Source organism: Pseudomonas sp. No.21 (assembly GCF_054558415.1).
On record NZ_BAAJNO010000003.1, the window covers coordinates 325,482 to 378,774 of the forward strand.

A 53,293-nucleotide genomic window follows, 5' to 3' on the forward strand; every position below is an offset into this window, starting at 1 on the left:
AAGTGGTGTGCATCTTCCCCGAGGGCAAGCTCACCACGGACGGCGAGATCAACGAGTTCAAGAACGGTGTCGAGCGCATCCTCGAACAGAACCCGGTACCGGTGATCCCGATGGCGCTGCAGGGGTTGTGGGGCAGCTTCTTCAGCCGCGATCCGGGCAAGGGCCTGTTCAAGCGCTTCTGGTCGCGCATCAACCTGGTGGCCGGCGCACCGCTGGCGCCGGAGACGGTCGACCGCCTGAGCCTGCAGGCCCAGGTCGCGGCCCTGCGTGGCGATCTGCGCTAGGCCGCATCGCAACGAAAAAGCCCGCCGGAATGGCGGGCTTTTTCATGGGGGCGCGGCTGTGATCAGGTGCTGACCTTAAGGCCGATCAGGCCGCAGATGATCAGCGCGACACTGCCCAGGCGCATCAGCGCGACGGATTCGCCGAAGAGGATCACGCCGGCGATCACGGTGCCGACGGCGCCGATACCGGTCCAGATCGCATAGGCGGTGCCCAGCGGCAGGTGCTTCATCGCCAGGCCCAGCAAGCCGAGGCTGATGGCCATGGCCAGCACGGTGAGCGCGGTGGGCAGCGGGCGGGTGAAGCCTTCGGTGTATTTCAGGCCTACGGCCCAACCCACCTCGAACAGGCCGGCGAAGAACAGGATTATCCAGGACATGGTGACCTCCAAAGGTACGACGGATTGGATCGGGGCCGTCCCCGGTATGGTCACTCGGCGAGTGGCAGGGCCGTCCCTGCACTGCGCAGTATTTTGCACATCCTGGCCGCCCGGACAAGTTGTGCGGGACGGGCGGCCTGACAGACGTCAGTCGGTGGGCTTGTCGGATTCATCCTTCATGCGCCGGAACAGGGCGGCGAGCAGTGAGCCCGAGAGGTTGTGCCAGACGCTGAACAACGCGCTGGGTACGGCCGCCAGTGGCGAGAAGTGTGCGCTGGCCAGGGCGGCACCGAGACCGGAGTTCTGCATGCCGACCTCGATGGAGAGCGTCTTGCGCTGGGCCAGCGGCATACCGAAGAGCTTGCCGGCGAGGTAGCCCAGGGCCAGGCCGAATCCGTTGTGCAGCACCACCACGGCCATGATCAGAAGGCCGGATTCGGCGATTTTCGCCTGGCTGGCGGCAACCACCGCAGCGACGATGATGACGATGCTCACCACCGACACCAGGGGCAGCACCTCCACCAGGTGGCGCACACGGACGCCGAGCAGGCGCTGGGCGATGAGGCCGAGGGCGATGGGCAGCAGCACCACCTGGAGGATCGACATGAACAGCGCGCCGAACTGCACCGGTAGCCAGGCCGAAGCCAGCAGCCAGATCAGCGCGGGGGTGACCAGCGGGGCGAGCAGCGTGGTGACCGCGGTGATGGCGACGGACAGGGCCAGGTCGCCACGGGCGAACCAGGTCATCACGTTGGAGGCGGTGCCGCCGGGGCAGCAACCCACCAGGATCACGCCAACGGCCACCTCCGGCGGCAGGCGCAACACCTGGCACAGCAGCCAGGCGAGCCCGGGCATGATCAGGAACTGGGCGAGCACGCCGATCAGCACGCGCAGGGGGCGGCGCGCCACCTCGCGGAAGTCTTCGGTCTTCAGGGTCAGGCCCATGCCGAACATGATCAGGCCGAGCAGCGGCACTATCCATTTCGCCAGGGGCAGAAACCAGGCCGGCTGATAAAAGGCCAGCAGGGCGAACAGCAGGATCCAGAGGGCGAAGGTATTGCCGACGAAGCGGCTCAGGGCGGCCAGTGCGCGCATGCTCGTTCCTTAGGGGAAAAGGCGCCCGGCAGAGGCCGGGCGCGGGGCGGCGTCAGACGCCCTGGGGGATCTCTTCGCCGCCGAGGGCTTCGATCAACTGGGGCAGGAACTCGACGAGGGTCAGCATCATCAGGGTGAAGCTGGCGTCGAGCTGGCTCAGGGAGTCGTCGCCGCCGTCCTGCTCGGCCTTCTCCTGCAGCAGGTCTTCGAATCGCAGGCGCTTGACCACCAGCTTGTCGTCGAGCACGAAGGACAGCTTGTCCTGCCAGGCCAGGGACAGCTGGGTGACCAGCTTGCCGGAAGACAGGTGCAGCTGGATCTCGTCGCTGGTCAGGTCCTGGCGCTTGCAGCGGACCACGCCGCCGTCTTCATCGGTGTCGCGCAGCTCGCACTCGTCGAGCACGTAGAAGTCCTTGGCGGCTTCCTGGGTCTTGACCCACTCGGTAAGGGTGGCGGTGGGGGCGATCTTCACCGAGACCGGGCGCACCGGCAGGGAGCCGATGGCCTCGCGCAGGGTAGACAGCAGGTCCTCGGCACGCTTCGGGCTGGAGGCGTCGACCAGGATCAGGCCCTGCGCGGGGGCGATGGCGGCGAAAGTGGCCGACTTGCGGATGAAGGCGCGGGGCAGGAAGGTCTGGACTATCTCGTCCTTGAGCTGGTCGCGCTCCTTCTTGTAGACCTTGCGCATCTGCTCGGCTTCGATCTCATCGACCTTCTCCTTCAGCGCGTCACGCACCACGCTGCCGGGGAGGATGCGTTCCTCCTTGCGTGCGGCGACCAGCAGGAAGCCTTCACTGACGTGCACGAGGGGGGCATCGGCGCCTTTGCCGAAGGGGGCGACGAAGCCGTAGGTGGTCAGTTCCTGGCTGGCACAGGGGCGGGCCGGCTTGGTGGCCAGCGCGGTTTCCAGGGCCTCGGCGTCGAAGGGCACATCCTGGGTGAGGCGGTAGACGAGCAGGTTACGGAACCACATGGGGGAATTCTCTCCGGACACAAAGCGCGCATTATTCTCCCCCGGAGCACTCAGGCCAACCCTGCGCTAAGCCTTTGGAACGGCTAGCAAATTTTTTTTCAAAAGGGGCTTGCCAGGGTAGGGATACCTCTCTAGAATGCGCCCCACTTCGAGAGTGAAGGGTGATTAGCTCAGCCGGGAGAGCATCTGCCTTACAAGCAGAGGGTCGGCGGTTCGATCCCGTCATCACCCACCAATCTCGCAGTAACGCGCAGCGGTAGTTCAGTCGGTTAGAATACCGGCCTGTCACGCCGGGGGTCGCGGGTTCGAGTCCCGTCCGCTGCGCCATATACGGAAAGCCCTCAGGTAGCGATGCCTGAGGGCTTTTTCTTTGCCCGCGAAAAAGTCCCGTCCCCGACCCTTGCCCCGTTGCGCAAACATGCAGGTATTTCATGCGTTTTCCTGCCGGGCAGCGCTGAACTAATTGCCTGCCGATTGATCCTATATGCCCATAGCCACTGGTCGCGGGGGCCTGCTAAGCTCGCGGCTTCATAGAACAAGCCTTCACGGCGGACAGACAAGGAATCAGCATGAAACAACATCGTTTGGCGGCGGCTGTGGCTCTGGTGGGCCTGGTGCTCGCTGGCTGCGATTCGCAGACCAGCGTCGAGCTCAAGACCCCGGCACAGAAAGCCTCCTACGGCATCGGTCTGAACATGGGCAAGAGCCTGGCTCAGGAAGGCATGGATGACCTGGATTCCAAAGCTGTCGCCCAGGGCATCGAAGATGCCATCGGCAAGAAAGAACAACGCCTGAAGGACGATGAGCTGGTCGAAGCCTTCGCCTTCCTGCAGAAGCGTGCCGAAGAGCGCATGGTCAAGATCAACGAGGAATCCGCCAAGGCGGGCAAGAAGTTCCTCGAAGAGAACGGCAAGCGTGAAGGCGTGACCACCACCGCTTCCGGCCTGCAGTACGAAGTCGTGAAGAAGGCCGATGGCGCTCAGCCCAAGGCGACCGATGTGGTGACCGTCCACTATGAAGGCAAGCTGACCGACGGCACCGTCTTCGACAGCTCCATCCAGCGTGGCAGCCCGATCGATCTGCCGGTCAACGGCGTGATCCCGGGTTGGGTCGAAGGCCTGCAACTGATGCATGTCGGCGAGAAGTACAAGCTCTACATCCCGAGCGAACTGGCCTATGGCGAGCAGAGCCCGAGCCCGGCGATCCCGGCGAACTCCGTCCTGGTGTTCGACCTGGAGCTGATCGGCATCAAGGACCCGGCCGCCGCCCCGCAGCAGTAAGCCGAACGTCCCCTGAAACGCCCCGCCTCGTGCGGGGCGTTTTCATTTCTGCGGCGACATGGGATACCTGCTGTTGTACCCCGGTTGCAGAGCGAACCAGGGCCTGACTCATGGGTCTGAACGAGGGTGGTGGGCTTGGGCGGTGTTACGGTTATGCACATGACCGGGCAGCCACGGGCCTTGTCACTGCGGTGCGCTGTCGCAGGCTCTGGCTGATTTTCAACCAGTTGATTTCGTTGATTTTTTTGGCCTGGCCAAAAAATCGCCGATCTGTAGCAAAGCCAGGCATGACGGGCTTTCGCAGGTTTCGGCAATAATCTGTCAACAAGGTTATCCACAACTTCTGTGGGTAACCCCTGATAGCCCCGTTCCCATGCGGTTCAACGAGGAGCGACCATGAAAGCCCCCTGGAATCTGGAGCGTTACCTGCCCATTGCGCGTCGTTTCCTGGCGCGCGGGCGGCTGCCTGCACTGTTGCTCGCGGTGACCCGAAAAAGCGCGAGGCAGAGCGGTCGCCTGGGCGCGGTGAAGGAAGACCTGCAGGTGTTACTGGCACTGTGCGTGGCGCGCCTGCGTGGCCAGTACCGCGACATCAGCCCCAAGGCGTTTCTCTCGATCGTCGCCGGGCTGGTGTATTTCCTCACGCCTGTGGACGCCATCCCCGACTGGGTGCTGGGTGTCGGCCTGATCGATGACCTGGGCGTGCTCGCCTGGGTGCTGAAGACCTGGAGCGCCGAGCTGGATGCCTTCCGCTCCTGGCGCGATGCACAGACGCCTGATGTGACGGCGTCTCTCGATCGCATACCTGCTCGTGAAGAGGCCTTGGAAGACCTGCTCTGAGGTCGAAAAGCGCGCACGATCACGGTTTCGCTGCGTGCTCACTGATGGCCCCCGAAGGCCGATTCGCCCTGTTAATATGGCGATCTGCAAGGAAAGTGCTGAAGCTGTCGGCACTGCTGTCCACGGGAGTTGCAATGAACGTGCAAGTGATCATGCGTGACGGTGAAGCAGAGTACGCGGTGTTGCCCTGGGCTGATTACCAGGCACTGCTACAGGCTGCCGGACAAGCCACCCAGGCGCCCACCGGCGCCGTCTCCGCCCCTTCGTTCTCGCAGTTGCAGGCACTGCGTGAGGAGCTGGGGCAAAGCCTTGAACAAGTCGCCCGAGCGGTCGGCATCAGCCCCGTCTACCTGGGCCTGATCGAGAGCGGCGAGCGCGAGCCGGATGCCGCGATAAAGCGCTCGCTGGCACGCGTCCTCGGTGTCGCCGGCTGGGAGGCGGAATCTTGAGCGTTCGCATCAGCCGCCAGCACTGGCAGGCCCTGTTGGGTGAGCTGGAAGATGCCCGCCGGCAGCGTCATCTGCTGACCTACCGCGCCCTGGTGGAGCGCCTCCAGCTGCCTACCCCCGCCATGCAGACTCTTACCGCCGCCCTGGAGCACCTCGCCGCACTGGACGCCCGTGCCGAGCGTCCGCTACGCAGCTCCTTGGTGATCAGCCAGGGGGCCAGCCGTCTGCCGCGTACCGGCTTCTTCGAATGCGTGGTGCGCCTGGGGCGCTTCTCCGGGCCGCCGGACGGCATCGCCGCGGCGTCCTGGCATGCGGCCGAAGTGGTGCGGGTATTCGAGTTCACCTACCCCGAGGAAACCTGATGCTGCACTGGAAGATGCGCGCTCGCGTCGGCTATCTCGTTGCGCGCTGGCTGCTGCGTTGGCCTGCCTTGGTCAAGCAGCCGCGGGCCTGGAACTGGATGCAGGGTCAGTACGCGCGCATGGCCAATCTGGGGGATGTCGCCGCGCAGAGCTTCTACGGTCATCTCCTGTTGCACCGTGGGCAGGGCTTCGGAGCGCGGGAGGAGGGCATCCGCATGCTGCGCCTGGCGGCCCGCGCCGGTGATGGCAAGTCTTCCTACCAGCTCGGGGTGCTGGCGTTGGCAGGGGACACCCGCAACCCGCCCGATGCCGCCGAAGCGGCTTCGTGGTGGGCGCTCGCCGATTCGGCTGGGCATCCCCTGGCCGCCAAGCGCCTGGCTGATCTCTACCGCGAGGGTGGGCCGGGCCTGGCGCCCGACCCGGCTGCTGCCGAGCGCATGGCCGCCAGCGCCGCGCGCCTGGGCTTCTGATCCCGGCTTGCCCCGCGCACCGTTTCAGGCCGCATCGATGATGTGCAGGCTGTAGCCGGGCACCGCCTTGGCGTGGCGCTTGGCTTCCGAGGCGAGCGCCGCGAGCTGGCTGGCGTCCAGCTGGCTGCAGGCCTCGGCGCGCAGGTTGACCACACCGATCGACAATGACAGCAGCGGGAACTCCTCGCGCTCGCCATGGCGGTTGTGCGCGATGAAGCAGCCGGCCTGCAAGTGGTCGGTGCGGTAGAAACGCCGGCACTGCCCCTGGAAATCCTCCAGCAGGTGGTTGAGCTTGGCGCGCCAGTCTTCCGAGCCCAGTACCAGCATGAAGTCGTCGCCGCCGATATGGCCGACGAAGTCCCGTGCCGGGTCGACACGCTCGTTCAGGCATTGCGCCAGGCACAGCAGCACTTCATCGCCCTTGGCGTAGCCGTAGAGGTCGTTGAAGGGCTTGAAGCTGTCGATGTCCACGTAGCAGATCATCGCCGCACGGCCCTGCTGGAGCAGTCGCGCCAGGCATTGCTGGATGGGTACGTTGCCCGGCAGCAGGGTCAGCGGGTTGGCATGACGGGCCTGCTGGATCTTCATTTCGGTGATCAGCTTGAGTACGTCGATCACCCTTCCAAGCCCCTGGTAACGGCCTTCGGAGACGATGATGAAGTCCTCTTCGATGCGCTGGCGTGCGCGGCTGGTGAGCAGGCGGCTGACCTGTTGCAGCGATTGGCACAGCTCGACGGCGAGGAAGTCGTCGCTCATCAGTCGGCTGATCGGCTTGCGGGCGAACAGGTCGGTGGCGAAGGGCTTGAGCAAGGCATCGGAAAGCAGGTGGCGGTGGACGATGCCCACCGGCTGCTGCTGGGTGTCGAGCACGGCCAGGGAGTTGAGGTTGGCCTGGGCACGGAAGGCTTCCAGGACTTCGGCGATCGGGGTGTTCTGGTCCACTGCCGCCTGCTCGTTGAGCAGGGCCTGCAGGTCGGCGCCTTCCTCGGCGAGCGTGCCGCTGCTTTCCAGCTGCGGCAACAGCGGGCGGGCGTCGCGGGGAGGTTGTTCCTGGGGGCGGCAGAGCAGGTAGCCCTGCACCAGGTCCAGGCCCATCTCGGCGAGCACGGCCAGTTCTTCCGGCAGTTCGATGCCCTCGGCGATCACCTGGGCGCGGGAGGCCTTGGCCATCTTCAGGATGGAACCGACGAATTCGCGCTTCACCGCGTCCTGGTGGATGCCGTCGATGAAGTGGCGGTCGATCTTCACGTAGTCGGGACGCAGCTCCGACCACAGGCGCAGGCTGGAATAGCCGGCGCCGAGGTCGTCCAGGGCGATGGAGAAACCCATGGCGCGGTAGTGGTGCAGGGCGGTGTCGAGCAGGCCGAAGTCTTCGGTCGGGGCGTGCTCGGTCAGCTCGATCACCACCTGGCTCGGCGGGATGCCGAAGGCCTGCAGCAATTGCAGCGTGCGCCCCGGCTGGTGGGCGGGGTCGAGCAGGGATTCAGGGGACACGTTGAGAAACAGCTTGCCGTCGAGCTTGAGCTCGTGGAAGCGCGTACAGGCACGCTTGCGGCAGGCCATCTCGAGTTCGCTGAGGCGACCCGCGTGGCGCGCGACGGCGAACAGGGTGACGGGTGAGTGCAGGGGGCTGTTGGAGGGGCCCCGGGTGAGGGCCTCGTAGCCGAGGATGCGGCGTTCGGAAAGCGAAATGATCGGCTGGAAAAGGCTGTTCAGGTCGCCGTGAGCGAGGATATGGCCCAGTGCGCTCAACTGCTCGGTGACTGTCATGTTGGCTCTCGTGAATGCGGCTCAAAAGCAAGGGGCCGCATAAGCGGCCCCTGCATTTCACGACGATTTCGTGACGTTCTGATGACGTTCGGTCAGTGCTTGGCCACTGCGGAGTTCAGACCCAGGTAGTCGAGCAGGATCTGCCCGGTCTCGGTCAGGTAGGCGTCGTCTTCCGGCTTGGTCTTGTCATCGTCCAGCGGCAGCGCGTCTTCGTCTTCCTTCTTCAGCTCCTTCAGCGGCTCCTCGCCCTTGCCCTTGCGACGGCTGTTTTCCATCGCCAGCTGCTTGGACTCGATGTCCGCCTGCTGGGCACGGCGCTTGGCCTCGTTGAGGGTGATGGTGGTTTCCTTCATCAGCTTCTGGGCCAGGGCCAGGCGCTCGCGGCTGTAGACGAAGTCGGGATTGTGCGCGGTGCGCGAATCGTGACGGGCCTTGAGCTCGGCGAGGAAGGGCTTGAAGGGATCGACCTCGGGCTTGATCGCCGGGCGGATGCTGTCCCAAGGCATGGCCTCGGGCAGCGCGCTTTCGCCGATTTCCTTGGTGTCGACCACCGAGGGGTACTCGATGTCGGGGATCACGCCCTGGTGCTGGGTACTCTGGCCGGAGACGCGGTAGAACTTGGCCAGGGTCAGCTTCAGCTCGCCATGATTGAGCGGCTGGATGGTCTGCACGGTGCCCTTGCCGAAGGTCTGCCCACCGATGATCAGTGCGCGGTGATAGTCCTGCATCGCGCCGGCGAAGATCTCCGAGGCCGAGGCGGACAGGCGGTTGACCAGCACGGCCATCGGGCCCTTGTAGAAGATGCCGGTGTTCTCGTCGGCCAGCACGTCGACGCGGCCGTCGCTGTTGCGGACCAGCACGGTCGGGCCCTGGTCGATGAACAGGCCGGTCAGCTCGGTGGCTTCCTGCAGGGAGCCGCCGCCGTTGTTGCGCAGGTCGATCACCACGCCGTCGACCTTCTCCTTCTGCAGTTCGCCGAGGAGTTTCTTCACATCGCGCGTGGTGCTCTTGTACTCGGGGTCGCCGGCACGGAACGCCTTGAAGTCCAGGTAGAAGGCCGGCACTTCGATCACGCCGAGTTTGAAGGCATGGCCGTCATGCTCGAGGTTCAGCACGGATTTCTTCGCGGCCTGCTCTTCGAGCTTCACCGCTTCGCGGGTGATGGAGACGATCTTGCTGCTCTGGTCGTTGGGGGCGTTGTTCGCGGGGACCACTTCCAGGCGCACGACCGAGCCTTTCGGGCCGCGGATCAGTTTCACGACTTCATCCAGGCGCCAGCCGATCACGTCGACCATCTCACCGTTGCCCTGGGCGACGCCGACGATCTTGTCGGCCGGAGCGATCTGCTTGCTCTTCTCGGCGGGGCCGGCGGGGACCAGGCGCACCACCTTCACATGCTCGTTGTCGCTCTGCAGCACCGCACCGATGCCTTCCAGCGACAGGCTCATGTTGATGTCGAAGTTCTCCGCGTTGTCCGGGGAGAGGTACTGGGTGTGCGGGTCGTAGGTCTGCGCGAAGGCGTTGATGTAGGCCTGGAACACGTCCTCGCCACGGGTCTGCTCGAGGCGCGAGAGCTGGTTCTTGTAGCGCTTGACCAGCAGCTCCTGGATCGCCTTCGGCTCCTTGTTGGCGATCTTCAGGCGCAGGACTTCGTCCTTCACGCGCTTGCGCCAGAGGTCATCGAGGGCGGCTCGGTCCTTGGCCCAGGTGGCTTTCTCGCGATCGGTCTCGAGGCTCTCGTCGACGCTGAAGTCGATCTTGTCCACGCCCTTGTCGAGCATGGCCAGGGCGAAGTCCAGGCGCTCCTTGAGGCGGTCCAGATGACGCTTGTAGATGGTGAAGCCCGGGTCCAGGTCGCCGCTCTTGAGGAAGTCGTCGAATTGCGTCTTCCACTGGTTGAATTCGGCGATGTCGCCGGCGGTGAAATACATCTTCGCCGGGTCGAGAAGCTTGAGGTAGCCCTCGTAGATCTTCACCGAGCGCTCATCGTTGAGCGGCGGCTTGTTGTAATGATGGCGCTTGAGCAGCTCCACCACGTTGAGGCTGGCTATCACCTGCTCACGGTCGGGCTGGATCGAGTCCCAGCTATCGCTTGCCGAGGTGGTGGACGCATGCAGCGGCAGGACGCTGATGCTGAATACAAACGCAAGGGCGGAGCAGATCAGTGAACGCTTCATGCTGAGTCGACGTCGGGGGAGGTGATAACGCATATTAGGCCGTATTTGAGGGCGCCGGGTTCCATCGGCGCAAAGCAAAAGCCCGGCGGTCAGCCGCCGGGCGAGTCCTGGGTCACTATGGAGGCAGCGTGAAAGCATTGCAAGGCGTTGAAGGGCGCGTGGAATGGGCTGAACGCCCGGTTCCTGACTGTGATGTGGGGCAGGTCCGCATTCGTGTGGCGGCAGCGGGTCTGAACCGCGCCGACCTGTTGCAGGCAGCGGGGCATTACCCGCCGCCGCCGGGTGCCAGCGACATCATCGGCCTCGAATGCTCCGGGGTGATCACCGAGGTGGGCGCGGGTGCGGCATGGCAGGTCGGTGACCGTGTCTGTGCGCTGCTGGCCGGCGGCGGCATGGCCGAGGAAGTGGTGGTGGATGCCGGCCACGTACTGCCGGTTCCCGAGGGCCTCAGCCTGGCCGAAGGGGCCGCGCTGCCCGAGGTCTACGCCACCGCCTGGCTCAACCTGTTCCAGCTGGCGGGCCTCAAGCCCGGCGAGAAGGTACTGCTGCACGCCGGTGCGAGTGGTGTCGGTTCCGCCGCCATCCAGCTGTGCAAGGCGTTCGGCAGCCCCGCCTGGGTCAGCGTCGGTTCCGCCGAGCGCCTGGCCTATTGTGAAAGCCTTGGCGCCCAGGGTGGCGCGTTGCGTGGCGAAGCACTGGAGAGCCTGCGCGACTTCGCCCCCTTCGACGTCATCCTCGATCCTGTCGGTGGCAACTATGCGGCGCTGAACCTGGAGCTGCTGGCCCGCGACGGTCGCTGGGTCAACATCGGCCTCATGGGCGGGCGCAAGGCCGAGCTGGACATGGCGCTGGTGCTGGGCAAGCGCATCCAGCTGATCGGCTCCACGCTGCGCAACCGCGACGACGCCTTCAAGGCCGACCTGCTGCGCGACCTGGGGCAGCACGCCTGGCCCCTGTTCGCCGAGGGCCGCCTTAAGCCCCAACTGGAGCGCAGCTTCGCCGCCAAGGATGTGGAAGCGGCCTTCGCGGCGCTCGGCAGCAACCAGGTTTCCGGTAAAGTAGTCGTCCTGCTCGACGAGTCCCTGGCCTGAACCAGGCTCACCTCGCTCCGGTAGCCGCGCGCAAGGCCGCGTGGCTACTGGGCTGTAGCGGCTTTCCAGGATCGATTTAGGAAAGCAATGATGGCGATGCCCTCAATCAATAAGCTCTTTACGGGCTGACCGCCTAGTATTCGTCGGGTAAATTCTTGACCCGAACTTCCAACCCCATAGATAGAGGACCACTCGATGTCTCTGATCAACACCGCAGTTCAACCTTTCAAGGTCAACGCTTTCCACAACGGCAAGTTCATCGAAGTCACCGAAGAATCCCTCAAGGGCAAGTGGTCGGTACTGATCTTCATGCCGGCAGCCTTCACCTTCAACTGCCCCACCGAGATCGAAGACGCCGCCAACAACTACGCCGAGTTCCAGAAGGCCGGTACCGAGGTCTACATCGTGACCACCGATACCCACTTCTCCCACAAGGTATGGCACGAGACTTCCCCGGCCGTCGGCAAGGCCCAGTTCCCGCTGATCGGCGACCCGACCCACCAACTGACCAACGCCTTCGGCGTGCACATCCCGGAAGAAGGCCTGGCCCTGCGTGGCACCTTCGTGATCAACCCGGAAGGCATCATCAAGACCGTTGAAATCCACTCCAACGAGATCGCTCGTGACGTCGGCGAGACCCTGCGCAAGCTGAAAGCTGCCCAGTACACCGCCGCCCACCCGGGCGAAGTCTGCCCGGCCAAGTGGAAGGAAGGCGAGAAGACCCTCGCTCCGTCCCTGGACCTGGTTGGCAAGATCTAAGCAGTACCCGCAGTACCTCCCCCCGGTGGTCGGCCCCAGGCCGGCCACCCTGCAAAAGCCCGAATCCGAGCGAGCAGGGCGGGCGCGCATGCGCTCGCCGCGGGGTCCCCTTTGCCCGAAACAAGCAGGAGCCGAATCATGTTGGACGCCAATCTTAAAACCCAGTTGAAGGCCTATCTGGAAAAGGTCACCCAGCCGTTCGAGATCGTCGCGTCCCTCGATGACAGCGACAAATCGAAGGAGCTGCGCGACCTGCTGCACGACATCGTCGGCCTGACCGACAAGATCACCCTGCGCGAAGACGGTGGCGACGCCCGCACGCCTTCCTTCTCGCTGCAACGCCCCGGCGCGGACATCAGCCTGCGTTTCGCCGGCATCCCCATGGGCCACGAATTCACCTCCCTGGTACTGGCGCTGCTGCAGGTCGGCGGCCACCCCTCCAAGCTCGAAGCCGACGTGATCGAGCAGGTCAAGGGCATCCAGGGCGAGTTCAACTTCGAAACCTATTTCTCGCTGTCCTGCCAGAACTGCCCGGACGTTGTCCAGGCGCTGAACCTGATGGCCGTGCTCAACCCCAACATCCGCCACGTCGCTATCGACGGCGCGCTGTTCCAGGATGAGGTCGAGCAACGCCAGATCATGTCGGTGCCGAGCATCTACCTGAACGGCGAACTGTTCAGCCAGGGCCGCATGGGCGTGGAGGAAATCCTCGCCAAGATCGACACCGGCGCCTCCGCCCGTGACGCCGAGAAGCTCAATGCCAAGGACGCCTTCGACGTCCTGGTGATCGGCGGTGGACCGGCCGGTGCATCGGCTGCCATCTATGCCGCGCGCAAGGGCATCCGCACCGGCGTCGCGGCCGAGCGTTTCGGCGGCCAGGTGCTGGACACCATGGCCATCGAGAACTTCATCTCCGTGCAGGAGACCGAAGGCCCGAAACTGGCCCGCGCCCTGGAAGAGCACGTCAAGCAGTACGACGTCGACATCATGAACCTGCAGCGTGCCAGCCAGCTGATCCCGGCCAAGGCCGAAGGCGGCCTGCACGAAGTGAAGTTCGAGAGCGGTGCCAGCCTCAAGGCCAAGACCGTGATCCTCTCTACCGGTGCCCGCTGGCGCGAAATGAACGTGCCCGGCGAGCAGGAATACCGTGGCCGTGGCGTGGCCTACTGCCCGCACTGCGACGGCCCGCTGTTCAAGGGCAAGCGCGTGGCGGTGATCGGTGGCGGCAACTCCGGTGTGGAGGCGGCCATCGACCTGGCCGGCATCGTCGCCCATGTGACGCTGATCGAGTTCGACAGCCAACTGCGTGCCGACGCCGTGCTGCAGAAGAAACTGCGCAGCCTCTCCAACGTCGACATCGTCACCAGTGCACTGACCAGCGAAGTGAAGGGCGATGGCCAGAAGGTCACCGGCCTGACCTACAAGGACCGCAACTCCGACGAGTTCAAGGCTCTGGAACTGGAAGGCATCTTCGTGCAGATCGGCCTGCTGCCCAACAGCGATTGGCTCAAAGGCACCGTAGAGCTGAGCCAGCGTGGCGAGATCATCGTCGACGCTCGGGGCGAGACCTCGCTGCCCGGCGTGTTCGCCGCCGGTGACGTGACCACCGTGCCCTACAAGCAGATCGTCATCGCCGTGGGCGAAGGTGCCAAGGCCTCCCTGAGCGCCTTCGACCACCTGATCCGCACGAACTGATCCACCTCGCTCCAAAAGGAAAGGCAGCCCTCGGGCTGCCTTTTTTCATGGTCGTTCTGACCTTGTAGCCCGGGCTTCATCCCGGGACGGTGGTGTCCGCCGTTCACCCCTCCCGCTTGAGGTAGTCCACCGGCACCCGCGCGGTCAGCCACACGCCGTTCTCCGCCTGGTGGAATTCGAAACCGTCCTCGTGCATGGCGCTGGCGGCGATTTCGAGGATCACCGGCTCGCCATAGCGCTCGCCTACCTGGGTGGCGGTTTCGCGGTCTTCGGAGAGGTGCACGTGGTGGCGTGAGCCGGCGATCAGGCCCTTCTGCAGGATGCTGTCGACAAAGCGGCTGGCGGTGCCGTGGAACAACCGCTGCGGCGGCACCACGGCCTTGTACTGGCGCTGTACCGAGGCGGTCGAATGGCCCTGTACCGCGCGGATGCGCCGCCCGTCCTCGGAAATGGCGAAGCGCTTCTTGTTGTTGTTCGCCACCACGCGGCGGATCGCCAGCTCATCGAGCTCCTTGCCCGTGCGTGCGGCACCGGTGATCAACGCCTCGATATCGGCCCAGCCTTCGCTGTCCAGCTGCAGGCCGATGGCCTCGGGCTTGTGCCTCAGTACAAAGCTGAGGAAGCGGCTTATCTCGACATCCGGTCCATTGCTCATGGTGAGTTCCTGCGTCCTGCGTGATTGAGGGGCAGATTCTGCCACGACGGCACGACCGACCAAATACCTCGAACCTTCATCGGCCACCTCCCTCACAAATGCTGACGACCACGAAAGCAGGAGGTGGAGCATGCCCGTCAAACATGACCTGAGCCAGGACATCGGCATCGCAGCAGTACGGCACCTGAGGGAGGACGCGCCATGATCGACAGCGACCCCAGCGTCACCGAAGACGGCGAGTTGCCCGAGATCACCCCCGGCGCAGACGCGGAGATCGACGCCGAGGTGGAGCGCCTGCAGCAGCCCCGCGACCCCGAACCCGACCTGCGCCCGCGTCACCATGAACCAGAACTGCCCGGCGAGGGCGACAACACCGTGCCTTGAGCGTCATTCGGCCCGATGGCAGCACACGCACAGCTTGTTGCCATCCGGGTCGCGGAAATAGGCGCCGTAGTAGTCGGGGTGGTAGTGCGGACGCAGGCCGGGGGCGCCTTCGCAGCGTCCTCCGTTGGCCAGTGCCAGGGCGTGGCAACGGTCCACGCTGGCGCGATCCGGTGCCAGCAGCGCGACCATCTGGCCGTTGCCCGCCGCCGCTGCCTCGCCATCGAACGGCGCGCCCAGCACCAGCAGGGGGCGTGGCGCATCCGCCGGTATCCAGCCGGCCCAGGGCCGAGCGGGATCGCAGAATTTCCGCGGCAGGCCCAGCGCTTCCATCAGCGGTGTGTAGAACGCCAGGGCGCGAGGGAAATCATTGGTGCCGATGCAGACGTGAGACAGCATGGGAGGTCCTCGGGGGCGGGTTGCGAGCGCCGATTATGCGCGTTCCCCTTTCCTGGGCACCATGGCGGGCCTAGGATGTCCGCCCTTGCGCCCAGGCGCTGACACTCATCACAAGGAGCCCCCGTGAGCCTTCACATCCGCGAAGCCGCGCGCAGCGACGCCGGCCAGATCCTCGCCTTCATCACCGAGCTGGCCATCTACGAGAAGGCCGAGCACGAGGTCGTCGCCAGCGTCGCCGACATCGAGCGGAGCCTGTTCGAAGGGCAGACCCCGGCCCGCGCGCTGATCTGCGAACTGGATGGCCAGCCCATCGGTTTCGCCGTGTATTTCTACAGCTACTCGACCTGGCTGGGCCGCAAGGGCATGTACCTGGAAGACCTCTACGTCTCCCCCCAGCAACGCGGCGTGGGCGCCGGCAAGGCCCTCCTGCGCCACCTCGCGCGCCTGGCCTGCGACAGTGGCTGCGGCCGCCTGGAGTGGAGCGTGCTGGACTGGAACGAGCCCGCCATCCAGTTCTACCGCTCCATCGGCGCCAGCCCCCAGGACGAATGGGTGCGCTACCGCATGGCCGGCGACGAACTCAAGGCCTTCGCCCACGGGGACAGCTGAGTTCTCGGCAAACCAGGCACGCGGGTTTCACCCGCCCTACGGCATGTCGCAGGGCGGGTGGAGTCAGCGCCATTCGAGGATCGGCCAGCCGGCCTGTTCGGCGTGTTCGCGCAGGGCCGGGTCGGGGTTGACCACGCGGGGGTTGCTGACCAGTTTGAGCAGCGGCAAGTCGTTGCGTGAGTCGGAGTAGAAATAGGCGCCGTCGAGGCTTTCGCCCTCGGCCGCCAGCCACTCGTGCAGGCGGGTGACCTTGCCTTCGCGGTAGGTGAGCACGCCACGGGTGTTGCCGCTGTAGTGGCCGTGTTGCTCTTCCAGGTCGATGGCCAGCACTTCGTCGATCTTCAGCCGTGCGGCGATGGCGCTGACGAGGAAATGCGCCGAGGCGGAGATCACCAGGATGCGGTCGCCGGCCTCGCGGTGGCTGGCCAGGCAGCGGGTGGCGTCGCTGTGGAAGATCGGCTCGATCACGTCCTCGACGAAGGGCTCGACGACGAAGGCCACCTCCTCGGGCGTGCGACCCACCAGGGGCGACAGGCTGAAGGCCATGTAGTCCTCCATCGCCAGCTTGCCCTCGGCATAGAGGGCCATGAGCTCGTGGTCCTTCCTGACGAAGGATTCGCCGTCCACCCAGCCGATGGCGGCCATGTGCTCGCTCCACAGGCTGGCGCAGTCGCCGTCGATCAGGGTGTCGTCGAGATCGAATATCGCCAGGGTCATCACGCCACCTCCCGGATCGCGCTGTCATCGATGGCAAGGCCGATGCGCTGGCCCGTGCCATGCAGGTCGTCGGCGCTGCGGTTGAGCACATCCACCACCAGTTCCACGCCCCGTGCTTCCACGCGGTAGCGGATGACGTTGCCCAGCAGGCTGTGGCCGCGTACGTGTGCTTCGATGGCACCGTCGCGGCTCAGCGAGATGGCTTCCGGGCGGATGGCGACACGGCTGGCTATCGGGCGCGCCAGCAGGCGCGTCGCGTCTTCGGCCTCCAGCAGGTTGTAGTTGCCGATGAAACCGGCGGCGAAGGCGTCCACCGGGGCGGTGTAGAGGGTCTCGGCGTCGCCGCTCTGGATGATGCGCCCGGCGTTCATCAGGAAGATGCGGTCGGACAGGGTCAGCGCCTCCTCCTGGTCGTGGGTGACGAAGATAGTGGTCAGCCCCAGCTCCTGCTGGATGCTGCGGATCTGCTCGCGCAGATGCTTGCGAATGCGTGCGTCGAGGGCCGAGAGCGGTTCGTCGAGCAGCAGCAGGCGCGGGCGGGTGACCAGGGAGCGGGCCAGGGCCACGCGCTGGCACTGGCCACCGGAGAGCTGGTGCGGGTAGCGGTCGGCGTACGTGTCCAGCTCGACCATGGCCAGCGCCTCCTGCACGCGGCGGGCGCTGTCTTCCTTGCTGGTCTTCTGCATGCGCAGGCCGAAGGCGACGTTCTGCGCGGCGGTCATGTTGGGGAACAGCGCATAGCTCTGGAACACCATGCCGATGCCGCGCTTCTGCGGCGCCAGCGGCACCAGGTCCTGGCCGTCGAGGAGGATCTGCCCGCCGTTGACCTCGGTGAGGCCGGCGATGCAGCGCAGCAGGGTGGACTTGCCGCAGCCGGAAGGGCCGAGCAGGGTGACGAACTCGCCCTGGCCGATCTCACAGTCGATGTCGCTGAAGATGGGGGTCGAGCCGTAATGCTTGTGCAGGCCCCGGATGCTCAGGAAGCTCATGTCTTGTCCTTGTTCAGGCGGTTGGCTGCCCAGGTGAACAGCAGCACGAAGAAGAAGTAGGAGATCACCAGGGCGCTGTTGAAGTGGCCGCTGCTGTTCTTCATGTTGTTCAGGTAGACCTGCAGGGTCTCGTAGCGCGTGCCCACCAGCAGGTTGGCGAAGACGAACTCGCCGAACAGGAAGGAGAACGACAGGAACAGCGAGACCATCAGGCCCTTGCGCAGGTTGGGCAGCACCACCAGCAGCGCGGCCTTCCAGGTGCTGGCGCCCAGCAGGTGCGCGGCGTCCATCAGATCGCGCAGGTTGATCGCCTGGAGGTTGTTGGTGATGGCCCGGTACATGAACGGCAGCGCCACGGTGAAGTAGCAGCCGATCAGGATCCACGGCGTGCCGACCATGGCCAGCGGGCCCGAGCCGTAGAGCTGCAGCAGGCCCACCGAGGACACCACCGGCGGCACCGCGAAGGGCAGCAGGATGAGGATGTTCATCAGCGCGTCCAGCTTGGGGAAGTGGTAGTGCACCACGAACAGCAGCGGCAGGATCAGCACCACCGACAGCGCCAGGGCGCCGAAGCACACCAGCAGCGACTGGCCGAAGGCGGTGAGGAAGCGGGCGTCGCTCCACAGCGCCAGGTACCACTTGAGGGTCAGGCCGTCGGGAAGGATGGTCGCCGACCAGCTGGTGGACAGCGAGTAGAGCAGGGTGCCGGCCAGCGGCAGCAGCAGGATCAGGAACAGCAGCCAGACCACGATGCGGTGGTAGAGGCTGGCGGCAGGGGCTTCAGCGCGCGACATGGTAGCTCCTCTTCAGCAGCCACTGGTGGACGATGGTGATCAGCGCCATCAGGCCCACCAGCACCATGGCCAGGGCGCTGGCGAGGTTGGGGTTGAGCGCGATGTCGCCGGCGACCATGGCGGCGATGCGGATCGGCAGCACGTTGAAGTTGCCGGTGGTCAGGGCGTAGACGGTGGCGTAGGCACCCAGGGCGTTGGCCAGCAGGATGATGAAGGTGCCCAGCAGTGCCGGGGTCAGCACCGGCAGGCCGATGTGCCGCCAGAAGTCCCAGGTGCTGGCACCGAGCAGCGAGGCGGATTCGCGCCAGTCCTCGCGCAGGGCGTCGAAGGCGGGGTAGAGCAGCAGCACGCCGAGGGGGATCTGGAAGTAGGTGTAGAGCACGATCAGGCCGGTCTTGGAGTAGAGGTTGAAGTCCTCGATCAGCCCGCTCTGCTTGAGCAGCAGGGTCAGCGCGCCGTTGAAGCCCAGCAGGATGACGAAGGCGAAGGCCAGGGGCACGCCGGCGAAGTTGCTGGTCATGTTGGAGAAGGCCATGACGAAGTCGCGCAGGCGGCTGTCCACCTGGCGCAGCGAGTAGCTGCCGAGGATGGCGATGAGGATGCCGATCAGGCTCGACCAGAAGGCGATCTGCAGGCTGTGCTTGATCGCCTGCAGGTAGAACTTCGAGGCGAACACCTTGGCGTAGTTGCCCAGGCCCCAGCCTTCGGGGCTGTTCAGGCTGTTGATCGCCACCCACGCCAGCGGGGCGATCTGGAAGGCGACGAAGAAGAGGGCGAATGGCAGCAGGCACAGCAGGGCCAGCCATTTGCCGCGGTGGGCTGAATTCACTTCAACAGCTCCCGGCAGAAGGGTTTGTCGTGGGGCACGCCGAGCAGCTCGCAGAGGGTGCCGCAGAGCTCGGTCTGTTTCGGTTGCGCGCCGGTATCGAGGCTGAAGGCGTCACCGAGGACGAACAGCGGCACCTCGCGCTCCTCCGGCAGCAGGCCGTTGTGGGAGCGGTCGGTGTTCATGCCGTGGTCGGCGGTCACCAGCACCTGGTAGCCGGCGTCGAGCCAGCGTTGCAGGTATTCGGCGAGGATCACGTCGGCCATGCGCGCGGCATTGCGGTATTGCGGGGTGTCGAGGCCGTGCTTGTGGCCGGCGTCGTCGATGTTCATCGGGTGCACCAGCAGCAGGTCCGGCGTGTGGCGCAGGCGCAGGCTCTCGGCATCGGCGAACAGGTGCGCGTCCGGGTAGTGGTCCGCCCAGTAGAAGTGGCCGTGCTGGATGGGCAGCTCGGGTGCTTCGGTGTGGCGGTCGCGGGCGGGGTCGAAGGGGCTGCGGTTGTACAGCTCGCTGACCCAGTGGTACGCGGCGGCGGCAGTGCTGCGGCCGGCAGCGCGGGCGTAGTGGAAGACGCTGCGCTGGTTGGACAGGCGCGCGACGTCGTTGTGCACGATGCCGCTGTCGATGGGCGGCACCCCGGTGAGAATGCATTCGTAGAGCGGGCGGGACAGCGCGGGCAGCTCGCATTCGAGCCGGTAGTAGGCGGCCCGGCCGGCGGCGCAGTAAGCGTGCAGGTGGCCCATCGCGTGACGGGCGACGCTATGGCCGAGGCCGTCGAGCAGGACCAGTATGGCTTTTCGGTTCATGGGCGGGCCCCGGAAGCGACGAGGCGCCGGCAGAGGCCGGCGCCCGGTTGTCGCTCGTTATTCCATGTTGATGATGACGTTTTCCTGCCACAGGCCCGGCAGTGCCTTGGAGGTTTCTTCCCAGGCCTTGGCGTCCTTGATCGGCTTGACCTTGGCGTACTGCTCGTTGGGCAGCAGCTTGGCCTGCACCTCGGCCGGCAGGGTCAGGTGCTCGGCGCGGATCGGACGGGCGTTGCCCTTGGCCAGGTTGATCTGGCCGGCATCGCTGAAGATGTACTCGCGGGCCAGCTTGGCGGCGTTCGGGTGCTTGGCGTACTTGTTGATGATGGTGGTGTAGCCGGAGATCACCGAACCGTCGGAGGGGATCAGCACCTCGAAGCGGCTGGGGTCGATCTGGTCGCGGTAGGACAGGCCGTTGAAGTCCCAGACGATGCCGACTTCCACTTCACCCTTCTCCAGGGTCTGGATGGTCGGGTTGGACAGGGACAGGCGGCCCTGCTCGGCGATCTTGGCGAAGAGGTCCAGGCCCGGCTGGATGTTCTTCTCGTCACCGCCCTTGGCGATGGCGGCAGCGAGGACGCCGTTGACCGCCTGGGCGGCGGCGCTGACGTCACCGATGGCGACCTTGTACTTGCCTTTCTCCAGGTCGGCCCAGGATTTCGGCGGCTCCTTCACCAGCTGCTTGTTGATGATGAAGGCGATGGAGCCGGTGTAGGCGAGGGCCCAGTGGCCATCCTTGTCCTTGGCCCATTCGGGGACCTGCTCCCAGGTGCTCGGCTTGTAAGGCTGGGTGACGCCCTGCTGGGTGGCGATGGGGCCGAAGGCTGCGCCGACGTCGCCGATGTCGGCGGTGGCGTTGTCCTTCTCGGCCGCGAACTTGGCGATTTCCTGCGCCGAGCTCATGTCGGTGTCCATGTGCTTGAGGCCGTACTTCTTCTCCAGGTCGACCCAGGTGTCTTTCCAGTTCGCCCAGCTGTCGGGCATGCCCACGCTGTTCACCGCGCCTTCCTTGCGGGCGGCCTCTTCGAGGGTCTTGAGCGCAGCGTCATCCGCCATGGCCTGGGTGCTCAGGGCCAGGGTGGTTCCAATCAGTGAAGCCAGCAGCAGGCGTTTCATATGAAGCTCCTTAGCAGGGTGGGGTATTGGTCTAGATCAGCAACAACCAGGCCAATCTAAAGGCCCTAGATGACGGTTTGATTGCACCGCGCGATGCCGCGGGCCCCGTTCTTGTGGCGACAGCAAGCGTAGACCATGGCCGGAGGTCCTATGCGGCGGGCGTCACAAGGGGGCGCTGGCATGCGGCATGCAAGTCACGCGTGCTGTCACGGGACAGTCATCTAGGCTGCATAGCATGGTCACACCACCGCCAGCGTCGCACTTTTATGGTGCTGGTCTATTCCAGATTGGAGTCTTTCGATGCGCGATGAGGCGCCCCGTACCGTTACCGCCATCTGCCGCGCACTGCAGGAGCAGATCGAGCACGGCCTGCTGCCCCTGGGTGGCAAGCTGCCGGCCGAACGCAAGTTGAGCGAGCTGTTCGACACCACCCGCATCACCCTGCGCGAGGCGCTCGGCCAGTTGGAGGCGCAGGGGCTGATCTACCGCGAGGAGCGTCGTGGCTGGTTCGTCTCGCCGCCGCGGGTGGCCTACAACCCGCTGATCCGCAGCCACTTCCACGCCATGGTCGGCGAACAGGGCCGGGTGCCGGCCACCGAAGTGCTGAGCGCGCGGCTGATGCCGGCCACCGTGGAGATCTGCGAGCTGCTGGAGCTGCCGGCACTGTCGAGCGTCTACCAGATCCGCCGCGCACGGCGCATCGACGGGCGCCTGGTGCTCTACGTCGAGCACTACCTCAACCCGCAGTACTTCCCAGGCATCCTCGAATTCGACCTGACCCGCTCATTGACCGACCTCTATGGCAGCGAGTACGGCATCCGCTACGGCCGCGTGCGCTTCGACATGGTGCCGACGGCGCTGCACCCGGAGGCCGCCTCGACCCTGAAGGTCGCCCCCGGCAGCCCGGCGCTGCGCATCACCCGCGTCAACCGCGACCAGCACGGACGGTTGATCGACTGCGACCTGGAGTTCTGGCGGCACGATGCGATTCACGTCAGTGTCGAGGTGCCGGAATAAGGGCAGCTGCAAGCGGCAAGTTTCAAGCTGCAAGTGGTGGAGCGAAGGGGAGGTTGCAGCAGGGTAGCCCGGGCTTCAGCCCGGGAACCGGAGGGGAGGGCGGGTTTGCTGGGCGAATGAATTCGCCCCTGCACGATCGTTCTTGCCGCTTGAAGCTTGTCGCTTGCCGCTGCTTCTAGACGTAATTTTCAGGCGCGAGCTTGCGTTCCACCAGCTCGATGAGGATGTGCACCACCTTGATGTGCAGCTCCTGCACGCGGTCGGCGAAATCGCCGCCGGGGGCGCAGATGCACACGTCGGCGAGGCCTTCGAGCAGCGAGCCGGGCTTGCCGGTGAGGGCGATGACCTTCACCCCCAGCGCCTTGGCGGCCTCGGCGGCCTTGATCACGTTGGGGCTCTTGCCGCTGGTGCTGAAGGCCAGCAGCACGTCGCCTTCACGGCCGTGGGACTCGATGTAGCGCGAGAAGATGTGGTCGTAGCCGAAGTCGTTGGCCACGCAGCTGATATGGCTGGCGTCGCTGATGGAGATGGCGGCGATGCCCGGGCGGTTCTTGCGGTAGCGCCCGGTCAGCTCCTCGGCGAAGTGCATGGCGTCGCACATGGAGCCGCCATTGCCGCAGGAGAATGCCTTGCCCTTGTTCTCGAAGCTTTCCACCAGCAGTTCCGCCGCGCGCTCGATGTTGCGCAGGGCGTGCTCGTCGGCGATGAAGCTGTCCAGCGCCGACCGGGCTTCCTCGAGGCTGTTGCGGATATGGCTGAGCATGCGGCTGTCTCCGTTCAAGGCAGGTCGTGGCTGGAGTAGAAGGCGGCCAGCACCTTCACCAGGTGGGCGAGGTCATGGCTGCCGGCCAGTTCGCGGATGGAGTGCATGGCGAAGGTCGGCAGGCCGATGTCCACGGTGCGCACGCCCAGCTGGCTGGCGGTGATCGGGCCGATGGTGGAGCCGCAACCCATGTCGCTGCGGGTGACGAAGCTTTGCACCGGCACTTCGTTTTCCAGGCACAGGTGGCGGAAGAAGCCGGCGGTTTCGCTGTTGGTGGCGTAGCGCTGGTTGCTGTTGATCTTGATCACCGGACCGGCGTTGAGCTTGGGCCCGTGGTTGCCGTCGTGCTTGTCGGCGTAGTTGGGGTGCACGCCGTGGGCGTTGTCGGCGGAAACCAGCAAGGACCGCTGGATGGTCCGGGCGAACGCATCGCCTTCGGGCATCAGGCGGCGCAGCACCTGCTCCAGGAAGGGGCCGTCGGCGCCACAGGCGGAGCAGGAGCCCACTTCCTCGTGGTCGGTGCACACCAGCACGCAGCTCTCGTCGCCCTCGGCGGCCAGCAGGGCCTGCAGGCCGGCGTAGCAGGAAAGCAGGTTGTCCAGGCGCGCCCCGGCGATGAAATCGCCGCCGAGGCCGATCACGGCGGCGCTCTGGGTGTCGTAGAAGCTCAGTTCGTAGTCCAGCACCGCATCCGCGTTGACGCCGTGTTCCAGCGTCAGTTGTTCGGCCAGCAGGTCGCGGAATTCGCGGGTCTCGCCGGTGGCCAGCTGGGCCAGGATCGGCGGCAGCTCGGTCTGCGGGTTGATCGCCCAGCCCTGGTTGGCCTCGCGGTTGAGGTGGATGGCCAGGTTGGGGATCACGGCGATGGGCACCTGGAAGTCCACCAACTGGCTTTCCACCTTGCCGGCGGCGCGGTAGGTGACGCGGCCCGCGAGCGAGAGGTCGCGGTCGAACCAGGGGGCCAGCAGGGCTCCGCCATAGACTTCGACGCCCAGCTGCCAGAAGCCCTGGCGATGCAGTTCGGGGTTGGGTTTCACGCGCAGGCAGGGGCTGTCGGTGTGGGCTCCGACCAGGCGCAGGCCGCCGTCGAGCATCGGGCGCCTGCCCAGCTTGATGGCGATCAGCGAGGAATCGTTGCGGGTCACGTAGTAGCGCCCACCGGCCTCGGCACGCCAGGCGTCGCGCTCGTCGAGGTGCACATAGCCCGCGGCTTCCAGGCGCTGGGCCAGGCTGCGGGCGGCATGGAAGGGGGTGGGGGAGGCCTTGAGGAAATCGATCAGGCCCTGGTTCAACTCTTCGCGCATAACGGACTCCAGGCGGCAGTGGGCCGGAGTTTATCGCATCGGGCTCGATGATTAGGAGGCGCAGGGCGGTGAATTTTCACTAAGGCGGCCATAGTGTCGGCCGGGCCAGGCTTCAGGGGTGCCGTGCGACCACCGAGAACAGGTGCCAGCGCTTGGTGCGTCCCCGGGCCGTGGAGCCTTCGCGGTCGATCACCTCGAAGTGCAGCAGCTCCCAGCCGTTGAACAGGCCGCGTACCTCGTCTTCGCCGAGGATGGTCAGGTCGGGGCCGGCCCAGTCGTCTCGTTCGCCAAAGAGGTTGCCGCAGAAGAGGCCGCCGCCTGCGAGGGCGCCATCGATGCGCTGCCACAGGGCGGGGAAGGCATCGGGGTTGCAGAAGGGCAGGGCGAAGGCGCTGTTGACGATGTCGGCGGGCGGCAGCTCGCAGTCCTCGAAACGGGCGCAGAGCGGCTGCAGGCGGGGCAGTTGCTCGGGCGACACCTGGCCGAGCAGGCGCTCGATGGCTTCGGGGGCGCGGTCGATGGCCAGCACGTTCCAGCCACGGCGAAGCATTTCCAGGGTGTCGCGACCCGCGCCGCAGCCCAGGTCGATGCCGCGTGTAGCCGGGCGGCCGAGGGCTTGGATGGCCATCAGCAACGCCGGCCAGGGCGGGGCGCCCTGGGTGCGCTCGTAGTAGAGGCTGTCGGTCATCGTCTCAGAACGGCGCCGGGCATTCGAAGCGCAGGCGCTCGCCGGTCACCGGGTGGCTGAAGGCGAGCATGCTGGCGTGCAGGCACAGGCGTTCGTGGGCCGCCAGCGCGTCTTCATGGGCGTAGAGGCGGTCGCCCAGCAATGGGTGGCCGATGGAGAGCATGTGCACGCGCAACTGGTGGGAGCGGCCGGTGATGGGGGTCAGCTCGACGCGGCAGTGGTTGCCGCAACGCTCCAGCACGCGCCAGAAGGTCAGGGCGTGGCGGCCCTGCTCGTGGTCGACGACATGGCGCGGCTTGGTCGGCGGGTCGTAGCGCAGGGGCAGTTCGATACGGCCGCTGTCCTGTTCGGGCTGGCCCCAGCAGAGTGCGGTGTAGGCCTTCTCGGTCTCGCGGTCGTGGAACTGGCGGGACAGCTCGCGGTGGCTGTCGGGGTCGCGGGCCAGGAGGATGATGCCCGAGGTCTCCCAGTCCAGGCGGTGGACGATGAGGGCTTCCGGGTAGCCGTTCTCCTGCAGGCGGGTGATCAGGCAGTCCTTGTTGTCATCGGCGCGGCCCGGCACGGAAAGCAGCAGGGTCGGCTTGTTGATGACCAGGAAGGCCGGGTCCTGGTGGAGTATCTGGATCTGCGAGAGGGGCATGGGTCTGTTCCGGAAATGACGACGGCGGCCGAGGCCGCCGTCTGGCACCGCAACCCGATCAGCGATCGGGCAGGGTGATGTTCAACTCGAGGATGGAGCAGTTGCCCTGGTCCTCGAGCATGACCTGGACCTGGTCCTGGTCGATGTTGACGTACTTGCGGATCACCTCGACCAGTTCCTTCTGCAGGGCCGGGAGGTAGTCCGGCTGGCTGCGCTGGCCGCGCTCGTGGGCGACGATGATCTGGAGTCGTTCTTTAGCGATCGAAGCGCTGTTCTGCTTCTTCCGCTCGCGAAAGAAGTCAAGAATATTCATTCACGGCCTCCAAAAAGGCGTTGCAAGAGTCCTTTCTTCTGAACGTCGAGGAACCGGTGGGGCAGTTCCTTGCCGAGCAGGCGATCGACAGCATCACTGTACGCCTGGCCGGCGTCGCTCTGCTCGTCGAGGATGACCGGAACCCCCTGGTTGGATGCCTTGAGCACCGCCTGGGATTCCGGGATGACACCGAGCAGGTGGATGGCGAGAATTTCCTCGACGTCCTCGACACCGAGCATTTCGCCCTTGGTGACGCGCTCCGGGTTGTAGCGGGTGAGCAGCAAGCGCTCCTTGATCGGGTCCTCGCCCTTCTCGGCGCGGCGCGACTTGCTGGCCAGCAGGCCGAGCATGCGGTCGGAGTCGCGTACCGAGGAGACTTCCGGGTTGGTCACGACGATCGCCTCATCGGCGTAGTACATGGCCAGGTGGGCACCTTTCTCGATGCCGGCGGGGGAGTCGCAGACGACGTATTCGAAGTTCTGCGCCAGTTCTTCGATGACCTTGCCGACGCCTTCGAGGGTCAGCGCGTCCTTGTCGCGGGTCTGGCTGGCGGCCAGGACGTAGAGGTTCTCGAGGCGCTTGTCCTTGATCAGTGCCTGGGTCAGGGTCGCTTCGCCGTTGATGACGTTGACGAAGTCGTACACCACGCGGCGTTCGCAGCCCATGATGAGGTCGAGATTACGCAGGCCGACGTCGAAGTCGACGATGACGGTTTTGTGCCCGCGCAGAGCGAGGCCGGTGCCGATGGCGGCGCTGGTGGTGGTTTTGCCCACGCCACCCTTGCCGGACGTGACAACGAGGATCTTGGCCAAGGTGATTCACCCCAAATAATAAGAAAATCGGGAACTTGCAGGCCTTTGATCGGCCGTCCTGGCTCCCGTTCAGGTCCCTGAAAATTCGCGGCAGTATCCGTTAAAGACGGGTGATGTTCAACACGTCTCCCGACAGGCTGACCTGCACCGAATGCCCCCAGAGCGGCTCGCGGCGGAGGTCTTCGGCGACCTTGTACTGGCCGGCCACCGAGACCAGTTCGGCGGCCAGTTGCTGGCAGAAAATCCGGGCCTTGGTGTCGCCCTTGATGCCGGCCAGCGCCCTGCCGCGCATGGGACCGTACACATGGATGTTGCCGTCGGCGAGAAGTTCCGCGCCGGGGCTCACGGGGGCGACCACCACCAGGTCGCCGCCGGGGGCGTAGATCTGCTGGCCGCCGCGCACCGGGGTGGTCACCACCTTGGTCGGTCGGCTCACGGGCTCGGCGGGTTTTTCCGGGGCCTTCTCGACCTTCTTCGCGCCCGGCTCCACCGGGTCGATGACCCGTTCGCGGGCGCCTGAGGGCGGCAGCACGGGGATGTCGAGGGCGTTGGCGGCGGCGATGTCCTGGTCGCGGTTGGCGCGAATGGCCAGGGTGCGCAGGCCGTGCCGGCGGCAGACGTCGAGGAGGGCGACCAGGTCCAGCTGGCCTTCACTGGCCGGCAGCTTGTCCAGGGCCATCACCAGCGGGGTGTTCTGGAAGAAGTTGGGGGCCTGGGCGACCTTTTCGGCCAGTTGCCGGTCGAGGCGTTCGAGGTCGTTGTGCGCCAGTTCCATCACGGTGATGGCGAGCATGCTGCCCTTGAGCTGGAACACGGGATCTTGGTCGAGGAGGTCAGCTTGGCTCATGGTCGTTCTGCAGGGTCAGGTGGGCAGGACTTATAGCGAGATCGCCGGGCCGTCGCAAGAAGCGCGGCCCGGGATGGGCGCCGGCCGACGGCTAATTCTGTAGAATGCGGGCTTTTGCCCACACAGCCCTACGGACCCACCGATGCAACGTCCCCGCTTCCGCGCTGCCTTCCTCCACCCGCGCTTCTGGCCCCTGTGGCTGGGCCTGGCGGTGCTGTGGCTGATCGTCCAGCTGCCGTACCCCGTCCTGTTGCGACTGGGTCGGGTCCTGGGCGCACTGATGCAGCGGGTCGCCGGTTCGCGTCGACACATCGTCCGGCGCAACCTGGAGCTGTGTTTCCCCGCGTTGTCCATTGCCGAGCGCGAGCGCCTGCTCAGGGAGAACTTCGCCTCCACCGGCATCGCCTTCTTCGAGATGGCCATGAGCTGGTGGTGGCCGGCCGCGCGCTTGCGCAAGCTCGCCCATATAGAAGGCCTTGAGCACTTGCGCCAGGCCCAGGCGGAAGGCCAGGGCGTGATCCTCATGGCGCTGCACTTCACCACCCTGGAGATCGGCGCCGCGCTGCTCGGCCAGGTGCACACCATCGACGGCATGTACCGCGAGCACAAGAACCCGTTGTTCGACTTCGTCCAGCGCCAGGGGCGTGAGCGCCACAACCTCGACGCCACGGCCATCGAGCGCGAGGACGTGCGTGCCATGCTCAAGGTGCTGCGAGCCGGCCGTGCCATCTGGTATGCGCCGGACCAGGACTACGGCCGCAAGCAGAGCCTGTTCGTGCCGCTGTTCGGCATCACCGCCGCCACCGTCACCGCCACCACCAAGTTCGCCCGCCTGGGTCGCGCGCGCGTGCTGCCCTTCACCCAGGAGCGCCTGGCCGACGGCTCCGGCTACCGCCTGGTGATCCACCCGCCGCTGGCCGATTTCCCCGGCGAGAGCGAGGAAGCCGATTGCCTGCGCATCAACCAGTGGATCGAGCAGGCGGTGAGCCGCCTGCCCGAGCAGTACCTCTGGGCCCATCGCCGCTTCAAGACCCGGCCGGAAGGCGAGCCGAAGCTCTACTGACCAGCGCCGCCTGCACGCGGGCCCTATACTCGCGAAAAAACCTCGGAAGCCCTCCATGAGTGAACTCGCCGCAGCCAAGCCCGTGACCGGTCTCATCCTCTCGGGCGGCGGTGCGCGAGCGGCCTACCAGGTGGGCGTGCTGGCGGCCATCGCCGACCTGCTGCCCGATGCCATGCACAACCCCTTCCCGGTGATAGTCGGCACCTCCGCCGGCGCCATCAACGCCGTGGGCCTGGCCTGCGGTGCCCTGCATTTCAGCGAGGCGATCCGTCGCCTCACCGCCGTCTGGCAGGGCTTCCACACCCACCAGGTGTACCGCAGCGACTGGCCCGGTGTACTGCGCCAGAGTGCGCGCTTCCTCGGTCACAGCCTGTTGGGGATGAACCGCCACGCACCGGTGGCACTGCTGGACAACACCCCCCTGCGCGGCCTGCTGGAGCGTGAGCTGGACTTCACCGGCATCGCCGCCGCCGTGCGCCTGCGTCAGCTGCGGGCGGTAGCGGTGACGGCCTTCGGCTACGAGTCCGGCCAGGCGGTGACCTTCTACCAGGGGCGCGCCACCATCGACCCCTGGTTCCGCCACCGCCGTGTCGGCGTGCCGACCCGCCTGGGCCTGGACCACCTGCTGGCCAGCGCTGCCATCCCATTGATGTTTCCGCCGGTACGGATCAACCGCGAATACTTCGGCGACGGTGCCGTGCGCCAGTCGGCGCCCATCAGCCCGGCATTGCACCTGGGGGCCAATCGCATCCTGGTGGTGGGGGTGAGCGGCAACCCACGGGTGGGCAACGTCAACGATGGCGTGGTCCGTGCCAACACCGGCAATCCGCCGAGCCTGGCGCAGATCGGCGGGCACATGCTCAACAGCACCTTCATCGACAACCTGGAAAGCGACATCGAACTGCTCGAGCGCATCAACCAGTTGAGCGAGGCGATTCCTGCCGGTCTGCGCCCGCGCAACCTCGGCCTGAAGCCGGTGGAGGTGCTGGTGATCTCGCCGAGCCAGCCGCTGGACACCATCGCCGCGCGCCATCGGAGGGAAATGCCACGGGCGATCCGCACCTTCCTGCGTGGGCCCGGGGCGACCAAGGCCAGCGGCGCCGGGGTGATCAGCTACCTGCTGTTCGAGCCCGGCTATTGCAACGAGCTGATCGAACTGGGCTACCAGGACGCCATGGCGCAAAAGGCCGAACTGCAGGCGTTCCTCGGCCTGGGAGCCATGTCGGCGTCTCCGGTGGAGGGGATCTACTAGCTCGCCAGACGGCCATCGCGGTAATCGCGCAGGGCCTGCTCGATCTCCTCGCGGGTGTTCATCACGAAGGGGCCGTACTGCACGATGGGTTCCCCCAGCGGGCGGCCGGCGAGCAGCAGCACCCGGGCGCCCCCGGCGCTGGCCAGTTCCACTGCACCCCGCTCGGACAGGCGCACCAGGCGACCCCTGGTGACCGGGTTGCCGTTGACGTGCACCTCGCCCTCGTAGACGTAGAGCATCACCCGCAAGCCATCCGCCAGGCGCGGGGCCACGCGTCCGCCGGCCTGCAGTTGCAGGTCGAAGAGTTGGGGATCGGTGTGCGGGCGTTGCACGGCGCCGTCCTGCAGCACATCGCCGTCGTCGAAGCGCCCGGCGATCACCAGGGCATCGACGCCGCCTGCGGTGCGCAGGCGCGGGATCTCCTTCGGGGCGAAGTCCCGGTAGCCCGGGTCACCCAGCTTGTCCTTGCCCGGCAGGTTGAGCCAGATCTGGAAGCCGCGCATCACGCCTTCCTCCTGCTCCGGCATCTCGCTGTGGATGATGCCGCGCGCGGCGGTCATCCACTGCACGCCGCCGTTCTCCAGCAGGCCGACGTTGCCCAGGTGATCCTCGTGGCGCATGCGCCCCTCGATCATGTAGGTGATGGTCTCGAAGCCGCGGTGGGGGTGGGGCGGGAAGCCCGCGACGTAGTCGTCCGGGTTGGCCGAGCCGAATTCGTCGAGCATCAGGAAGGGGTCGAAGCGCGGGATGCCCTGTTCGGCGAAGACGCGGATCAGGTTGACCCCGGCGCCATCGGAAGCGGGCTGGCCGGGGCGTTGTTCGATGATCTGGCGGTAGGTGCTCATGGGGCCTCCTTGGAAATGGATGAGGCGATGCTAATCCAAGGAATCGGATGAATGGTGCGTGATTTTGCGTGTTTCTGATCGAATCTCTGGATGGGTTTTAGCCGCTGCAGGCCGGCTTCACCCGGCCTGCAGCGCCACTGTCACTCGGCGATCTGCAGCTTGCGCGACTCGGTATAGACGTAGCGGATCTTCTCGTACTCGAAGGGTGAGTTGAGCTGGCCGTAGCGGAAGCTCGTGGTGTAGCGCTTGTCCACCGCCCGCAGCAGGCTGATCTCCGGGTGGTCGCGGCTGACCTCGGGCACGTTGAGGAAGTTGATCTGGTTGTCTGCCACGAAGTCCACCACCAGGCCGCCGGTGTCGCGCAGGTTGGAGGGGCCGAGGATCGGCAGCATCAGGTAGGGCCCGGCACCGAGGCCGTAGAAGCCCAGGGTCTGGCCGAAGTCCTCGCTCTGCTTGGGCAGGCCCATCATCGTGGCCGGGTCCCAGAGCCCGGCCACGCCGAGGGTGGTGTTGAGCAGCAGGCGGCCGGTGACCTCCATCGAACGCTGGCCCTTGAACTGCAACAGGCTGTTGAGCAGGTTGGGCACGTCCCCGAGGTTGCTGAAGAAGTTGCTCACGCCGCTGCGCACGAAGCCGGGGGTGACGTAGGTGTAGCCGCGCACCACGGGCAGGAACACCCATTGGTCGAAGCGGTAGTTGAAGTGGTACACGCGCCGGTTCCAGGACTCCAGCGGGTCGTACACCTCCAGGGCATCGAAGGTGGAGCGCTCGAATTCGCGCTGGTCGAGCCCGGGGTTGAACTGCAGCCGCTGGAGCGGCTCGGTGAAGCCGTCCGGCTCCTGGCGCTCATCGGCGAGAAGGGGGGCGCTGGCCAGCAGCAGGGCGAGGAGGAGGGCGTGCTTAGCCACGGAAGAACTCCAGCATGGCGTCGCTGTTGACGCGGTAGTTGAGGTTGCCGCAGTGGCCGCCCAGGGGGTAGACGGTCAGGCGGTCGCCGAAGGTGCGGCGCAGGAAGCCCAGGTCGCCGGGGCCGAGGATGACGTCGTCGGCGTTGTGCATGACGGCGATCTTCCGGCTCTGCTTCAGGTAGTCCTCCAGCGCGTACAGGCTCACCTGGTTGATCAGCTGGGTCAGGCTGCCGCCATCGAAGCGGGCGCGCCAGAAGGGGATCAGCTGCTCGGTGATGTAGCAGTCGAAGTCGCACTGCAATGCACGCTTGAAGAAGGGCGTGAGGCTGGTGCCCTCGGTGATCGGCAGCTTCACCGGGGTGATCAGGCCGCGGCGGTTGATCAGGTCCGAGGTGAAGGCGATGTCCGAGGAGGAGAAACGGAAGGAGGTGCCGATCAGCATCGCCATCTGCTCGTCCGAGAGCTTCTGCTTGGATTGCTGGAAGTCGTAGAGCAGGGCGTCGTTGAGGTCGACGTAGCCGCGCTGCTGGAAGTAGCGGGTCAGCTTGCCCAGCACCACCTGGTAGAAGGTGGTGTTGTTGTCGATGCCCTTGACCCGGGTCTGTACCAGGCGGTCGAGGTTGCTGATGGAGGTGTACAGGTTCACCGGCGGGTTGAGCAGCAGCACGCGCTTGAAGTTGAAGCTGCGGCGCGTCTCGTCGAGCTTGCTGACGAAGGCGGCGTTGAGGGCGCCAAGGCTGTAGCCGGTGAGGTGGTACTCGGTGACCGGCAGCTTCGGATGCTGGGCGCGCACGGCCTGCATCACCCGGTAGAGATCGTCGGCGTCCTCGTTGGAAAGACCCGGCGTGGCGAAGCGCGAGGCGGCGGCCATGAAGTCGTAGCTGGTGGGCGAGGACAGCTGCACCACGTGGAAGCCGGCGCCATAGAACAGCCGCTTCAGGTACTCGGTGAGGGTGCTGGAGTAGTGCGCACCGGTGCCGGCGATGATGAAGATCAGCGGGGCGGGGTGATCCTGCCGGGCCAGGCGGTAGCGCAGGGTCTTCACCGGCCAGAAGTTGTCCGGCAGCTTGAACTCGCGCTCGGGGCGCAGCTTGAGGTCGTAGTCGGCCTGGTCGATGTCGTCATCGGCGGGCAGGTCCGGGCGCAGCTCCGGCGGGGTGGTGGCGATGGTGGCTTCGAACGGGTTGGTCAGCGGGAAGCCATAGCCGGCGGCCTCTATATCGGCCGCCCACAGCGGGGCACTCAGTAGCAGGCTGCCCAGGAAGGCAGCGAGGCGGAAACGGAGCATGAGGTTCAAGTCCCTTTGCAGGATGTCGGGCTGAGGGGATACCGATGCTATGACAAGTGCGGGCTCGCCAAAGTGCCGCGAGGGAAGGCGAAATGCCTTCACCCGTGGCGCCGGACAGCATGCACCCGGCGCAACGGCGGGTCCAGATGTCTTGTTAGCGCTGTTTACAGACTTTGTCTTGCATAAGGCGAGCGTGCGTTTATCCTTGGCGCCGCTTTCAATTCTTCGGAGAGAACCATGTCACGCCGTCTGCCCCTGATCATCCTGCTGGTGGTCCTGTCGCTCTGGCTGGCGGCCAGCTATGGCCTGCGCTACGCACTCATGGAGGACGGCCAGTGGGTCGGCCTGTGCGCCGAGAACGCCCAGCGCTGGGAGTGCGAACTGCGCGCCGGCCTCGGCCTGCTGATCCATTTCCGCGTCATCGCCTGGAGCGCCCTGGTGCTGTCGCTGATCGCCTTCTTCGTGCCCGGCCGCGCCGGTTGGGGCCTGGGTGTGGCCGCCATGCTCTTCGCCTTGCCGGCCCTGGTCCTCTACAGCGCCAGCCTCGGCGTGTTCGCCATCGTCATCGCCGCCCTGCGTCTGGTGCGCGCCCCGCGTGGTGGGCTTAGCATCGCCTGAACCCTCGGTGCGGGATGGAAAAAGGACGCTTCGGCGTCCTTTTTTTCGGCTGTGGGTCGGGGGCGACAGGGCCGGGTTCGTCGGCTTCTTTGCGTCGGGCTGTGTAGGGTGGATGGCGCTCTTCTCATCCACCAGTCGGTGCTGCTGGAGGCACCCTGCAGTGGCAGCCCTGCGGCCTGCTTGGCGACTGAAGTCGCCCCTGCATTGCGTGGGTGAGCCTGTAGGTCGGGTGCAACCCGGTGTTTGTGTGCGGGATGCCCTGGGGCGTTACCGTGGGAGCGAACTCATTCGCGAAATGCCCTGCCCGCTGCATCGCGGTTGAAACCGCTCTCACGGAGGCGAACCGGTTTTCGCGGGCAATGAAAAAGGGATGCCGAGGCATCCCTTTTTCGTTGCATCCGGCTTAGCGGCCGAGGCGCAGGCTGCGTACCAGGGCGAGGGTCAGCAGCAGGGCGGTGGCGGCCCAGCCGATCGCCTGGATGTTGCCCAGGGTCTCCTCGACCAGCTGCGGGATGATGCCCAGGCCGACGAACAGCGCCAGCAGGGCGATCTCGCGACGCGGCGCCTTCACCGGGCGGCACAGGTAGACCACCGCCGGCAGCAGCAGCGCGGCGCTGGGGAAGCTGCGGTAGCGGGCGTCGAACACCAGGGCCAGCATCAGCACGGCACCGGCGAAGCCGGCGGCGCACAGCCACCAGGCGGCGCGGGCGTCGAGCCAGGCGAACAGGCGGCCACGGACACCTTCACGGGTCGACAGGGCCAGGGCGCCATGGGCCAGCACCACCAGGTTGAGGCCGACGATGAAGGCCGCCCAGGCCCATTCCCCGGCGAAGCGGGCGGTGATGCGCGCCAGTTCCGCCCACATGCCGATGCAGCCGGCGCCGAGCGCGGCCAGCAGGGGCAGCAGCAGGGCGGCGCGGCTGGAGGCGGGGCGCCCGGCCAGGGCCAGGGTGAAGACGAAGATCAGCCCGCTGACACCCAGCCACAGCGGCCAGTTCGGCAGGTTGGAGACGGGGCCGGCGAGCACGCCCTTTTCCGTGCGGTCGGCGCTGAACAGCCCCCAGTAGCCGCCGACGGCGCCTTCGCTCTCGCGCTTCCAGGGCTGGTCGAAGGCTTCGATCAGGTTGTAGCGCCAGCCGTTCTCCTCGGCCATGTGCACGAAGCCACGGATGAACAGGGCTTCGTTGACGCGGCTGGGCAGGGCGGTCTCGCGCTGGCGGCCTTCGCTGGGCCAGCCGGTCTCGCCGATCATGATGTCCTTGGGGGCGAAGCGCTTGCCGAACTCCTCGCGGATGTCCCGCACGTGTGCCAGTGCCTCGTCGATGCCGGCCGGGTCGTCTTCCCAGTAGGGCAGCAGGTGGATGGTGAGGAAGTCCACGGCCGGGGCGACCTCGGGGTGCTTGAGCCAGAACTCCCACACGTCCGCATAGGTGACCGGCTGCTGGACCTGGGCCTTCACCTGGCCAATCAGCCTGGCCAGCTGGGCGCCGGTGACTTCCTTGCGCAGCAGGGTCTCGTTGCCGACGATCACCGCCTCGACCACGTCGGGGTTGGCGTTGGCGGCCTTGATCAACGCATCGATTTCCTTGCCGGTGTCCACCGGGTTGCCGTTGACCCAGGCGCCGAGCATCAGCTTCAGGCCGTGCTTGCGAGCCAGCTCCGGGATGGCCTCGAGGCCGGTCATGGAGTAGGTGCGCACGCAATGGAAACGGGTGGCGAGCAGTTCCAGGTCCGCGTCCATGCGCTCGGGGCGCAGGACGAAGGGCTGGTCGAAGGGCGACTGGTCCTTGTCGAACGGGCTGTAGGAGGCGCATTGGAGCTTGTGCGTCGGGGTCGCCGCGTCAGGCAGGATCACCGGCTTGCCCTGGCCGTACCAGAGGGCGGCGAGCAGCAACAGGGCGGCGATCGAGGCAAGCAGGTAGGGCAGAACGGGGAATCGGCTGGTCGGGCTCATTGGGCTAGGTGCGCGTGGCGACAAAGCCGCGCATCTTAGCGGATTCAAGGGTTCGGTAGGAATGCGCTGACCCCCTGTGAACTGGTTTCAGCGCATTACTGGGCCGCCGCCCACGTCAGGCGTGCTGGTGCAGCCAGGTGTGCCGCCGCGTGCCGGTGCCTTCGGCCTTGGTCTTCTCGAAGCGCTTCCAGAGTTTTTCGTGGAAGTGGAAGCCCACGGAGTTGACCAGTGGCTCGACGATGGCCACCAGCCCGCCGATGGCCACGCTGCCGGTGAGTGCGTAGGCGACGCTGAAGGCGATGGCGAAGTGCATGACGGTGAAGGTGACGGTCTTGAGCATGATGGGCCTCCCCTCAGATGGGAATGATTCCTGGTTGCGTGCAGATTAGGTGGGCTCATCCATGCAAGGAAGTTTGTATTGGAGATGGTGCTGATAGATTCGCTTTATGAGTCACCTACGACCTTGGTCGAGAAAGCGCCGGCGCTACGACTAAGGTCGTCTGTTGCCTGTGTACGAGCGTTCTAGAGTTGTTTTCACCACTAACGTGCTGTGTAGAGGACAACAACAATGAACGACAGCATCTACCAGCGGATTCACGAGAATCCGCGCTTCCAGGAGTTGGTCGCCAAGCGCGAACGCTTCGCCTGGATTCTCTCCGCCATCATGCTGGGCCTGTACCTGGCCTTCATCCTGCTCATCGCCTTCGAGCCCCAGGTACTCGGCACCAAGCTCAGCCCGGGCTCCTCCATCACCTGGGGCATCCCGATCGGTGTCGGCCTGATCGTCTCCGCCTTCGTGCTCACCGGCATCTACGTGCGCCGCGCCAATGGCGAGTTCGACCGCCTGAACCGTGAAGTCCTGAAGGAGGCGCAGCAATGATCGCGCGCATTCTCTCCATCTGCGGCATCGTCGGCCTGATGGCCGTGGCCCCGGCCCTGTGGGCCGCCGGCGCGCTGGAAGGCGACGTGCAGCGCCAGCCGCTGAACGTTTCCGCCATCGTCATGTTCGTGGCCTTCGTCGGCTTCACCCTCTACATCACCTACTGGGCGTCCAAGCGCAGCAAGTCGACCGCCGACTTCTACACCGCCGGCGGCAGCATCACCGGTTTCCAGAACGGCCTGGCGATCGCCGGTGACTACATGTCCGCGGCGTCCTTCCTGGGTATTTCCGCCCTGGTCTACACCTCCGGCTACGACGGCCTGATCTACTCGATCGGCTTCCTCGTCGGCTGGCCGGTGATCCTCTTCCTGATCGCCGAGCGCCTGCGCAACCTGGGCAAGTACACCTTCGCCGACGTTGCCTCCTACCGCCTCAAGCAGAAGGAAATCCGCACCCTGTCCGCCTGCGGTTCGCTGGTGGTGGTGGCTTTCTACCTGATCGCGCAGATGGTCGGTGCCGGCAAGCTGATCGAGCTGCTGTTCGGCCTGAACTACCACGTGGCCGTGGTGCTTGTCGGCGTGCTGATGGTGCTGTACGTGCTGTTCGGCGGCATGCTGGCCACCACCTGGGTGCAGATCATCAAGGCGGTGATGCTGCTGTCCGGTGCCTCCTTCATGGCGATCATGGTGCTCAAGCACGTCAACTTCGACATCGGCATGCTGTTCAGCGAGGCCATCAAGGTCCACCCGAAAGGCGAGGCCATCATGAGCCCCGGCGGCCTGGTCAAGGACCCGATCTCGGCGATCTCCCTCGGCCTGGCGCTGATGTTCGGCACCGCCGGCCTGCCGCACATCCTGATGCGCTTCTTCACCGTCAGCGATGCCAAGGAAGCCCGTAAATCGGTGTTCTTCGCCACCGGCTTCATCGGCTACTTCTACATCCTGACCTTCATCATCGGCTTCGGCGCGATCCTGCTGGTCAGCACCAACCCGGACTTCAAGGACGCCACCGGCGCACTGCTGGGCGGCAACAACATGGCAGCGGTGCACCTGGCCAACGCCGTGGGCGGCAGCCTGTTCCTCGGCTTCATCTCGGCCGTGGCCTTCGCCACCATCCTCGCGGTGGTCGCCGGCCTGACCCTGGCCGGTGCCTCGGCGGTCTCCCACGACCTTTACGCCTCGGTGTTCAAGAAAGGCAAGGCCAACGAGAAGGATGAGCTGCGCGTATCGAAGATCACCACCGTCGCGCTCGGCGTCCTGGCCATTGGCCTGGGCATCCTGTTCGAGAAGCAGAACATCGCCTTCATGGTCGGCCTGGCCTTCTCCATCGCGGCGAGCTGCAACTTCCCGGTGCTGATCCTCTCCATGTACTGGAAGAAGCTGACCACCCGTGGCGCCATGATCGGCGGCTGGCTGGGCCTGGTCACCGCGGTTGGCCTGATGATCCTCGGCCCGACCATCTGGGTGCAGATCCTCGGCCATGCCGAAGCCATCTACCCCTATGAGTACCCGGCGCTGTTCTCGATCCTGGTGGCCTTCGTGGGTATCTGGTTCTTCTCCATCACCGACAAGTCCGCCGCTGCAGACGAGGAGCGCGCACGCTTCTTCCCGCAGTTCGTCCGTTCGCAGACCGGCCTGGGGGCCAGCGGCGCCGTCGCCCACTGATCCACGCAAGACTCCGTGCACATTGGGCAGCCTTCGGGCTGCCCTTTTTGTTTGGCGCGCGGTCTGGCCAGGGGCGACAGGGGCCGCCTGCGAGGACGCTCGTTCAGGGATGGGGTGGCGAGAGGTGCCGATGATTTGCGAGTGCGGCAAAGGGCTTGCGAGGGAAGGGGGTGAAGAGAGCAGTGGGGGAGGTCGCTCGCCCCACAGACCACATCCGCCAACGTGGCCCGTGAGAGAGCGGTCGTCAGATCCTGCCCAGTATCATCAGCACCAGCAGGATGATCAGCAGGGTACCGATGATGCCCGAGGGGCCGTAACCCCAGCCACGGGAGTGGGGGAACACCGGCAGGCCGCCAATGAGCAGCAGGATCAGGATGACGAGCAGAATGGTACTGATACCCATGGTGGAACTCCTTCTATGGACCTTGTTCTTGGACGTCCCGGTGCGGCCGCACGGCGCGTGCATCGCTGCATGCAAAACCTGTGGCCGCTCCTGTAGATTCCGACTTCGCCTGATTTGCAAAGGTTCATGAAAGATTCTTGCGTGGGCGCTTTTGACCAGCAAAAACAATGGCTTGCCGACTATCGGAAGTTAGGGTGGCCAGATGACACGGAGGCAGCAGGATGCTCTACCGGATCGCCGCGGACGCGGTGGTGCTCTTCCACCTGGGGTTCATCGTCTTCGTCCTGCTGGGGGGGCTGCTGGTGCTGCGCTGGCCGAGGCTGGCGCTTGTGCACCTGCCCGCCGCCTGCTGGGGCGTGACCGTCGAATGGCTGCACCTGATCTGCCCGCTCACGCCGCTGGAGAATGCGCTGCGCCGCGCGGCCGGTGAGCAGGGCTACCAGGGCGGCTTCATCGAGCACCACGTGCTGCCGGTGATCTACCCGGCGGGCCTGACGCCGGGCATCCAGCTCTGGCTCGGCGGCATCGTCGTCGGGCTCAACCTGCTCGTTTACGGCCTTCTCCTGGCGCGCGTGCTGCGTCGTTCGCGCTAGCGCCTGGCGAGGGGCTGCGCAAGGCGTCGATGCATTGATTTGCCCCCGTCATTCAGCGCCCTGATTTCGCGCTGCGGTGCAGGGTGCCTCGCTAAACTGCGGGCACCAACGCACATACCAAGAAGGCAACCTCACCATGCAGAACCGCATCATGATCACCGGCGCTGGCTCCGGTCTGGGCCGTGAGATCGCCCTGCGCTGGGCCCGCGAAGGCAGCAAGCTGGCCCTTTCCGACGTCAATGAGCCCGGGCTCGCGGAAACCCTGGCACTGGTTCGCGAAGCGGGCGGCGACGGCTTCACCCAGCGCTGCGACGTGCGCGACTACAGCCAGCTCACCGCCTTCGCCCAGGCCTGCGAGCAGAAGCTCGGCGGCATCGACATCATCGTCAACAACGCGGGTGTCGCCTCCGGCGGCTTCTTCGAGGAACTGTCCCTGGAGGACTGGGACTGGCAGATCGCGATCAACCTGATGGGCGTGGTCAAGGGCTGCAAGGCCTTCCTGCCGCTGCTGCAGCGCAGCAAGGGCCGCATCGTCAACATCGCCTCCATGGCGGCGTTGATGCAGGGCCCGGCGATGAGCAACTACAACGTGGCCAAGGCCGGTGTGGTGGCGCTGTCGGAAAGCCTGCTGATCGAGCTCAAGCAGGAAGGCATCGGCGTCCACGTGGTCTGCCCGTCGTTCTTCCAGACCAACCTGCTGGACTCCTTCCGTGGCCCGACCCCGGCCATGAAGCAACAGGTGGGCAAGCTGCTGGAAAGCTCGCCGATCAGCGCTGCCGATATCGCCGACTACATCTACGACGAAGTGGCTGCCGGCACCTTCATGATCCTGCCCCACGAGCAGGGCCGCATGGCCTGGGCGGTGAAGCAGAAGAACCCGCAGATGCTCTACGACGAGATGGCCAGCATGTCGGACAAGATGCGCGCGAAGGGCCGCCAGCAGGCCTGAGCCCGCCCGACCCGGCTCCACAGCCCGTGGAGCCGGCTTTCTCGCCCGCTGGGTTCCACCCGGGGGGGGATGATTTTCTGTCCGCTCGGTCAGATTATGCGTGCCGACGTCTTGCCCGGCTGCGCTTTCGCAGAGTAGGGTTGCACCCCCCGGCGTAGATGCCGACGACCTTCTGGACTGTCTGTGAAACCTGCTTCCCGAGCCCTTTTCATGCTGGCTCTGGTGCTGGCGGCGATCAACCTGCGCCCCGGCATCACCTCCCTCGCTCCCTTGATCGAACGCATCGCCAGCGAACTCGACCTAAGCCGTGGCCTGATCAGCCTCACCACCGCGCTGCCGGTGCTGTGCATGGGCCTGCTGGCGCCCCTGGCGCCGCGCCTGGCCATGCGCTTCGGCCTGGAGCGGGTGATCGCCCTGTGCCTGCTGCTCATCGTCATCGCCTGCGGCGTGCGCGTCGCCGGTCACGCCAGCGCGGTGCTGATCGGCAGCGCGGTGCTGCTGGGGGCCGGCATCGCCATTGCCGGGCCATTGGTGTCGGGCTTCATCAAGCGCCACTTCCATGACCGGGTCGGCCGGGTGGTCGCCTGGTATTCCCTGAGCATGACGATCGGTGGCGCGTCCGGCGCGGTACTCACCGAGCCGGTGACCCAGGCGCTGGCCAACCAGTGGTCGATGGGCCTGGCGTTCTGGGCCTTGCCGGCGCTGGCGGCGACCGTGCTCTGGCTGTTCCTGCCCAACCGCGCGGAGACGGCCAGCGAGGCCGGTGGCTCCGGCGGGCTGCCCTGGGGCGAGCCGCGCGCCTGGCTGATCACCGCCTTCTTCGCCATCCAGGCCGGGCTGTTCTACGCCCTCACCACCTGGCTGGTGGCGCGCTACCACGAGGCCGGCTTCAGCGTGCTGCGCAGCAACAGCCTGTTCAGCCTGTTCATGCTGGTGGGGCTGCCCAGTGCTTTCATCCTGCCGTGGCTGGCCCAGCGCTACGACAATCGCTACTCGCTGCTGCTCGGCTGCGGCATCACCAGCTCGCTGTGCCTGGGGATGATCACCTTCGCCCCCGGCCTGTACCCCGAGGTCTGGGCGGTGCTGCTGGGGCTGGGACTGTCCGGCTCCTTCGCGCTGTCCATGGTGCTGCCGCTCTATGAGGTGCACACCTCGCTGGCGGTGAGCCGCTGGACGGCGATGATGCTCTTCGCCGGGTACAGCCTGGGCAGCCTGACGCCGGTGCTCGCCGGCCTCGGCCGCGACCTGGGGGGCAACTACCGGTTGCCCTTCATGGTCTTCACCGGCCTGGCGGTGACCATGTGCGTGCTGGCCTGGTTGCTGGGGCGCCGCAAGGCCTGATCGCGGAAATCGGCGGCAATTCCTTTCCTGCCTGGCAGCCCTGTGATAGAAGGCTGCCACTGTTTTCCTGGAGTGCTCGCGTGGACTCTGAATCCATCGTCTATGGCTGCATCCGTGACTGGCCGTCGGACGACGACGAGGTGCGGCAACTGCGTCGCGCGACCAACCGCCGTGTGATCGAAAGCCTGCCCGCCGGCGACATCTGGCCCTTCCTCGGGCGCGAGATGTTCTCCTTCAGCGTCCACCCCGGGCAGGGGCTCTACCAGACCCAGGTGATCCATTTCGGTGCCAGCTACGCCGCGGTGGAGTACGAGTGGAACCTCTGGGTGCAGCAGTTCGAGGCCCTGCTCAAGCAACTCTACTGGGGCAGCGCGGTGGTGCACCTGGAAACCGAACTCAACGGCACCCACACCTTCCGCTGGGAAAGCGAGCAGGGCTTCCACAGCCCCCAGGAAGCCAACCTGCGCGTGCGCTGCGCCTGGGAGCGCGAGGGCGCGTTGCGCGGCTGAGAGAATGCGCGTGCTGCGCCGCACGGCACCATCGGATTCGACGGGGACATCGTCCATGCTCAACTACCTCTGGTTCTTCCTCGCCGCGCTGTTCGAAATCGCCGGCTGCTACGCGTTCTTCATGTGGCTGCGCCTGGACCGCAGCGCCTGGTGGATCGCCCCCGGCCTGTTCAGCCTGCTGTGCTTCGCGCTGTTGCTGACCCGCGTCGAGGCGGCCTACGCCGGGCGCGCCTATGCGGCCTACGGGGGCATCTACATCATCACCTCGCTGCTCTGGCTGGGCCTGGTGGAGCGCACCCGCCCGCTGGCCAGCGACTGGCTGGGTGCGGCGCTCTGCGTCGCGGGGGCGTTGGTCATCCTGCTGGGTCCGCGCTTCTCCCAGAGTTGAGGCGACCCGTGCTTTCGTCGAATCCTGATACAGATGGGGGTGGCAAGGCGCACCCGGGCTGCTAGATTTTCGTCCTCGGTGTCGATCATCCTTTCGCCAGGCCCGGCTACCCAACAAGAACAGGACGGACCCGCCATGGATACGTGTCAGAGCATTTCCGCTGCTGAACTGAAGAACCTGGTCCACCAGCAGCTGCACGACTGTTCCCCTGCCCAGCAGGTGGTGTTCGCCGCCTGTCGCGTTCCCTTCTATGCCCAACCCCGGTTGCGTTATGGCGAGCTGGAGCAGGTCCTGGTGGTTGCCGAGCTGCCCGGCGGTTTCCTTTTCTTCGAGGAGACGAACGAAGCCTTCGGCCTCGGCGTGGTCGACGAACACGGCGTACTGCATTGCCAGGGTCATCATCCGCTGGCGCTCAACCTGGCGCTGACTCGCGCCGGCTTCTAACGCCGCTGCACCCGATCTTCATCATTCACTGGCCGCCCGCGAAGGTGTGCGCCCGTGCGCAATCGCGTAGCATCGCGCCTCCGTAGTGGCACTTTGAGATCCCGTGCCCCTGCCGCGTCATTTCTGCCTGCCCCGGCACCGCTGGCTAAGCTTTCTGTCTGATGCCCCGACGCCGTCGCAACCACCCGTAACGACAGACACCCGGTTCTGCCGGCCCATAGAGGAGCGAGGGATGGAGAAAGTAGAAGCCAAACGCCTCGCGCCGTTCCTGCGAACGCGCCTGGCCCTCTGGCTGGCCTACTTCCTGATCCTGTTCGGTGGCGCGGTGGCCATCGGCGTCAATCTCTACCAGGTGCTCGACTCCCGCGCGCACTACCTGTCCGAGGCGGACAAGTCCAACGCCAACCTCGCCTACTCGGTCTCCCAGCACGCCGAGGAAACCATCAAGGAGGCCGACCTGATCCTCAGCGGCCTGGTCTACCTGCTGGAGAGCCGCGACGCCGGCGACCGCCAGGGCATCGACGGCCTGATCAGCGCCTACAAGCTGCGGGCCCAGCAGCTGTCCGGCATCTACGTGTTCGACCGCGACGGCCGCTGGAGCCACTACACCAGCGCGCCGCCGTCGCCGACCACCCGCAACGCCGACCAGGAGTACTTCCAGCATCACCTCAACTCGGTGAGCCGCGACATCGAGGTCAGCTCGCCGGTGCAGAGCCGCTCCACCGGCGAATGGGTCCTGCCCATCTCGCGGCGCATCAACGGCCGGCATGGCGAATTCGACGGCGTGGTGCTGGCGACCCTCCGCATCAGCTATTTCAACGCCTTCTACAAGGACTTCGACATCGGCCGCAACGGCGCCATCCTGCTCGCCGAGAACGACGGCACGCTGGTGGTGCGGCGGCCGTTCATGGAGCCGGGCACCGGCAACCTGCTCGACAGCCCGCTGTTCATGGATGACCTGAAGAACTCGCCGGTAGGCACCGGCTCCGGCCTTTCCAGCCTCGATGGCCGTGAGCGCGTGTACGCCTACCGGGTGCTGGACGGCTACCCGCTGCTGGTGGTGGCGGCGATGCAGAAGAGCGAAGTGCTCACCGAGTGGCGAGACAAGGCGGTGGTGCTGGTGACCCTGGTGACGGCGCTGGTGCTGGCACTGGTGATCATCGGACTGGTGCTGGTGCGACGTACCCGGGAACGCCTGCTGGCGGCGCGCAGCATCCAGCTGGAGAACGAGGAGCTGTCGCAACTGGCCGCCATCGACGCGCTCACCGGCATCGCCAATCGGCGGCAGTTCGACAAGACCCTCTTTGAGGAATTCCAGCGCGCGGCGATCATCCGCCAGCCCATCTCGCTGCTGATGATCGATGTCGACAACTTCAAGCTGTTCAACGACACCTACGGCCACCGCGCCGGCGATCTCTGCCTCAAGGCGGTGAGCGAGGCGCTGAAGGTGATCAAAATCCGCTCGACCGACCTCATCGCCCGCTATGGTGGCGAGGAATTCGCCATCATCCTGCCGCACACCGCGCCGGCCGGCGCCCAGGTGATCGCCGAGAGCGTACGCGAGGCCGTGGAGATGAAGCAGATCGAACACCTCAGCGCCCAGGCGGGGGTGGTCACGGTGAGCATCGGTATCCACAGCATGATCCCCAGGCCCGGCGACCTCCCGGAAACGCTCATCCAGAGCGCGGACTCGGCGCTCTACGCCGCCAAGCATTCCGGGCGCAACAAGGTCCGCAGCTTCGGCTGAACTCGCCTCGCGCCTCCAATCCCTCGCCCCGATGCGCCTCGATCCCGGCGCCAGGCCACGCCATGCGTGCTTATGCCCGGAATCTGGCGGGCCTATTCCCAATTCTTCTTGAAATAAATATTGCGCGCAAAATAAAAGCGCACTAATGTTCGCTCCATGGAATCGCTTAGCGCACAAATCTACAGCGAACCAAATAAACCCGGATCACTCTCACGAGGAACACACCATGAGCATCGAAAACGTCCTGTACCGCGCCTATGCAGAAGCCACCGGTGGCCGTGAAGGCCGCGCCATCTCCTCCGACGGCGTCCTCGACGTCTCGCTGACCACCCCGCGTGAGCTGGGCGGCGCGGGCGGCGCAGGCACCAACCCCGAGCAACTGTTCGCCGCCGGCTACTCGGCCTGCTTCCTCGGCGCGATCAAGTTCGTCGGAGCCCGTGACAAGTACGCGGTCCCGGCGGACGCCTCCATCGAAGGCATCGTCGGCATCGGCGCGATTCCCACCGGTTTCGGCATCGAGGTGGAGCTGCAGATCAGCCTGCCGGGCATGGACAAGGACCAGGCGCGTGAGCTGATCGACAAGGCCCACATCGTCTGCCCGTACTCCAACGCCACCCGCGGCAACATCGACGTCACCCTGACCCTGGTCTGAGGCGACGGTGGAATGCAAAAGGGCCCCTCGGGGCCCTTTTTGCGTTTGGGAGAAACAGCCTTCGAAGATGGGGCGAGCGGTCAAGCCTCGGGCTCGATGAACAACTGCTGCACCACCGAGAAGTCCTGGCGGCCCTTGCCCTGTTTCAGCAGCATCTTGTAGAGCTGCAGCGCCAGGGCGCCCATGGGGGTGCTGTTCTGGGTGAGCTGCGCGGCCTCCTGGGCCAGGCCCAGGTCCTTGGCCATCAGCTCGGCCATGAAGCCGCCCTGGTAGCCGTTGCTCGCCGGTGCATTGGCCATCACGCCGGGCCAGGGGTTGTAGCGCTCCAGCACCCAGTTGCCGCCCGAGCTCTGGCGCATGATCTCCGCCAGCGCGCTGGGGTCGAGGCCGTTGGCGACGCCCAGGGCCATGGCTTCGGCGGTGGCGATCATCTGCACCGCCAGCACCTGGTTGTTGCACACCTTGGCCACCTGGCCGGCGCCTTCGGGACCGGCGTGGAAGATGTTCTTGCCCATGGCCGCCAGCACCGGCCGGGCCTTCTCCAGGGTCCTGCCGTCACCGCCGACCATGAAGGTGAGGGTGCCGGCAGCGGCGCCGGCGGTGCCGCCGGAGACCGGCGCGTCCAGCAGGTCGATGCCCAGCGCCTTGGCCCGGGCATGCACCTTGCGCGCGGCGTCGGGGGAGATGGTCGAGCATTCCAGCACCAGGGTGCCGGCGCGGATGAAGGCGAGCAGCCCGTCGTCGCCCAGGTACAGGCCCTCCACATGGCGGCTGGCGGGCAGCATGCTCACCACCAGGTCGACGCCGGCGACCGCGTCGTGGGCGTCGTTGGCAGCCTTGGCGCCTTCGGCCACCAGTTCGTCCACTGCAGCCTGCACCAGGTCGAAGACCTTGAGTTCATGGCCGGCCTTGAGCAGGTTGCGGGCCATCGGCAGGCCCATGTTGCCGAGGCCGATGAAGGCGATCTTTTTCATTGTTGTTCTCCTTGGCCGTTGCCAGTGGGCTAGAGCGCTGCGAGTGGATGCGGGCCATCCCAGACCGGTGCGAAGTGCGCCTCGATCACCGCGCGGGGAATGGCGGCGACATCGGGCCAGTGCCAGCGTGGTGCGTTGTCCTTGTCGATCAGCCGTGCGCGCACGCCTTCGGGGAATTCCGGGTGGCGGCAGCAGTTCAGGCTCATGGCGTATTCCATGCGGAAGACATCGCCCAGGGACAGGTAGCGGGCGCGGCGGATCTGCTCCCAGACCAGGTGCGCGGTGAGCGGGCAGCCGCCGGCGAGGGTCTTGGCGGCGCGGGCGAGGAGGGCGTCGTCATCGTGCTGCAGCGCGGTGATGGCCTTCCAGGCGGCCGGCAGGTCGGCCACATCCAGCAGGGTGTCGATGCGGGCGCGGCGCGGCAGCCACTGGGCGGCCGGCAGCTGGTCGCGGGCCTGGTGCTCTAGGGACTGCAGCAGGCTGGTGAGCTGCGCGCCGGGTTGCTCGCGCCAGTTCAGTTGCACCAGGCCCTCGAGCAGCGCGGCCTGCTGGTCGTCCAGCAGGAAGCGGTCGGCCAGGTCCAGGTCCAGGGCGTCACGGGCGTTGATGGCGCTGGCGGTGAGGCCGAGGAACAGCCCCAGGCGCCCGGGCAGGCGGGCGAGGAACAAGCTGCCGCCCACGTCCGGGTACAGGCCGATGTTGATCTCCGGCATGCCCAGGCGGCTGGACGGGGTGACGATGCGGATGGACGCGCCCTGCATCAGGCCCATGCCGCCACCCAGCACGTGGCCGTGGGCCCAGCAGATCAGCGGCTTGGGGTAGGTGTGGATGCGGTGGTCGAGGCGGTACTCGTCGGCGAAGAAGCGCGCCGCCAGCGGCGGCACCTCGCCAGGATGCTCGCGGCAGGCCTCCACCAGCTTGCGCACGTCGCCGCCGGCGCAGAACGCGCGCGGGCCATTGCCGCGCAGCAGCACGCAGACGACTTCCGGATCGTCCTGCCACTGGTGCAGCTTCGCCTCGAGGGCCTCGATCATCGGCAGGCTCAGGGCGTTGAGGCTGCCCTCGGCGTCGAGGCTGGCGATGCCGATGCGGGCGCCGTGCAGGCCGACGCGTTCTTCGAACTGGATATTCATCGTTTCTCCCTACCTGGGGCTCGTCGCGTGCCGCTCAGCGGTTGCGCCATTGCGGGTCGCGTTTCTCGAGGAAGGCGTTGACGCCTTCGCGGGTGTCCTCGGCGTCGAACAGGTCGACGAAGCGTTCGCGCTCCTCCGGCAGCCAGGTGTTCGGCCCGCGCTGGCGCGCGCCTTCGATCAGCGGCTTGATGGTGCGCACCGCCACCGGGCTCTGCCGCGCCACCTTGGCGGCCAGCAGCAGGGCCGCGCCGCGTGCTTCGCCGGTGTCCACCACCTGTTCCACCAGGCCGATGCGCAGGGCGGTTTCCGCGTCCACGCGCTCGCCGCAGAGAATCATGCGCTTGGCCCAGCCTTCGCCCACCAGCCAGGGCAGCGCCTGGGTGCCGCCGGCGCAGGGCAGCAGGCCCACGGTGGCCTCGGGCAGGGCCATCATCGACTGGCGCTCGGCGATGCGGATGTCGCAGGCCAGGGCGCATTCCAGGCCGCCGCCCATGGCGTAGCCATTGATCGCGGCGATGGATACGCCACGGAAGTCGCGCAGGGTCTCGAAGGCTTCGCCGAAGCGCCGGGCCATCTCGCGGGCGCGGGCCTTGTCGCCATCGGCGAAGAGGTTGAGGTCGGCGCCGGCGCTGAAGAACTTCGGCCCCTGGCCGGTCACCACCAGGGCGTAGATGTCGTCGTCGTGGTTGAGGTGCTCGATCACCTGCTTGAGGCCGATCAGCGAGTCGCGGTCCCAGGTGTTGGCCGGCGGATGGTTGATGGTGATCAGCGCGGTGTGGCCGTGCTTCTCCACGGTCAGCTTGTGGGTCAGGTCGAAAACGCCGGGTTGGTACGGCTCTACGGCAGTGCTCATGGAGTGCTCCTTACAGCAGGCGGTCGAGTGTGCCGCCCTGTTCCAGTAAACGGCGCGCCACGATGACGCGCATGATCTCGTTGGTGCCTTCGAGTATCTGGTGGACGCGGGTGTCGCGCACCCAGCGTTCCAGAGGGTAGTCATTCAGATAGCCATAGCCACCATGGAGTTGCAGTGCATCGTTGCAGATGTCGAAGCACTGGTCGGTGGCGAAGCGCTTGGCCATGGCGCAGTAGAGGCTCGCCTCGGCGTGGCGCTGGTCCAGGCGATGGGCGGCCAGGCGCACCATCTGCCGGCTGGCGGTGAGCGCGGTGAGCATGTCGGCGAGCTTGAACTGCAGGGCCTGGAACTCGGCCAGGGGCTTGCCGAACTGCTTGCGTTCCTCGACGTAGCGCAGGCTCTGTTCCAGCGCCGCCTGGGCCGCGCCCAGGGAGCAGCTGGCGATGTTCAGGCGCCCGCCGTCCAGACCCTTCATGGCGTAGACGAAGCCCTGGCCTTCCGGGCCGATGCGGTTGCCGGCGGGGATGCGCACGCCCTCGAAGGCGATGGTGCGGGTCGGCTGGGCGCGCCAGCCCATCTTGTCTTCGTTGCGGCCGTAGCGGATGCCCTCGGCATCGGCCGGTACCAGGAAGCAGGAGATGCCCTTGGCGCCGTCCTCGCCGGTGCGCGCCATGACGATCAGCACCTGGGTGCTGCCGGCCCCGGAGATGAAGCACTTGCTGCCGTCCAGCACGTAGTGCTCGCCATCACGGCGCGCACGGGTGCGCAGGTGGGCGGCGTCGGAGCCGGCATCCGGCTCGGTGAGGCAATAGGAGGCCAGCTGCTCGCCGCTGATCAGCCCCGGCAGCCAGCGCGCCTTGAGTTCGGCGTCACCGAAGGAGGCGAGCATCCAGGCGGCCATGTTGTGGATGGTCAGGTAGGCGGTGGTGGCGACACAGCCGGCGGCCAGTTGTTCGAAGATCAGCGAGGCGGACAGGCGCGAGAGGCCCAGCCCGCCGTCGTCCTCGGCGATGTACAGACCCAGGTAGCCCTGCTCGGCGGCGCGGCGGATCACCTCCACCGGGAAGTGGTGGTCACGGTCCCAGTCCGCTGCGTTGGGCGCCAGTTCGTGGCGGGTGAAGGCGGCGGCACTGTGTACCAGCAGGCGCTGTTCATCACTGAGTTCGAAGTCCATGGCGTCTCATTGCAAGGTCGGGGGTTGGTTGCCGGCGCGCCGTTCGGCCTGCCAGTCGGCGAGGCTGGGGAGGGCGGCGCTGGCGTCGAGGCGGTCGACGATTTCGAAGTAGTCCTGCTTGAGCGGGTCCTTGAGCACCTCCTCACGGGTCTTCACCCGCACGGCATAGACCGTCTGCAGGTTCTGGTGATCGAAGGCGCGCCACTGCTGTTCGTCCTTCAGCAGGCTGTAGCGATGCCCTTCCAGCGCCTTGATCAGTGCCTCGCTGTCGAGGCTGCCGCTGCGCCTGGCGGCATCGGCCCATTGCTGGACGATGCTGTAGGCCGAGGCGGCGGAGCTGGAGGGGTACATCTGGTAGCGCGCCTTGAAGGCTTCGACGAAGGCCATGCCACGCTGGGATTTCTCCAGGGCCGGCACGCGCCAGGTCCAGGGCTCGGTGCCGAGCACGCCCTGCATCAGGTCGGGACCGGCCTGCTCGATGATGCCCTGGGTGAGGTTCGGCGCGACGATCTGCATGCGCATCGTCAGGCCCATGTCCCGGGCGATACGCATGGCGCGCACCAGGTCCTCGCCGAACAGCACCAGGGCCAGCACCTGGGCGTCGCTGGCGGCGGCCTGGGTCAGGGCGTCCTGGTAGTCGGTCAGGCGTGCGCCGGGGAAGGGCACCCGCACGCCGGCATGACGGGCAGTGTCTTCGCTGGCGGTGGCCTGGCGCAGCGAGGCCTCGGTGGTATGGCCCCAGGTGTAGTCGGCAGTGACGTAGAAGTAGCGTTTGTCGGGCAGGGTCTTGTTCAGGTACTGGCCGAGCACCTTGGCGCTCATCCAGGCGTTGTTGCACTCGCGGAACATGTAGCGGTGGCCGTTCCTGCCGGTGGTGTCGTTGGAATAGGTGAGGGTGCCGAAGTACAGCAGGCCGTGGTCACGGGCGCGCTCGCCGGCGGCGATGGCCACCGCACTGGACGCGCCGCCGAAGAGCATCACCGCGCCTTCGGCGGCCAGCTTGTCGACGTTCTTCACCGCCTTTTCCGGGCGCGAGGCGGAATCCTTGCCGGACAGGCGCAAGGGCCGGCCGAGCACACCGCCGGTGGCGTTGATTTCGTCGATGGCCAGCAGGGCTCCACGCATCTGCGCCAATCCCTCTTCCTTGTATGAGCCGGTGCGCGGGTAGTTGAGCCCCAGGGTGATGGGCTCGGCAGCCTGCGCACAGGCGGTGATCCCGGCCCAGAGGGCCAGGGTGGCAGTCAATCGGCGCATTGCAGTTCTCCTTGTTGTTGTTCTGCAGGGAACCTTTTACGCCGCTCGTTTTTAAGGTGAGATCATCTTTTGGTCTAACAGGGCCGACGCACTTCTCACTTCAACTGAATGGTCATGTTCGGCCCGCTCACGGGGCTGTCGTCGAACCAGCGGCTGGTGACCGTCTTGGTCTCGGTGTAGAAGCGCACCGCCTGCTTGCCGTAGGCATGCAGGTCGCCGTAGAAGGAGCCCTTCCAGCCGGTGAAGGAGAAGAATGGCAGCGGCACCGGGATCGGCACGTTGATGCCCACCTGGCCCACCTCAACCGCATGCTGGAAGTGCCGCGCGGCGCCGCCGGAGCGGGTGAAGATGCTGGTGCCGTTGCCGTAGGGGCTGGCGTTGACCAGCTCGATGGCCGCGTCGAGGTCGTCCACCTCCATGCAGGCCAGCACCGGGCCGAAGATCTCCTCGCGGTACAGGCCCATCTTCGTGGTCACGCCACGGAACAGGGTCGGACCCAGCCAGTTGCCGTCGGGGAAGCCCGCCACCTCGCAGTGGGAGCCATCCAGCAGGCAGTCGGCGCCCTCGGCCTTGCCCTCGGCAATCAGCCGCTGCACGCGCTGCTTGGCCTGCTGGCTGATCAGCGGGCCGTAGGCGGCGTGGGCGTCCTGCCAGTGGCCGGGCTTGAGCTCGGCCATCTGCGCGGCCAGCTCGGGGATCCACTCCCGCGCCGCGCCGACGAACACCGCCACGCTGATGGCCATGCAGCGCTGGCCGGCGGCGCCGCAACTGGCGCCCAGCAGGTTGCTGAGGACCTGGTCCTTGTTGGCGTCGGGCATGACCACCATGTGGTTCTTGGCGCCGGCGAAGGCCTGCACGCGCTTCAGGTGCGCGGTGCCGGTGCGGTAGATGTGCTGGCCCACCGGCACCGAGCCGACGAAGGAAATGGCGCGGATGTCCGGGTGGGTGAGCAGGGCGTCCACCTGTTCGCGGCCGCCGTGCAGCACCTGCAGCACGCCCTTGGGCGCGCCGGCCTCGAGGAACAGCTCGGCGAGGCGGTTGGGGGTCAGCGGGTCCTGTTCGGAGGGCTTGAGGATGAAGGTGTTGCCGCAGGCGATGGCCAGGGGAAACATCCACAGCGGGATCATCGCCGGGAAGTTGAAGGGGGTGATGCCGACGCATACGCCGAGCGGCTGGATCCAGCTGGCGGTGTCGATCTCGCGGGCCACGTTCTCCACCGTCTCGCCCATCATCAGGCTGGCGATGTTGGCGGCGTGCTCGGCCACCTCGATGCCGCGCCAGACGTCGCCCTTGGCATCGGCGAAGGTCTTGCCGGTTTCGCTGGCGAGGATCTCGGCCAGTTCGTCGTGGTGCTCCTTGAGCAGGTGCTGGTAGCGCAGCATCAGCCGTGCCCGCTCCGGCACCGGCACCTCGCGCCAGGTGGTGAAGGCCTGCTTGGCGCTGGCGATGGCCGCCTCGATTTCCTCGGGCGTCGCCTTGGGCGCCAGGGCCAGCACGGCCTGGGTCGCGGGATCGGTGACTTCGATCAGTTCGCGGGAGCGGCTGTCGCGCCATTCGCCATCGATCAGTTGCGCAATCGTCTTGGTCATCTCGTCCTCCACCCGTGCCGGGCGTCTTGTTGTTTTCTTGTCGTTATAGCGGCGTGCACGGCGGATGTGGATTGACGATCTTGTCGCCTGGATGGACGATCTTGTGATTGCAGGCCGACACAAGAACAACCATGAGCCGCTCCGTCGAAACCTCCAACTGGCCGCTGCCGGCCAATGGCGTGCGCTTCACCACGCCACCGCGCCTGCGTCGCATGCTGGCGCGCAACCCGCTGACGGCGGGCTGCTACCCCCTGGCCCTGGGCTTCTATCCGGAAGCCGGCGGGCACCGCATGCTGCGCCTGGCGCCGGACGATCACCTGCTCATCTACTGCCGTGCCGGGCAGGGCTGGCTGGAGACCGGGGATGGACGATTCGACGTGGTTGGCGGCGACCTGCTGCTGCTGCCCCGTGGGCGCATGCACGCCTATGGCGCCGACCCGCAGCGGCCCTGGAGCATCTACTGGGTGCACTTCGAGGGGGAGCTGGTGGAGGATTTCCTGCGCCCGCTGGGGCCTGCCGGCCTGCGCCGCATCGGCGCCCAGCCGCGCCTGCTGGCGGACTTCGACGCGTTGCTGGGGCTGCGCCGCCACGGTCTCGCCCCGCTGCATTTCGTGCATGCCGCGCACCAGTTGCAGACCCTGCTGACTTCGCTCGCCGTGTTGCCGGCGCGCGGGGTGCTCAAGTCCGGGCGGGTGCTGGACATCGACGCGGTGCAGGCGGTGATGCGCGCGCACCTGCACGACAGCCTCAACCTCGACCAGCTGGCCGCGCAGTTCAAGCTGTCGCGCTTCCACTTCGCCAAGACCTATCGCGCGCTCACCGGGCACGCGCCGATCCAGGATTTCATCCAGTTGAAGATGGCCCATGCCTGCCGCCTGCTCGACGAGGGTGACCAGGGCATCCGCCAGATCGCCGAGCAGCTGGGCTACGAGGACGTCTATTACTTCTCGCGGCTGTTCCGCAAGGTGGTGGGCATGGCGCCCAGCCATTACCGGGCGCTGCACCAGGGCTGATGCGGTTCAGGCGTGGCCCTTGCCGCCGAGCAGCTTGAACCAGAAGCCCACCTCGCTGGCGAGCTCCGCGCGTACCGCCTCCGGCGGCAGGCTGTCGAGGCGTTCGCCCAGCAGGCGCTGCCAGGCGGGCAGCTGCACCAGCTGCTCATCGTCGAGTTCCCGCGCGGCCAGCTGGCGGGCGACCTGCACCACGTCCACCAGGTCCGCCGTGCCCTTGTGCGCGCGGCACCATTCGCTGCGGTTGCGCGCGCAGTCGATGAGCTGCGGCGGCAGCTTCCAGCTGGTGAGCACGATCACCCCGACATCCGCAGAAAGCTGGTCGCAGAGGCGTTGCAGGTCGTCCTCGGCGCGTGAGACCTCGGGCCAGCGCTCCAGCTCGTCGAGCAACGGCAGGCTGCCGATGTCCTGCACCAGGCCGGCGAGCAGCGCGTCTTCCAGGGGCAGGCGCGTCAGCAACTGGGCCAGGCAGGCGCTGTGGGCGGCGCAGAGCAGGGCGGCGTTCCAGCG

59 protein-coding genes and 2 tRNA genes (2 of these 61 only partly in view) are annotated in these 53,293 nt (G+C 66.2%); 28 read left to right on the top strand and 33 right to left on the bottom strand.

The window, feature by feature from the left end:
* Nucleotides 1-284, top strand: partial view of an MFS transporter gene (locus tag ACYJSS_RS07340; RefSeq protein ID WP_236204498.1) — the end only. Its footprint begins 1,591 nt before the window's first position; 284 of the gene's 1,875 nt are visible here — the last part of the coding sequence; its start codon lies beyond the left edge, outside the window; it ends in the stop codon at nt 282-284.
* Between the two features lie 62 nt (nt 285-346).
* On the opposite strand, the gene sugE is transcribed toward ACYJSS_RS07340, so the two are convergent.
* From sugE to rdgC, 3 genes are all read right to left on the bottom strand, one after another.
* Nucleotides 347-661: a quaternary ammonium compound efflux SMR transporter SugE gene (gene sugE, locus ACYJSS_RS07345; RefSeq protein WP_111260444.1), complete on the bottom strand. Its 315-nt coding sequence runs from the start codon at nt 659-661 to the stop codon at nt 347-349.
* A gap of 147 nt (nt 662-808) precedes the next feature.
* Nucleotides 809-1,756, bottom strand: a complete 948-nt coding sequence (locus ACYJSS_RS07350; RefSeq protein WP_111260445.1) for a bile acid:sodium symporter family protein — start codon at nt 1,754-1,756, stop codon at nt 809-811.
* 52 nt (nt 1,757-1,808) lie between these two features.
* Nucleotides 1,809-2,729, bottom strand: coding sequence for a recombination-associated protein RdgC (rdgC, locus tag ACYJSS_RS07355; protein WP_111260446.1), 921 nt, complete (start codon nt 2,727-2,729; stop codon nt 1,809-1,811).
* 159 nt (nt 2,730-2,888) lie between these two features.
* Between rdgC and ACYJSS_RS07360 the strand changes: the two genes are divergently transcribed.
* The 7 genes from ACYJSS_RS07360 (at nt 2,889) to ACYJSS_RS07390 (ending at nt 6,130) form a co-directional block, all read left to right on the top strand.
* A tRNA-Val gene (locus tag ACYJSS_RS07360) sits at nt 2,889-2,964 on the top strand.
* Nucleotides 2,965-2,979: 15 nt separating this feature from the next.
* Nucleotides 2,980-3,056: transfer RNA gene (locus ACYJSS_RS07365), tRNA-Asp, on the top strand.
* Nucleotides 3,057-3,298: 242 nt separating this feature from the next.
* The gene (locus ACYJSS_RS07370; RefSeq protein WP_111260447.1) at nt 3,299-4,009 is read left to right on the top strand and encodes an FKBP-type peptidyl-prolyl cis-trans isomerase; all 711 of its coding nucleotides are present in this window, start codon (nt 3,299-3,301) and stop codon (nt 4,007-4,009) included.
* Between the two features lie 396 nt (nt 4,010-4,405).
* Nucleotides 4,406-4,849 carry a YkvA family protein gene (locus tag ACYJSS_RS07375; protein WP_111260448.1) on the top strand — a complete coding sequence of 148 codons (444 nt, stop codon included), beginning with the start codon at nt 4,406-4,408 and terminating at the stop codon, nt 4,847-4,849.
* 134 nt (nt 4,850-4,983) lie between these two features.
* A complete protein-coding gene (locus ACYJSS_RS07380) occupies nt 4,984-5,298 on the top strand; it encodes a helix-turn-helix domain-containing protein (protein WP_111260449.1) in 315 nt (104 codons plus the stop codon).
* The gene (locus ACYJSS_RS07385; RefSeq protein WP_111260450.1) at nt 5,295-5,660 is read left to right on the top strand and encodes a hypothetical protein; all 366 of its coding nucleotides are present in this window, start codon (nt 5,295-5,297) and stop codon (nt 5,658-5,660) included. The genes ACYJSS_RS07380 and ACYJSS_RS07385 overlap by 4 nt, the downstream gene beginning before the upstream one ends.
* Nucleotides 5,660-6,130, top strand: coding sequence for an SEL1-like repeat protein (locus ACYJSS_RS07390; protein WP_236204497.1), 471 nt, complete (start codon nt 5,660-5,662; stop codon nt 6,128-6,130). Before ACYJSS_RS07385 ends, ACYJSS_RS07390 begins: the two co-directional genes overlap by 1 nt.
* Before the next feature lie 24 nt (nt 6,131-6,154).
* On the opposite strand, the gene ACYJSS_RS07395 is transcribed toward ACYJSS_RS07390, so the two are convergent.
* Nucleotides 6,155-7,900, bottom strand: a complete 1,746-nt coding sequence (locus tag ACYJSS_RS07395) for a bifunctional diguanylate cyclase/phosphodiesterase (protein WP_111260452.1) — start codon at nt 7,898-7,900, stop codon at nt 6,155-6,157.
* 92 nt (nt 7,901-7,992) lie between these two features.
* Nucleotides 7,993-10,077 (bottom strand): carboxy terminal-processing peptidase, encoded by a 2,085-nt coding sequence (locus ACYJSS_RS07400; protein WP_111260453.1) that lies wholly within the window; start codon nt 10,075-10,077, stop codon nt 7,993-7,995.
* A gap of 128 nt (nt 10,078-10,205) precedes the next feature.
* On the opposite strand from ACYJSS_RS07400, the gene ACYJSS_RS07405 reads away from it, so the two are divergent.
* From ACYJSS_RS07405 to ahpF, 3 genes are all read left to right on the top strand, one after another.
* Nucleotides 10,206-11,168 (top strand): NAD(P)H-quinone oxidoreductase, encoded by a 963-nt coding sequence (locus tag ACYJSS_RS07405; RefSeq protein WP_111260454.1) that lies wholly within the window; start codon nt 10,206-10,208, stop codon nt 11,166-11,168.
* 195 nt (nt 11,169-11,363) lie between these two features.
* Nucleotides 11,364-11,927: an alkyl hydroperoxide reductase subunit C gene (gene ahpC, locus ACYJSS_RS07410; protein ID WP_111260455.1), complete on the top strand. Its 564-nt coding sequence runs from the start codon at nt 11,364-11,366 to the stop codon at nt 11,925-11,927.
* 138 nt (nt 11,928-12,065) lie between these two features.
* Entirely contained in the window at nt 12,066-13,622 is a 1,557-nt protein-coding gene (gene ahpF / locus ACYJSS_RS07415) for an alkyl hydroperoxide reductase subunit F (RefSeq protein WP_111260456.1), read from the top strand.
* A gap of 103 nt (nt 13,623-13,725) precedes the next feature.
* Here ahpF and ACYJSS_RS07420 read toward each other — a convergent pair whose 3' ends face one another.
* Nucleotides 13,726-14,277 (bottom strand): RNA 2'-phosphotransferase, encoded by a 552-nt coding sequence (locus ACYJSS_RS07420; protein WP_236204496.1) that lies wholly within the window; start codon nt 14,275-14,277, stop codon nt 13,726-13,728.
* Nucleotides 14,278-14,478: 201 nt separating this feature from the next.
* On the opposite strand from ACYJSS_RS07420, the gene ACYJSS_RS07425 reads away from it, so the two are divergent.
* On the top strand, nt 14,479-14,661 hold the full coding sequence (locus ACYJSS_RS07425) for a hypothetical protein (protein ID WP_236204495.1): 183 nt from the start codon (nt 14,479-14,481) through the stop codon (nt 14,659-14,661).
* Nucleotides 14,662-14,664: 3 nt separating this feature from the next.
* Here ACYJSS_RS07425 and ACYJSS_RS07430 read toward each other — a convergent pair whose 3' ends face one another.
* A complete protein-coding gene (locus ACYJSS_RS07430) occupies nt 14,665-15,057 on the bottom strand; it encodes a VOC family protein (RefSeq protein ID WP_236204494.1) in 393 nt (130 codons plus the stop codon).
* 123 nt (nt 15,058-15,180) lie between these two features.
* Between ACYJSS_RS07430 and ACYJSS_RS07435 the strand changes: the two genes are divergently transcribed.
* Entirely contained in the window at nt 15,181-15,666 is a 486-nt protein-coding gene (locus tag ACYJSS_RS07435; protein ID WP_236204493.1) for a GNAT family N-acetyltransferase, read from the top strand.
* Between the two features lie 63 nt (nt 15,667-15,729).
* On the opposite strand, the gene ACYJSS_RS07440 is transcribed toward ACYJSS_RS07435, so the two are convergent.
* From ACYJSS_RS07440 to ACYJSS_RS07465, 6 genes are read right to left on the bottom strand one after another with little or no spacing between them, the layout of a single operon-like run.
* Nucleotides 15,730-16,383 carry an HAD family hydrolase gene (locus ACYJSS_RS07440; RefSeq protein WP_111260459.1) on the bottom strand — a complete coding sequence of 218 codons (654 nt, stop codon included), beginning with the start codon at nt 16,381-16,383 and terminating at the stop codon, nt 15,730-15,732.
* Nucleotides 16,383-17,372 carry an ABC transporter ATP-binding protein gene (locus ACYJSS_RS07445; RefSeq protein ID WP_236204492.1) on the bottom strand — a complete coding sequence of 330 codons (990 nt, stop codon included), beginning with the start codon at nt 17,370-17,372 and terminating at the stop codon, nt 16,383-16,385. Before ACYJSS_RS07445 ends, ACYJSS_RS07440 begins: the two co-directional genes overlap by 1 nt.
* Nucleotides 17,369-18,166, bottom strand: coding sequence for an ABC transporter permease (locus ACYJSS_RS07450; protein WP_111260461.1), 798 nt, complete (start codon nt 18,164-18,166; stop codon nt 17,369-17,371). Before ACYJSS_RS07450 ends, ACYJSS_RS07445 begins: the two co-directional genes overlap by 4 nt.
* A complete protein-coding gene (locus ACYJSS_RS07455; RefSeq protein WP_111260462.1) occupies nt 18,153-18,995 on the bottom strand; it encodes an ABC transporter permease in 843 nt (280 codons plus the stop codon). Before ACYJSS_RS07455 ends, ACYJSS_RS07450 begins: the two co-directional genes overlap by 14 nt.
* On the bottom strand, nt 18,992-19,798 hold the full coding sequence (locus ACYJSS_RS07460; RefSeq protein ID WP_236204491.1) for an alkaline phosphatase family protein: 807 nt from the start codon (nt 19,796-19,798) through the stop codon (nt 18,992-18,994). Before ACYJSS_RS07460 ends, ACYJSS_RS07455 begins: the two co-directional genes overlap by 4 nt.
* A gap of 57 nt (nt 19,799-19,855) precedes the next feature.
* The gene (locus ACYJSS_RS07465) at nt 19,856-20,914 is read right to left on the bottom strand and encodes an ABC transporter substrate-binding protein (RefSeq protein ID WP_111260464.1); all 1,059 of its coding nucleotides are present in this window, start codon (nt 20,912-20,914) and stop codon (nt 19,856-19,858) included.
* Nucleotides 20,915-21,214: 300 nt separating this feature from the next.
* Here ACYJSS_RS07465 and ACYJSS_RS07470 point away from each other — a divergent pair, with 300 nt between their 5' ends.
* Nucleotides 21,215-21,931, top strand: coding sequence for a UTRA domain-containing protein (locus ACYJSS_RS07470; RefSeq protein ID WP_111260465.1), 717 nt, complete (start codon nt 21,215-21,217; stop codon nt 21,929-21,931).
* 175 nt (nt 21,932-22,106) lie between these two features.
* Here ACYJSS_RS07470 and lpcA read toward each other — a convergent pair whose 3' ends face one another.
* The 7 genes from lpcA to minC form a co-directional block, all read right to left on the bottom strand.
* On the bottom strand, nt 22,107-22,694 hold the full coding sequence (gene lpcA / locus ACYJSS_RS07475; RefSeq protein ID WP_111260466.1) for a D-sedoheptulose 7-phosphate isomerase: 588 nt from the start codon (nt 22,692-22,694) through the stop codon (nt 22,107-22,109).
* Between the two features lie 14 nt (nt 22,695-22,708).
* Nucleotides 22,709-23,998 carry a M18 family aminopeptidase gene (locus ACYJSS_RS07480; RefSeq protein ID WP_111260467.1) on the bottom strand — a complete coding sequence of 430 codons (1,290 nt, stop codon included), beginning with the start codon at nt 23,996-23,998 and terminating at the stop codon, nt 22,709-22,711.
* 112 nt (nt 23,999-24,110) lie between these two features.
* Nucleotides 24,111-24,686, bottom strand: a complete 576-nt coding sequence (locus ACYJSS_RS07485) for a class I SAM-dependent methyltransferase (protein WP_111260468.1) — start codon at nt 24,684-24,686, stop codon at nt 24,111-24,113.
* A gap of 4 nt (nt 24,687-24,690) precedes the next feature.
* On the bottom strand, nt 24,691-25,326 hold the full coding sequence (locus tag ACYJSS_RS07490) for an RluA family pseudouridine synthase (protein WP_111260469.1): 636 nt from the start codon (nt 25,324-25,326) through the stop codon (nt 24,691-24,693).
* Between the two features lie 58 nt (nt 25,327-25,384).
* On the bottom strand, nt 25,385-25,639 hold the full coding sequence (gene minE / locus ACYJSS_RS07495; protein ID WP_069559735.1) for a cell division topological specificity factor MinE: 255 nt from the start codon (nt 25,637-25,639) through the stop codon (nt 25,385-25,387).
* Nucleotides 25,636-26,451, bottom strand: coding sequence for a septum site-determining protein MinD (minD, locus tag ACYJSS_RS07500; RefSeq protein ID WP_111260470.1), 816 nt, complete (start codon nt 26,449-26,451; stop codon nt 25,636-25,638). Before minD ends, minE begins: the two co-directional genes overlap by 4 nt.
* Nucleotides 26,452-26,551: 100 nt before the next feature.
* Entirely contained in the window at nt 26,552-27,298 is a 747-nt protein-coding gene (gene minC / locus ACYJSS_RS07505; protein WP_111260471.1) for a septum site-determining protein MinC, read from the bottom strand.
* 142 nt (nt 27,299-27,440) lie between these two features.
* Between minC and ACYJSS_RS07510 the strand changes: the two genes are divergently transcribed.
* Both ACYJSS_RS07510 and ACYJSS_RS07515 read left to right on the top strand, forming a co-directional pair.
* The gene (locus tag ACYJSS_RS07510; protein WP_111260472.1) at nt 27,441-28,361 is read left to right on the top strand and encodes a lipid A biosynthesis lauroyl acyltransferase; all 921 of its coding nucleotides are present in this window, start codon (nt 27,441-27,443) and stop codon (nt 28,359-28,361) included.
* A gap of 55 nt (nt 28,362-28,416) precedes the next feature.
* The gene (locus tag ACYJSS_RS07515) at nt 28,417-29,613 is read left to right on the top strand and encodes a patatin-like phospholipase family protein (protein WP_111260473.1); all 1,197 of its coding nucleotides are present in this window, start codon (nt 28,417-28,419) and stop codon (nt 29,611-29,613) included.
* On the opposite strand, the gene ACYJSS_RS07520 is transcribed toward ACYJSS_RS07515, so the two are convergent.
* From ACYJSS_RS07520 to ACYJSS_RS07530, 3 genes are all read right to left on the bottom strand, one after another.
* Entirely contained in the window at nt 29,610-30,458 is an 849-nt protein-coding gene (locus ACYJSS_RS07520; RefSeq protein WP_111260474.1) for a pirin family protein, read from the bottom strand. The two genes, ACYJSS_RS07515 and ACYJSS_RS07520, sit on opposite strands and share 4 nt — an antisense overlap.
* 140 nt (nt 30,459-30,598) lie before the next feature.
* Nucleotides 30,599-31,366 carry an MlaA family lipoprotein gene (locus ACYJSS_RS07525; protein WP_111260475.1) on the bottom strand — a complete coding sequence of 256 codons (768 nt, stop codon included), beginning with the start codon at nt 31,364-31,366 and terminating at the stop codon, nt 30,599-30,601.
* On the bottom strand, nt 31,359-32,654 hold the full coding sequence (locus ACYJSS_RS07530; protein WP_236204490.1) for an alpha/beta fold hydrolase family protein: 1,296 nt from the start codon (nt 32,652-32,654) through the stop codon (nt 31,359-31,361). Before ACYJSS_RS07530 ends, ACYJSS_RS07525 begins: the two co-directional genes overlap by 8 nt.
* A 237-nt stretch (nt 32,655-32,891) precedes the next feature.
* Between ACYJSS_RS07530 and ACYJSS_RS07535 the strand changes: the two genes are divergently transcribed.
* A complete protein-coding gene (locus ACYJSS_RS07535) occupies nt 32,892-33,272 on the top strand; it encodes a hypothetical protein (protein WP_111260477.1) in 381 nt (126 codons plus the stop codon).
* Between the two features lie 403 nt (nt 33,273-33,675).
* On the opposite strand, the gene ACYJSS_RS07540 is transcribed toward ACYJSS_RS07535, so the two are convergent.
* A complete protein-coding gene (locus ACYJSS_RS07540) occupies nt 33,676-35,226 on the bottom strand; it encodes a glycoside hydrolase family 17 protein (RefSeq protein WP_236204489.1) in 1,551 nt (516 codons plus the stop codon).
* A gap of 115 nt (nt 35,227-35,341) precedes the next feature.
* Complete coding sequence (locus ACYJSS_RS07545; RefSeq protein WP_236204488.1) at nt 35,342-35,566, bottom strand: DUF2061 domain-containing protein; 225 nt, start codon at nt 35,564-35,566, stop codon at nt 35,342-35,344.
* 228 nt (nt 35,567-35,794) lie between these two features.
* Between ACYJSS_RS07545 and ACYJSS_RS07550 the strand changes: the two genes are divergently transcribed.
* Complete coding sequence (locus ACYJSS_RS07550) at nt 35,795-36,106, top strand: DUF485 domain-containing protein (RefSeq protein WP_021221278.1); 312 nt, start codon at nt 35,795-35,797, stop codon at nt 36,104-36,106.
* Entirely contained in the window at nt 36,103-37,770 is a 1,668-nt protein-coding gene (locus ACYJSS_RS07555) for a cation acetate symporter (RefSeq protein WP_111260480.1), read from the top strand. The genes ACYJSS_RS07550 and ACYJSS_RS07555 overlap by 4 nt, the downstream gene beginning before the upstream one ends.
* A 244-nt stretch (nt 37,771-38,014) precedes the next feature.
* On the opposite strand, the gene ACYJSS_RS07560 is transcribed toward ACYJSS_RS07555, so the two are convergent.
* The gene (locus tag ACYJSS_RS07560; protein ID WP_021221276.1) at nt 38,015-38,173 is read right to left on the bottom strand and encodes a DUF3309 family protein; all 159 of its coding nucleotides are present in this window, start codon (nt 38,171-38,173) and stop codon (nt 38,015-38,017) included.
* Between the two features lie 221 nt (nt 38,174-38,394).
* On the opposite strand from ACYJSS_RS07560, the gene ACYJSS_RS07565 reads away from it, so the two are divergent.
* From ACYJSS_RS07565 to ACYJSS_RS07600, 8 genes are all read left to right on the top strand, one after another.
* Nucleotides 38,395-38,766, top strand: a complete 372-nt coding sequence (locus ACYJSS_RS07565) for a DUF2784 domain-containing protein (RefSeq protein WP_111260481.1) — start codon at nt 38,395-38,397, stop codon at nt 38,764-38,766.
* Nucleotides 38,767-38,902: 136 nt separating this feature from the next.
* Nucleotides 38,903-39,715 carry an SDR family oxidoreductase gene (locus tag ACYJSS_RS07570; protein WP_111260482.1) on the top strand — a complete coding sequence of 271 codons (813 nt, stop codon included), beginning with the start codon at nt 38,903-38,905 and terminating at the stop codon, nt 39,713-39,715.
* 210 nt (nt 39,716-39,925) lie between these two features.
* Nucleotides 39,926-41,056 (top strand): MFS transporter, encoded by a 1,131-nt coding sequence (locus ACYJSS_RS07575; protein WP_236204487.1) that lies wholly within the window; start codon nt 39,926-39,928, stop codon nt 41,054-41,056.
* Nucleotides 41,057-41,136: 80 nt separating this feature from the next.
* Nucleotides 41,137-41,565 carry a hypothetical protein gene (locus ACYJSS_RS07580; RefSeq protein WP_236204486.1) on the top strand — a complete coding sequence of 143 codons (429 nt, stop codon included), beginning with the start codon at nt 41,137-41,139 and terminating at the stop codon, nt 41,563-41,565.
* 55 nt (nt 41,566-41,620) lie between these two features.
* Nucleotides 41,621-41,953: a YnfA family protein gene (locus ACYJSS_RS07585; RefSeq protein ID WP_111260485.1), complete on the top strand. Its 333-nt coding sequence runs from the start codon at nt 41,621-41,623 to the stop codon at nt 41,951-41,953.
* A 135-nt stretch (nt 41,954-42,088) separates the two neighbouring features.
* Nucleotides 42,089-42,397, top strand: coding sequence for a hypothetical protein (locus tag ACYJSS_RS07590; protein WP_111260486.1), 309 nt, complete (start codon nt 42,089-42,091; stop codon nt 42,395-42,397).
* Nucleotides 42,398-42,629: 232 nt separating this feature from the next.
* Nucleotides 42,630-44,144, top strand: a complete 1,515-nt coding sequence (locus ACYJSS_RS07595) for a sensor domain-containing diguanylate cyclase (protein ID WP_236204485.1) — start codon at nt 42,630-42,632, stop codon at nt 44,142-44,144.
* 226 nt (nt 44,145-44,370) lie between these two features.
* The gene (locus tag ACYJSS_RS07600; RefSeq protein WP_111260488.1) at nt 44,371-44,796 is read left to right on the top strand and encodes an organic hydroperoxide resistance protein; all 426 of its coding nucleotides are present in this window, start codon (nt 44,371-44,373) and stop codon (nt 44,794-44,796) included.
* Nucleotides 44,797-44,876: 80 nt separating this feature from the next.
* Here the strand turns inward: ACYJSS_RS07600 and mmsB are convergent, their stop codons facing one another.
* The 6 genes from mmsB to ACYJSS_RS07630 all read right to left on the bottom strand — a co-directional run bounded on the left by mmsB (nt 44,877) and on the right by ACYJSS_RS07630 (nt 51,773).
* Nucleotides 44,877-45,770, bottom strand: coding sequence for a 3-hydroxyisobutyrate dehydrogenase (gene mmsB, locus ACYJSS_RS07605; RefSeq protein ID WP_111260489.1), 894 nt, complete (start codon nt 45,768-45,770; stop codon nt 44,877-44,879).
* Nucleotides 45,771-45,799: 29 nt separating this feature from the next.
* The gene (locus ACYJSS_RS07610) at nt 45,800-46,903 is read right to left on the bottom strand and encodes an enoyl-CoA hydratase/isomerase family protein (protein WP_236204484.1); all 1,104 of its coding nucleotides are present in this window, start codon (nt 46,901-46,903) and stop codon (nt 45,800-45,802) included.
* Between the two features lie 34 nt (nt 46,904-46,937).
* Nucleotides 46,938-47,756, bottom strand: coding sequence for an enoyl-CoA hydratase (locus ACYJSS_RS07615; RefSeq protein WP_236204483.1), 819 nt, complete (start codon nt 47,754-47,756; stop codon nt 46,938-46,940).
* A gap of 10 nt (nt 47,757-47,766) precedes the next feature.
* Entirely contained in the window at nt 47,767-48,930 is a 1,164-nt protein-coding gene (locus tag ACYJSS_RS07620; RefSeq protein ID WP_111260492.1) for an isobutyryl-CoA dehydrogenase, read from the bottom strand.
* 6 nt (nt 48,931-48,936) lie between these two features.
* Nucleotides 48,937-50,184, bottom strand: coding sequence for an ABC transporter substrate-binding protein (locus ACYJSS_RS07625; protein WP_111260493.1), 1,248 nt, complete (start codon nt 50,182-50,184; stop codon nt 48,937-48,939).
* A 95-nt stretch (nt 50,185-50,279) separates the two neighbouring features.
* Complete coding sequence (locus tag ACYJSS_RS07630; protein ID WP_236204482.1) at nt 50,280-51,773, bottom strand: CoA-acylating methylmalonate-semialdehyde dehydrogenase; 1,494 nt, start codon at nt 51,771-51,773, stop codon at nt 50,280-50,282.
* 131 nt (nt 51,774-51,904) lie between these two features.
* On the opposite strand from ACYJSS_RS07630, the gene ACYJSS_RS07635 reads away from it, so the two are divergent.
* Nucleotides 51,905-52,786: an AraC family transcriptional regulator gene (locus ACYJSS_RS07635; RefSeq protein WP_111260495.1), complete on the top strand. Its 882-nt coding sequence runs from the start codon at nt 51,905-51,907 to the stop codon at nt 52,784-52,786.
* A 6-nt stretch (nt 52,787-52,792) separates the two neighbouring features.
* Here the strand turns inward: ACYJSS_RS07635 and ACYJSS_RS07640 are convergent, their stop codons facing one another.
* Nucleotides 52,793-53,293 carry the 3' portion of an HDOD domain-containing protein gene (locus ACYJSS_RS07640; RefSeq protein WP_111260496.1) on the bottom strand. 351 nt of this gene lie beyond the right edge of the window, so the window shows 501 of its 852 coding nt (coding positions 352-852); its start codon lies off the right edge, out of view; its stop codon occupies nt 52,793-52,795.

Bases quoted from the DNA above. Each gene is read 5' to 3' on its own strand.
- ACYJSS_RS07425 (WP_236204495.1), top strand. From the start codon at position 14,479: ATGATCGACAGCGACCCCAGCGTCACCGAAGACGGCGAGTTGCCCGAG.
- rdgC (WP_111260446.1), bottom strand. From the start codon at position 2,729: ATGTGGTTCCGTAACCTGCTCGTCTACCGCCTCACCCAGGATGTGCCC.
- minE (WP_069559735.1), bottom strand. From the start codon at position 25,639: ATGAATATTCTTGACTTCTTTCGCGAGCGGAAGAAGCAGAACAGCGCT.
- ACYJSS_RS07570 (WP_111260482.1), top strand. From the start codon at position 38,903: ATGCAGAACCGCATCATGATCACCGGCGCTGGCTCCGGTCTGGGCCGT.
- ACYJSS_RS07585 (WP_111260485.1), top strand. From the start codon at position 41,621: ATGCTCAACTACCTCTGGTTCTTCCTCGCCGCGCTGTTCGAAATCGCC.
- ACYJSS_RS07390 (WP_236204497.1), top strand. From the start codon at position 5,660: ATGCTGCACTGGAAGATGCGCGCTCGCGTCGGCTATCTCGTTGCGCGC.
- ACYJSS_RS07380 (WP_111260449.1), top strand. From the start codon at position 4,984: ATGAACGTGCAAGTGATCATGCGTGACGGTGAAGCAGAGTACGCGGTG.
- ACYJSS_RS07510 (WP_111260472.1), top strand. From the start codon at position 27,441: ATGCAACGTCCCCGCTTCCGCGCTGCCTTCCTCCACCCGCGCTTCTGG.
- ACYJSS_RS07450 (WP_111260461.1), bottom strand. From the start codon at position 18,166: ATGTCGCGCGCTGAAGCCCCTGCCGCCAGCCTCTACCACCGCATCGTG.
- ACYJSS_RS07520 (WP_111260474.1), bottom strand. From the start codon at position 30,458: ATGAGCACCTACCGCCAGATCATCGAACAACGCCCCGGCCAGCCCGCT.
- ACYJSS_RS07485 (WP_111260468.1), bottom strand. From the start codon at position 24,686: ATGACCGACAGCCTCTACTACGAGCGCACCCAGGGCGCCCCGCCCTGG.
- minC (WP_111260471.1), bottom strand. From the start codon at position 27,298: ATGAGCCAAGCTGACCTCCTCGACCAAGATCCCGTGTTCCAGCTCAAG.
- ACYJSS_RS07470 (WP_111260465.1), top strand. From the start codon at position 21,215: ATGCGCGATGAGGCGCCCCGTACCGTTACCGCCATCTGCCGCGCACTG.
- ACYJSS_RS07620 (WP_111260492.1), bottom strand. From the start codon at position 48,930: ATGGACTTCGAACTCAGTGATGAACAGCGCCTGCTGGTACACAGTGCC.
- ACYJSS_RS07555 (WP_111260480.1), top strand. From the start codon at position 36,103: ATGATCGCGCGCATTCTCTCCATCTGCGGCATCGTCGGCCTGATGGCC.
- ahpC (WP_111260455.1), top strand. From the start codon at position 11,364: ATGTCTCTGATCAACACCGCAGTTCAACCTTTCAAGGTCAACGCTTTC.
- ACYJSS_RS07550 (WP_021221278.1), top strand. From the start codon at position 35,795: ATGAACGACAGCATCTACCAGCGGATTCACGAGAATCCGCGCTTCCAG.
- ahpF (WP_111260456.1), top strand. From the start codon at position 12,066: ATGTTGGACGCCAATCTTAAAACCCAGTTGAAGGCCTATCTGGAAAAG.
- lpcA (WP_111260466.1), bottom strand. From the start codon at position 22,694: ATGCTCAGCCATATCCGCAACAGCCTCGAGGAAGCCCGGTCGGCGCTG.
- ACYJSS_RS07430 (WP_236204494.1), bottom strand. From the start codon at position 15,057: ATGCTGTCTCACGTCTGCATCGGCACCAATGATTTCCCTCGCGCCCTG.
- ACYJSS_RS07540 (WP_236204489.1), bottom strand. From the start codon at position 35,226: ATGAGCCCGACCAGCCGATTCCCCGTTCTGCCCTACCTGCTTGCCTCG.
- ACYJSS_RS07595 (WP_236204485.1), top strand. From the start codon at position 42,630: ATGGAGAAAGTAGAAGCCAAACGCCTCGCGCCGTTCCTGCGAACGCGC.
- ACYJSS_RS07370 (WP_111260447.1), top strand. From the start codon at position 3,299: ATGAAACAACATCGTTTGGCGGCGGCTGTGGCTCTGGTGGGCCTGGTG.
- ACYJSS_RS07535 (WP_111260477.1), top strand. From the start codon at position 32,892: ATGTCACGCCGTCTGCCCCTGATCATCCTGCTGGTGGTCCTGTCGCTC.
- ACYJSS_RS07545 (WP_236204488.1), bottom strand. From the start codon at position 35,566: ATGCTCAAGACCGTCACCTTCACCGTCATGCACTTCGCCATCGCCTTC.
- mmsB (WP_111260489.1), bottom strand. From the start codon at position 45,770: ATGAAAAAGATCGCCTTCATCGGCCTCGGCAACATGGGCCTGCCGATG.
- ACYJSS_RS07635 (WP_111260495.1), top strand. From the start codon at position 51,905: ATGAGCCGCTCCGTCGAAACCTCCAACTGGCCGCTGCCGGCCAATGGC.
- ACYJSS_RS07625 (WP_111260493.1), bottom strand. From the start codon at position 50,184: ATGCGCCGATTGACTGCCACCCTGGCCCTCTGGGCCGGGATCACCGCC.
- ACYJSS_RS07480 (WP_111260467.1), bottom strand. From the start codon at position 23,998: ATGCGCGAAGAGTTGAACCAGGGCCTGATCGATTTCCTCAAGGCCTCC.
- ACYJSS_RS07400 (WP_111260453.1), bottom strand. From the start codon at position 10,077: ATGAAGCGTTCACTGATCTGCTCCGCCCTTGCGTTTGTATTCAGCATC.
- ACYJSS_RS07440 (WP_111260459.1), bottom strand. From the start codon at position 16,383: ATGACCCTGGCGATATTCGATCTCGACGACACCCTGATCGACGGCGAC.
- ACYJSS_RS07530 (WP_236204490.1), bottom strand. From the start codon at position 32,654: ATGCTCCGTTTCCGCCTCGCTGCCTTCCTGGGCAGCCTGCTACTGAGT.
- ACYJSS_RS07610 (WP_236204484.1), bottom strand. From the start codon at position 46,903: ATGAATATCCAGTTCGAAGAACGCGTCGGCCTGCACGGCGCCCGCATC.
- ACYJSS_RS07375 (WP_111260448.1), top strand. From the start codon at position 4,406: ATGAAAGCCCCCTGGAATCTGGAGCGTTACCTGCCCATTGCGCGTCGT.
- ACYJSS_RS07565 (WP_111260481.1), top strand. From the start codon at position 38,395: ATGCTCTACCGGATCGCCGCGGACGCGGTGGTGCTCTTCCACCTGGGG.
- ACYJSS_RS07445 (WP_236204492.1), bottom strand. From the start codon at position 17,372: ATGAGCTTCCTGAGCATCCGGGGCCTGCACAAGCATTACGGCTCGACC.
- ACYJSS_RS07490 (WP_111260469.1), bottom strand. From the start codon at position 25,326: ATGCCCCTCTCGCAGATCCAGATACTCCACCAGGACCCGGCCTTCCTG.
- ACYJSS_RS07350 (WP_111260445.1), bottom strand. From the start codon at position 1,756: ATGCGCGCACTGGCCGCCCTGAGCCGCTTCGTCGGCAATACCTTCGCC.
- ACYJSS_RS07575 (WP_236204487.1), top strand. From the start codon at position 39,926: ATGCTGGCTCTGGTGCTGGCGGCGATCAACCTGCGCCCCGGCATCACC.
- ACYJSS_RS07590 (WP_111260486.1), top strand. From the start codon at position 42,089: ATGGATACGTGTCAGAGCATTTCCGCTGCTGAACTGAAGAACCTGGTC.
- ACYJSS_RS07560 (WP_021221276.1), bottom strand. From the start codon at position 38,173: ATGGGTATCAGTACCATTCTGCTCGTCATCCTGATCCTGCTGCTCATT.
- ACYJSS_RS07465 (WP_111260464.1), bottom strand. From the start codon at position 20,914: ATGAAACGCCTGCTGCTGGCTTCACTGATTGGAACCACCCTGGCCCTG.
- sugE (WP_111260444.1), bottom strand. From the start codon at position 661: ATGTCCTGGATAATCCTGTTCTTCGCCGGCCTGTTCGAGGTGGGTTGG.
- ACYJSS_RS07630 (WP_236204482.1), bottom strand. From the start codon at position 51,773: ATGACCAAGACGATTGCGCAACTGATCGATGGCGAATGGCGCGACAGC.
- ACYJSS_RS07420 (WP_236204496.1), bottom strand. From the start codon at position 14,277: ATGAGCAATGGACCGGATGTCGAGATAAGCCGCTTCCTCAGCTTTGTA.
- ACYJSS_RS07395 (WP_111260452.1), bottom strand. From the start codon at position 7,900: ATGACAGTCACCGAGCAGTTGAGCGCACTGGGCCATATCCTCGCTCAC.
- ACYJSS_RS07615 (WP_236204483.1), bottom strand. From the start codon at position 47,756: ATGAGCACTGCCGTAGAGCCGTACCAACCCGGCGTTTTCGACCTGACC.
- ACYJSS_RS07515 (WP_111260473.1), top strand. From the start codon at position 28,417: ATGAGTGAACTCGCCGCAGCCAAGCCCGTGACCGGTCTCATCCTCTCG.
- ACYJSS_RS07600 (WP_111260488.1), top strand. From the start codon at position 44,371: ATGAGCATCGAAAACGTCCTGTACCGCGCCTATGCAGAAGCCACCGGT.
- ACYJSS_RS07460 (WP_236204491.1), bottom strand. From the start codon at position 19,798: ATGAACCGAAAAGCCATACTGGTCCTGCTCGACGGCCTCGGCCATAGC.